Here is a 57,671-nt window from a genome sequence, read left to right on the forward strand (position 1 = left end):
TCGACGGTCATCCAGGCTTGCAGGGTGCCGGATGTCAATGCCAGTGGTAAACCGGAGGCGAAGCCAAGTAACAGCATAAAAAGCGAGTTACGTTGGCTGAACAAAGCAATGATGCGACTAAACATGGAGAGTCCTTTCCCTTACTCCATGAGAGCTCTGGAGCAAGGGAAGCGGTGTGCAGAAATTAACGGGCGTTTTCTTTGATAAACGTACTTACGGTGGTGTCTTGAGCCATGTCGTTGATGACATCGCCTAACACCGTGTTAACCGCATTGGTGATGTTTTCGTTATTGGCGGTAAATGCGCCCTGAACACTATAGGTTGAGCGGTAATTTTTCACCTGCTTGTTGCCATTTGCCGCTTGAGAAATGATGGAAATGTCCGCTTTGGTCGTGATGTTGTAGCGCAGGTTGCCTTCGGAGACATCGGCGTACAGATGGTTAACCACAATCTGTAAGGCTACTGGGCCACCTGTTCCGATCATATAACCACGCGCAGTCATTTGCTTTTCCAGGGCTTCTTGCAGCAGGAAGCGCAGATCGCGGGAAGGCGTCAGCGTAAGTAACTGGCCGTCGCGATTCACTTTCGCCAAAGCCTGATCGGCACGCTGGTCTGCACCATTGATGCTAATGGTGACGCCCATCAAGGTCGGATCCTGAGACGGTACGCTAATTTTGGGGCTGATGTTCAGCGTATTGCTTTTTGCTGCACAGCCTGCAAGTAGGATGACGGCCAGAAGAGGGAAAAATAATTTTTTTAACATTCGTATTTTCTCAGTAATGATTAGTGTGGTGAGCTGACAAATATTGCTGGTATCATATCATCGCCACAGGCAGGAAAAAGATCCCACAGCAGGTAAATTGTCCTGAAATCCATCTTTTTCATGCTTTTGAGCTGGAAAAAACGTTTTTACCACATCAAGACCGTCTAATATATCAACGCTTTGCGTTCCTTATTTCTTTTTGCTATGCCGTTTCTACGCATAACAGTTTTGAACAACGCGCATGCGGCTTGAAGTACGACGGACATATAATGATTCGGGCATCGGTGAATGATAGCTATGTCGCGTTGATATCTAATTTCCCCAAGCCGAAAGGGTAGCCGTATGATGCGTGAAACGATAGAAGAGAAGCTGCGTGTAGGTTTTGAGCCAACTCACTTAGAAGTGATTGATGAAAGTTATCGCCACAACGTGCCTGCGGGAGCGGAAAGCCATTTTAAAGTTGTGCTGGTTAGCGATAAATTCACGGGCGAACGCGTGATTGGGCGGCATCGTGCCGTCTATGCTGTGCTGTCTGAGGAACTTGCAGGTTCGGTACATGCGTTAGCGCTGCATACATATACGACAAAAGAGTGGACGAGCTTGCAAAATGCCGTCCCATCTTCACCGCCCTGCGGTGGTGCTGGCATCCTCTCCTAAGCCATTAGTTTGCCCCGTCCCTGACATATCGGGGCGGGTTACTGACAAAAGTGTGAATTCGTTGCTGTAATAGTCCGCCCGCCGTTCTCGACTCATCCTCTCTATATCGCTATAATGCGCGTCTAATTTTTTCCTGAATGTATTCGGGACGCTTCTGACTACAAGGACGGGGTTGGCAATTTCCCGGTTCTGCGAGGTTGATTCGAGCTGTACCCCTTCGGTGGTGGCAGTCTGAATAAGTCTCGCTGTCGTGAGAGTTTTTCGTCGCGAGAATAGTTTTGGGGTTGACCGATCACTGTGATTTTTTGAGGTAACAAGATGCAAGTTTCAGTTGAAACAACTCAAGGTCTGGGACGTCGCGTAACGATTACCGTTGCTGCTGACATCATTGAGAGTGCGGTGAAGAGCGAGCTGGTCAACGCGGCCAAAAAAGTACGTATTGACGGTTTTCGTAAAGGCAAAGTGCCGATGAATGTTGTTGCTCAGCGTTATGGTGCCTCTGTGCGTCAGGACGTATTGGGTGACCTGATGCAGCGCAACTTCGTTGACGCTATCATCAAGGAAAAAATTAATCCGGTTGGCGCGCCTAACTATATCCCTGGCGAATACGCTGTAGGTGGCGACTTCACTTACTCCGTTGAGTTTGACGTGTACCCAGAAGTCGAACTGAAAGGTCTGGAAGCAATCGAAGTTGAAAAACCGGTTGTTGAAGTGACGGATGCTGACGTTGATACCATGCTGGACACGCTGCGTAAGCAACAGGCAACCTGGAAAGAAACTGACCGCGCTGCGACAGCAGAAGATCGTGCGACGATCGATTTCACTGGCTCTATCGACGGTGAAGTCTTTGAAGGCGGAAAAGCGTCTGACTTCGTTCTGGCAATGGGCCAGAGCCGCATGATCCCAGGTTTTGAAGATGGTATCGTTGGGCACAAAGCGGGTGAAGAATTCACTATCGACGTGAACTTCCCAGAAGATTACCACGCTGAAAATCTGAAAGGAAAAGCGGCTCAGTTCGTTATCGTCCTGAAGAAAGTGGAAGAGCGTGAGCTGCCTGAGTTGACTGAAGAATTCATCAAACGTTTTGGCGTGGCTGATGGTTCTCAGGAAGGTCTGCGTGCTGAAGTCCGTAAAAATATGGAACGTGAGTTGAAAGGTGCGGTGCGTAACCGTGTGAAAACTCAGGTTCTGGACGGACTGATCAATGCCAATGAAATCGAAGTGCCTGTGGCTCTGATCGATGGCGAAATCGATGTTCTGCGCCGTCAGGCTGCACAGCGTTTTGGTGGCAACGAGAAGCAAGCGCTGGAATTACCGCGCGAACTGTTCGAAGAACAAGCCAAACGCCGCGTTGTTATCGGTTTACTGCTGGGCGAAGTGATCAGCAGCAACGATCTGAAAGCTGACGAAGCACGCGTTAATACACTGATCGAAGAGATGGCTTCTGCTTACGAAGATCCGCAGGAAGTTATCGAGTTCTACAGCAAGAATAAAGAGCTGTTGAACAACATGCGTAACGTCGCACTGGAAGAGCAAGCGGTAGAAACTGTGCTTGCTAAAGCCAAAGTGGTTGAGAAGTCAGTAAGCTTCAACGAACTGATGAATCAAACGACTACGGCATAAACGTTGTTGATATCAACATTGTTTATTGCGTAGCGGGATGTTTCCCTATCAAAGCCCGTGCCTTATGGCGCGGGCTTTTTGCTTATAGCGTTGCGTAATCGTCGTGCCAGTGATGATCGTTTAAGCGATCTTTTGCCTCCGGCATTGGACGCCTCCGTTTCCGTCAGGCAATGCGCAAGGAGTGACCACCTGAAATTGCACTATTATTAAGCTAGGTGAAGAATTTATTAGGTCAGGCAAAGAGTTAAACGACAGATTGCTGTGCCGATAACGTGTTAATAATAAAACAATTGGCTCTTTAATAGAGAGCGATTGATAGTGTAAGCTTGAAATACAATGCTTGTGCCCCCACTCACTGAAGAGGAAAAGCTGGCACGGCAGGTAAGGATTCTCGGCCGTTGGGTTGTTCAACAGAGACGGGATAGGGTTCCATAGTCATCCCCCCCTATCTCTAGTAGAATTGAGCAATACAATGATTGAACAACGCAATAAGAGTGCCGGACGCATTTTATCTAGGAGACGTGAATGTCATACAGTGGCGAACAAGAAAGACAAGCACCTCATATGGCGTTAGTGCCGATGGTGGTTGAACAGACCTCGCGTGGGGAACGTTCTTACGATATCTATTCCCGTCTGCTAAAAGAACGGATAATCTTCCTGACTGGTCAGGTCGAAGATCACATGGCGAACCTGGTTGTGGCACAGATGCTGTTTCTGGAAGCTGAAAACCCAGAAAAAGACATTTATCTGTACATTAACTCTCCAGGCGGCGTTATTACTGCTGGCATGTCTATTTACGACACTATGCAGTTTATCAAGCCGGATGTCAGCACGATCTGTATGGGACAGGCTTGTTCAATGGGCGCATTCCTGTTGACGGCGGGTGCCAAAGGCAAACGTATTTGCTTGCCTAACTCACGCGTCATGATTCACCAGCCGTTGGGCGGTTTCCAAGGGCAGGCAACGGATATTGAAATCCATGCCAAAGAAATACTGAAAGTGAAAGCCAAAATGAATGAGCTGATGGCGAAACACACGGGGCAACCTCTTGAAGCGATAGAGAGAGACACTGAGCGCGATCGTTTCCTCTCTGCCGATGAGGCAGTAGAATACGGTTTGGTAGACTCCGTATTCACTAACCGTGGGTAATACTCCGCCATAGTCGAGGTCTGGGGTAGCTAAAAATCAGTGTTCGACCGATAGTCTGTTGTGCGGGGTTATTTTACGCGTATTGGCTATAAGTATCGGCGTTCGTTGTAGCGATATCGCTGTGGTTGGCCTGCGGGCAAAAGACGAAAAAGAGGTTTAACTCATGACAGATAAGCGCAAAGACGGTTCAGGAAAGTTACTGTACTGCTCTTTTTGCGGCAAAAGCCAGCATGAAGTGCGTAAGCTGATTGCCGGGCCGTCGGTGTATATCTGCGATGAATGTGTTGACTTGTGTAACGACATTATTCGCGAAGAAATTAAGGAAGTGGCGCCACATCGTGAGCGCAGTGCGTTGCCGACGCCACACGAAATTCGCCGTCACCTTGACGATTACGTCATTGGTCAAGAACAGGCCAAAAAGGTGTTGGCTGTTGCGGTATATAACCACTACAAACGCTTGCGTAATGGTGACAGCAGCAACGGAATCGAACTGGGTAAAAGTAACATCCTGCTGATCGGTCCGACAGGGAGCGGTAAAACGCTGTTGGCTGAAACGCTGGCGCGTTTCCTGGATGTTCCATTCACCATGGCAGATGCTACCACGCTGACCGAAGCGGGTTACGTGGGTGAAGACGTTGAAAACATCATTCAGAAGCTGTTGCAGAAGTGCGATTACGATGTGCAGAAAGCGCAGCGTGGCATTGTCTATATCGATGAAATCGACAAGATTTCTCGTAAGTCAGACAACCCGTCGATCACCCGTGATGTGTCTGGTGAAGGCGTGCAGCAGGCGTTGTTGAAGCTGATCGAAGGAACTATCGCAGCGGTTCCGCCGCAGGGTGGACGCAAGCATCCGCAGCAGGAGTTCTTGCAGGTGGATACCTCCAAGATCCTCTTCATCTGTGGTGGGGCGTTCGCGGGGCTGGACAAAGTGATCGAGCAGCGTACTGACACGGGACGCGGCATCGGCTTTAATGCGACAGTTAAAGGATCGGCTGAAAAAGCGACCGAAGGCGAACTGTTAAGCCATGTTGAGCCGGGTGATTTGATCAAATTTGGTTTGATTCCTGAGTTCATCGGACGTTTGCCTGTTGTTGCGACCCTGAGAGAATTGAGTGAAGACGCACTGATTCAGATTCTGCGTGAGCCAAAAAATGCGCTGACCAAACAGTATCAAGCGCTGTTCAATCTGGAAGGCGTTGAGCTGGAATTCCGTGATGAAGCGCTGACGGCGATTGCGAAGAAAGCGATGATACGTAAGACTGGTGCACGTGGTTTGCGTTCTATTGTTGAAGCTGCGTTGCTGGAAACAATGTACGATCTGCCATCGCTGGAAAGTGTGGATAAAGTTGTTATCGACGAATCCGTTATTGCGGGCCAGTCCGAGCCATTGCTGATCTATGGCAAGCCTGAGACACAGCAGGCTTCCGGTGAATAATTAATCAATTTGGCGGTATTAAAAAATAAAAATGGGGGATTTTATCCCCCATTTGTTTTTTACACGCATGCTGGTCGTTGAATGTGAGACATTTATCCCCATATACTCAAATACCTATTTGATGAAACCGTGAAAACCGCGTTTCACGAGATTCCCATAACCTGGCGGAAACGAAACTAAGAGAGAGCTCTATGAACCCTGAGCGTTCCGAACGCATAGAAATCCCCGTATTGCCATTGCGCGATGTGGTGGTTTATCCGCACATGGTCATTCCGTTGTTTGTTGGTCGGGAGAAATCGATTCGGTGCCTTGAAGCCGCAATGGATCATGATAAGAAGATCATGCTGGTGGCACAGAAAGAAGCCTCAACGGATGAGCCAAGTATTAACGATCTTTTCTCGGTAGGGACAGTAGCCTCAATTCTTCAAATGCTGAAACTGCCAGACGGCACGGTAAAAGTGCTGGTCGAAGGGTTACAGCGTGCGCGTATTACGACGCTTTCTGACAGCGGTGAACATTTCGCTGCACACGCAGAATATCTTGACTCCCCAGCAATTGATGAGCGCGAGCAAGAAGTTCTCATGCGTACGGCAATCAATCAGTTTGAGGGATACATCAAGCTGAACAAGAAGATTCCGCCGGAAGTCCTCACATCTCTTAACAGCATTGATGATGCCGCGCGTTTAGCTGACACCATTGCTGCGCATATGCCGCTGAAATTGGCTGATAAACAGTCTGTACTTGAAATGTTCGATATCACTGAACGTTTAGAGTACCTGATGGCAATGATGGAATCCGAAATCGACCTGTTGCAGGTAGAAAAACGAATCCGCGGCCGTGTTAAGAAGCAAATGGAAAAAAGCCAGCGTGAGTACTATCTGAATGAGCAAATGAAAGCCATTCAGAAAGAGCTGGGCGAGATGGATGACGCGCCGGATGAACACGAAGCGTTAAAACGCAAGATTGAAGCGGCAAAAATGCCGAAAGACGCGCGTGAAAAAGCCGAAGCTGAATTACAAAAGTTGAAAATGATGTCGCCAATGTCTGCGGAAGCGACGGTGGTGCGCAGCTACATCGACTGGATGGTGCAGGTGCCGTGGAATGCGCGTAGCAAAGTGAAGAAAGATTTGCTTAAAGCGCAGGAAATGCTGGATACCGACCATTACGGTCTGGATCGCGTGAAAGAACGTATCCTTGAATATCTCGCAGTACAGAGCCGCGTCAGCAAGATCAGAGGGCCGATTCTGTGTCTGGTAGGGCCTCCAGGTGTGGGTAAAACCTCACTCGGCCAGTCTATCGCTAAAGCGACTGGACGTCAGTATGTGCGCATGGCGCTAGGTGGCGTGCGTGACGAAGCGGAGATCCGTGGACATCGCCGTACCTATATCGGTTCAATGCCTGGCAAACTGATCCAGAAAATGGCGAAAGTTGGGGTGAAAAACCCACTATTCCTGCTGGATGAGATCGACAAGATGTCTTCCGACATGCGTGGCGATCCAGCTTCTGCCTTGCTGGAAGTACTCGATCCTGAGCAGAACGTTGCGTTTAACGATCACTATCTGGAAGTCGACTACGATTTGTCCGATGTGATGTTTGTTGCTACGTCTAACTCCATGAACATTCCGGCGCCGCTACTTGATCGTATGGAAGTCATTCGTCTTTCCGGTTATACCGAAGATGAAAAACTGAATATCGCCAAACAGCATCTGCTGCCGAAACAGATTGAACGTAATGCGCTGAAAAATGGCGAACTGTCAGTAGAAGACAGTGCGATTGTTGGCATTATCCGTTATTACACGCGCGAAGCTGGCGTGCGTAGTCTGGAGCGTGAAATCTCCAAATTGTGCCGTAAAGCAGTAAAAACGCTGTTGATGGATAAATCCACTAAGCCTATTCAGATTTCGGGCGATAACCTTAAGGATTTCCTTGGGGTACAACGTTTTGACTATGGTCGTGCGGACGATGAAAATCGCGTAGGGCAGGTGACTGGACTGGCCTGGACGGAAGTTGGTGGCGATCTGCTGACGATTGAAACTGCCTGCGTACCAGGTAAAGGTAAACTGACCTATACTGGTTCGTTGGGTGAGGTCATGCAAGAGTCGATTCAGGCTGCACTTACCGTAGTTCGCGCCAGAGCGGAAAAATTAGGCATCAATACTGATTTTTACGAGAAGCGCGATATTCACGTTCACGTTCCTGAAGGGGCGACGCCAAAAGATGGGCCGAGTGCGGGTATCGCTATGTGTACTGCGCTGGTCTCTTGTTTGACCGGCAACCCAGTGCGTGCTGATGTGGCGATGACGGGTGAGATTACCCTGCGTGGTCTGGTGCTGCCGATCGGCGGTCTGAAAGAGAAACTGCTGGCTGCACACCGTGGTGGTATCAAGACGGTATTGATTCCTGATGATAACAAACGCGATCTGGAAGAAATCCCACAGAACGTGATTGCCGATCTGGAAATTCATCCCGTGAAACGTATCGAGGAAGTGTTGGCGTTAGCGTTGCAGAATGCGCCTTCTGGCATTCAGGTGGTCTCGACCCCTAAAGCCAGAGCCAAGGCCAAGGCAAAATAGTGACCTGTCGCAAAAACCCTTGAGAAAATCAGGGCTGGTGAGTGAAATCGTGCTTGCCAGCTTTTTTTTGTACCGCTAAGTTAGAGCACTGTTAGTTTTAGCCGTAACTGGCTAAGACATGACAGTATTGATTATATAAGTTACGTGTCGCGTCTTGGGACATTGAAGCGCGATAAGAGAATTCCAGAGGGGATGACAGAGTGAACAAGTCACAATTGATCGACAAAATTGCCGCAGATGCTGATATTTCCAAAGCGGCAGCAGGGCGTGTGTTAGATGCAATTATTGGTTCCGTTACCGAATCCCTGACAGAAGGGGATGATGTTGCTTTGGTTGGCTTCGGTACTTTCTCAGTACGTGAACGTGCTGCTCGTACCGGTCGTAACCCGCAAACTGGTAAGGAAATCAGTATCCCTGCGGCAAAAGTACCAGGATTCCGTGCTGGTAAAACGCTGAAAGACGCCGTTAACTGATTATTACGTCACAGGTTTGGCTGATAACCACTTCGGGTTGCCAAACAATACCTGACGCAATGATATTGGTAGGGTAAGATACGGGGCGCATCATTTTATGATGTGCCTTTTATTTTATCAGGACTATACCCCAAATAATTCGAGTTGCAGGACAAAACGCTAGCGTTTTGAACAACGCAATGCGTTGGCCCGATAGGGCAAGGCTTATTCATAAGCCTTGTAACGCGGCAAGGGAAGGAGTCCCGATGAACTTACTCAGGTAAGTGATTCGGGTGAGTGAACGCAGCCAACGTACATGCAACTTGAAGTATTACCGGTATATACATACCCGACACATTGCAGAACGTGGCGGGCAATAAGCTTAAGTGCGCCCTAGCCTTGTATTGGGCCAATCGCAAGGATGCATGGCTCCGGCCAGCGCAGGGAGTTTTATCCATTCTACAGCGGAGTGTTGTCACATTATGATGGACAATTTACGTACGGCCGCGAATAACGTCGTGCTCAAAATTATTCTTGCTTTGATCATCGCATCATTCGTTTTAACTGGCGTTGGTGATTATCTTATTGGTGGTTCAGGAGATTACGCTGCAAAGGTGAACGGGCAGGAAATTACCCGTGCACAGCTTGAGCAGGCGGTACAAAACGAACGCAGTCGTCAGCAGGAAACCCTGGGTGAGAATTTCTCTCTTCTGGCGAGCAATGACGGTTATATGCAGCAACTGCGTAGGCAGGCACTCTCCCAACTCATTGATGAAACCTTGCTGGATCAGTATGCCAACAAGCTGGGACTAAACATCAGTGATGCGCAAATCAAACAGGCGATCTTTGACGTTCCCGCGTTTCAGACAAACAACCGTTTTGATAATGAAAAGTATCTGGATCAAGTTCGTCGCCTAGGCGTAACGCCGGAGATGTATGCTCAGATGCTGCGTAAGCAACTGACCTCACAACAGCTGATTCGCGGTTTTGGTAATACGGCATTCCTGTTGCCGCAGGAGATCGATAATCTGGTGAAACTGGCTGCGCAGGATCGTGTTGTTCGTGTAGCAACCATTGATATCGCTGCCAAGGCGAAAGCTCAGACGGTTGCTGACGATGAAGTCCAGAGCTATTACGATCAAAACAAAGGCAATTTCATCGCACCAGAGGAATTCAAAGTCAGCTACATCACGTTGGATGCGGCAAGCATCATGGATAGCGTGAAAGTAGATGATGCAGCTATCAACGATTTCTACGAACAGAATAAGAACGACTATTCCCAACCTGAGCGCAAAAAATTCAGCGTCATCCAGGTGAAGAATGAAGCCGATGCAACATCTGTTCTGGATTCGCTGAAACAAGGTGGCGACTTTGCTGCGCTAGCGAAAGAGAAATCAACGGATGTCATCTCGCGCCGCAACGGTGGCGATCTGGGGTGGATGGACGAAAACAGCATGATTGATGAGCTTAAGCAGGCAAAACTGACGGAGAAAGGTCAGGTTTCCTCAGCGATTAAATCATCTGTGGGCTATCTGATTGTACGTCTGGATGATGTCCAGCCGCAGCAGGTCAAACCGTTGAGCGAAGTACGTGCCGAGATTGCTGAGAAAGTGAAGCACGAGAAAGCGCAGGATGGTTACTATGCGCTGCAACAAAAAGTCAGCGAAGCGGCTAGCAATGACAACGAATCTCTGGCTTCAGCAGAAGAAGCGGCCGGTGTGAAAGCAGCTCAGACAGACTGGTTTACGCGCGAGAAGGTTCCAGCCGCGCTGAACTTCCAACCGGTAACGCAGGCTATCTTTGGCGGTGCATTGCTTGGGGAGAATGGTGCTGCTGGCAACAACTCCGATGTGATTAACGTTGACGGTGACCGTGCTTTTGTTCTGCGCATCACTGAGCATAAGCCTGAAAGCACTCGCCCTCTGGATCAGGTTCGTACCGAGATCGTAGAGGCGTTGAAGCGTCAGAAGGCTGAACAGCAGGCTCGTGTGGACGCTGAAAAAATTCTGGCTGAGCTGAAGCAAGGCAAAGATGACGCGCTTAAAGCAGCAGGATTGAGCTTTGGTGAAGCAAAAACGATGTCTTCTATCTCTCAAGGTGATGCAACGGCTGAGGCGATTTTTGCTATGCCGCACCCACAGAAAGATAAGTCGTCTTATGCGATTACTCAGGATCAGGCCGGTAATGTTGTGCTGGCTGCACTGGATAGCGTGACGCCGCATCAGCTAAACGATGAGCAGAAGACACAGTTTGCCAGCCAGGTTCAGCAAGGTTCGCTGGGCGCGCTGTTTGATTCTCTGCTCTCCAGCTTGCGTAGTGAAGCGAAAATCAAGATGGGCAATGCGGCGCAGGAACAGCAATAAGCTCCGCAAAAATTTGCAAATCGTTGCAACAACTAAAGGCCGCTTTCGCGGCCTTTTCCACATTTAAATTCTACTGTTTGCGATGTTTATGGGTCTGCGGCAAGGTAGGCGTGCTGTCACACACATGGAGGAAACAGCATGAAAAAATCAGGAATAAAAGCACTGTGCTTAATTATTGGAATGAGTTTGTCTGGGCTACCATTACTGGTTCAGGCGGCACCTAAAGCCGCTGACAGTATGGCAACGGCGGTGAAGTCTGCGCCAGCAGATCAGAAAGCAGAAAAAGGAACGCTTCCTGATGGCGATGAGGACAAGGTAAGCATTAATGCGGCGAACGCTGCTGATTTGGCTGAAATAATGAACGGCGTCGGCCTTAAAAAGGCGGAAGCGATCGTTAGCTATCGTGAGCAAAATGGCCCTTTTACCCAGATCGAACAATTAACTGAGGTACCGGGAATTGGGGCTGCATTAGTTGAGCGCAATCTCTCTCGTTTAAAACTGTGACGTTCTCAAAATTGTGATGTTGGCCGCAGCCCTGTCGAGCACTTCCTCGGGGCTGTAAAGCTCTGCTAGGCTAGGTATCAGGTCATACCAGTTGTTGGTTTCGTCACAGGAGCATTAGCATTATGCAGACTTTCATTACTGTTCGTGGTTATCACATTGATGTTTATCAGCATGTTAATAACGCGCGCTATCTGGAGTTTCTGGAAGAGGCTCGTTGGCAATGGCTGGAAACGCTGCCTGCATTTGGCTGGATGCGTAGCAACAATATTGCTTTCGTGGTGGTGAACATCAATATCAACTATCGCAAGCCTGCCGTTCTCGGTGATGTGCTATGTGTTGATAGCGAATTACTACAGATGAATACGAAAAGCGGTGTGATCAGTCAGAAAATAACCCGAGTGTCTGATGAAAGTGATGTGGCGGATGCCACGTTGACGTTTGTCTGTATTGATTTATTGACGCAAAAAGCGCTGCCGCTGGAGGGAGAACTGCTGGAACACTTAAACGAGATTCGTCGTTAACATAAAGCAACATGCCGCTTCTGGACGAAGTGGCATGCTATTTTTACTTTGTGTAAAATTTTTGTGTGCCGAGGCTTCAGCGCAACCCGACTTTCAGCTTCAGTGACGCCATGACTGCCGCCGCGTCTTTTTGATATTGTTCGAGCCCATTTGCGCGTAAATGACAGGCGGCACACTGACCACATCCATCACCCTTGATGCCGTTATAGCAGGTTAGCGTGTGGTAACGCACGGTATCGAGTTGCTGGTAATAATCCGCCAGCGCCCAGGTCTCGGCCTTATTGAGCCACATCAGCGGAGTTTCAAAGCGGATGTCACGGGCAATACCTAAAACAATGGCCTGATTCAGAGCCTTTACGAATTCGTCGCGACAATCTGGGTAGCCGGAAAAATCGGTCTCACACACACCGGTAATGACGGCTTCTGCACCAACCTGATAGGCGTAGATAGACGCGAGTGTCAGGAAAAGAATGTTTCTTCCCGGAACGAAAGTGTTGGGAATGCCTTGTGCATTGGCGTCGTAATCAGGAACTGGGATGCTGTCGCGCGTTAGGCTGCTGGTGGCGAGTTCATTCAGTAAGCCGACGTCCAGAACTTTATGCGCCGTTGCCCCCAGTTTCTGGCTGAGTTCTTGGGCGACATCAATTTCCGCGCGGTGGCGTTGTCCGTAATCGAAGGTGATGCAGTGGACGTCATCATAATGTTGCAGAGCCTGAATCAGGCAGGTTGTGGAATCTTGTCCACCGCTAAAAACGACAACAGCACGCTTCATTCTTTTCACCTTAACACAACGTTAACCGCAAGACGTCTCTAACGCACTGCGGTGTAAAGTCGCTATGTTACCCGAAAACCACGCTAGCTGAAAAATAGCCTGGATTTAGCGCTGTGGCTGTGCGCTAAATACACCTGCCTCACGCCAGGCTGGGTTCTTGCATGATAGAGGACATCTTCGGGTTGTTTAGATCGCTGAGGTAAGGGCTAATATCGCCGATGTTTTTTTCTACCCAACTGCTGTTGTAGTAGGTGTCCAGATAGCGTTCGCCGCTGTCACATAACAGGGTCACAATTGCGCCTTTTTGGCCACGATTAACCATTTCTTTGGCCAATTGCAGCATACCCCAGACATTCGTGCCGGTAGAGGCGCCTGTTTTGCGGCCTAATACGCTTTCTAACCAGTACAGCGTTGCGATGCTGGCGGCATCCGGCACTTTGATCATGCTATCAATGACGCCTGGAATAAAAGAAGGTTCGGCACGTGGGCGACCAATACCTTCTATCCGACTGCCGCACGGGCCAATGATGGAACGATCCTGTTTCTGATAGCAGTCATAGAAGACCGAGTTTTCTGGATCGACGACGACCAGTTGCGTATCCAGCCCCTGATAGCGAATGTAGCGCCCGAGCGTGGCTGACGTACCGCCTGTACCGGCGCTCATCACAATGTAGTCTGGTACGGGGTGGGGTTCGCGAGCCATTTGGCGGTAAATGCTGTCGGCAATATTGTTGTTGCCACGCCAGTCGGTGGCGCGCTCCGCGTAGGTGAACTGATCCATATAGTGGCCGTTCATCTCTTGTGCTAGTTGTTCGGATGCGGCATAGATTTGTCCCGCTTGCTCAACAAAATGGCAGCGCCCGCCGTAGAACTCGATTTGCTCGATTTTTCTTTTTGCGGTACAGGACGGCATGACGGCAATAAACGGTAGGCCAAGCAAACGTGCAAAATACGCTTCTGATACAGCGGTGCTGCCAGATGATGCTTCGATAATTGGCGTACCTTCTTTAATCCAACCGTTGCACAGCCCGAAGAGAAATAAGGAGCGCGCCAGGCGATGCTTCAGGCTACCACTGGGGTGTGTGCTTTCATCTTTGAGATAAAAATAGATACCGGGGTAATCCGGCAGGGTCAGACGGATAAGATGCGTATCAGCCGAACGCTGAAAATCTGCTTCGATAGCGCTGACGGCATTTTTAACCCAGGCATTGGTCATGATGAAAACTCGGTTAGATAGTTATACGAATAGATTAACGAGTTTTCAGGATAAAAAAATTACCTTTTTATCTCTTTATGTTCATTTTAAGGGAATTATTTACTCTATACATGATTAATTTGGGGAAGGTTTTACCACTTCCCCCGCGAAAGCCGCTACCCAAAAAACATGGCGATGGCGGCTGCCAGTGCTACGAGAGCCATTAAAGCGAATGCCATGTTGATGGCACTAACGATAAAAGGGAATGCGATCGCTGTGATGCCAAGCATGGCTGCACTCATGCAAGATCTGGCCGACTCACGGCGAGCGAAGCCGAAAATGGCGAAAATCATCGCAAGGCAACCTAATACGGAGGTTGCTGTAATGACTAAGCGTTGTTCATTGAATGAGGATTTCGGTGGTGGTGTGGGGGCAGCTTTTCCTATTAGCCTATCCAATGTGGTGTCGCGAATGGAGACAATCTTCTCTGCGATTCGTTCTTCAATCGGCACTTCTGGCGTTGATGGTCCGGCCCAAAAGTAGGATACGGCAATGACTAATCCGATTGCGCCCAAAATCATACCTATCATACTGAATTTATTATTTTTATCTTTTTTCATCGTTTCGCCACTCCTGGTTGGCATAAAATACGTCATTGGTTAATACATAATGAATCGTACAAACTAATCTGGTTGCTTACTGTATTACCTTCTGTAAAGGTAATTAAATGCCATATTATACAATCTGTTATGTTTTTTCATTATCGAATGGTAACGTTTTTTCCTGATGCAACAAGAGAATGTTGCAGGCAATTTTTGCCGAAAATAACATTGCTTTTCTCTCTTAATCGCGGAAAGTAGGGAAAATTTTCTATGGATTGGCGCTATGTTGGGTAAAACATATTGGGTAAAACTATGCTGGATAAAATTGATCGCACACTGCTGAATATGCTGCAACAGGATTGTACGCTTTCGCTACAGACGCTGGCTGATGCGGTTAATCTGACATCCACGCCGTGCTGGAAACGTCTGAAGCGTCTGGAAGAGGAAGGGATCATCCGAGCCCGTGTAGCGCTGTTGGATAATGAACGTCTCGGGTTAGGGCTAACCGCGTTTGTCTTATTGAAGACGCAGCAGCACAATCGTGACTGGTATCAGACTTTCACTCGTATGGTATCCCAGATGCCGGAAGTGCTGGCTTTCTATCGAATGGCTGGCGAATACGATTATTTGATGCAGGTTCAGGTTGCTGATATGAAAAGCTATGATGATTTCTATAAGCGGTTGGTGAATGGTATTCCCGGTCTGGTAGATGTAACATCTAGCTTTGCTATGGAGCGAATCAAACATACCACGGCACTGCCTTTATCCCTGTGATTCACCCTGCATCCATCTTTTGTATAATCACTTTTCTGAGTCTGTCATGACCCATTTGGCTATTGGAATGAAAACCGCGTGAGACTGTTTGCTCAACTGAGTTGGTATTTTCGTCGTGAATGGCGACGTTATCTGGGTGCTGTCGCGCTCTTGATTGTGATCGCCGTCCTGCAATTACTGCCGCCTAAACTGGTCGGTGTCATTGTTGATGGCGTAACGCAACACGGCATGTCGATGGCCGAAATGATGAAGTGGATTGGCGTTATGCTGCTTACCGCCGTCATGGTGTATCTGCTTCGTTACGTGTGGCGAGTGTTCCTATTCGGCGCGTCATATCAGTTGGCCGTTGAGTTACGAGCAGATTTTTACCGCCAACTGAGTCGTCAACATCCTGCATTTTACCAACGCCACCGTACCGGCGATCTGATGGCGCGTGCGACTAATGATGTCGATCGCGTGGTGTTTGCCGCCGGAGAGGGCGTGTTGACGCTGGTCGATTCGATGGTGATGGGCTGTGCCGTGTTGGTGGTTATGTGTACCCAAATCAGCTGGGAGCTTACCCTGCTGGCGCTGCTTCCAATGCCGATCATGGCACTTTTCATCAAACGCTACGGTACTCAGTTACATAACCGTTTTAAAGCCGCCCAGGCTGCGTTTTCTTCGCTTAACGATCAAGCACAGGAAAGTTTGACCAGCATTCGGATGATTAAAGCATTTGGGTTGGAAAACTACCAATCCGCGCGTTTTTCACAGGTTGCAGCGGATGCCGGTGCGAAAAACATGCACGTCGCCCGAGTCGATGCCCGCTTCGATCCCACGATTTATATTGCCGTCGGGCTGTCGAATTTGTTGGCGATTGGCGGTGGTAGTTGGATGGTGATTAACGGTTCGATAACGTTAGGGTTGTTGACGAGTTTTGTTATGTATCTGGGATTGATGATCTGGCCGATGCTGGCGCTGGCCTGGATGTTTAACATTGTAGAACGCGGCAGTGCAGCATATAGCCGCATTCGTCAGCTACTTGCGCAAGAGCTTGTAGTGAAAGATGGTGAGGAACTACTGCCTGCCGAGAGAGGCGTGTTGGAGGTAAATATCTCCGCGTTTCGCTATCCGGATAATACTCGTGATGCTTTACAGCATGTTCAGTTTACGTTGGCTCCGGGCAAGATGCTGGGGCTATGTGGGCCGACCGGATCGGGGAAAAGTACGTTGTTGGCGTTAATTTTGCGTCATTTTGATAGCCAATCAGGAGAAATTCGCTATCACGATCGTCCATTAGACTCGATTCGGTTGGATGAACTGCGTAACCGCTTTGCCGTCGTGGGACAAATGCCTTTTTTGTTTTCGGATACGGTGGCACAAAACATTGCGCTGGGCCGGCCTGATGCCACGCAACAAGAGATTGAACAGGCGGCGCGGCTTGCGAGTGTCCATGACGACATTCTACGTTTGCCTAAGGGTTACCAGACTGAGGTTGGTGAGCGTGGTGTGATGCTCTCGGGCGGTCAAAAACAGCGGATTGCGATTGCGCGAGCGCTGCTGCTGGATGCTGAAATTCTGGTGCTGGACGATGCGCTGTCTGCGGTGGATGGGCGAACGGAGCACCAGATTTTACAGAACCTCAAAACATGGGGTGAAAAGCGGACGTTAATCATTAGCGCACATCGCCTGTCAGCACTAACCGAAGCGAATGAAATTGTGGTGTTGCAGCAGGGAAAAACCGTGCAGCGTGGCACTCACCGAACTCTGGCGGCAGAGCCCGGCTGGTATCGGGATATGTACCGTTATCAACAGCTGGAGGCGGCGCTGGATGATGTGCCGCAGTTGGAAGGAACGAAAAATGAATAGCCCTCAACAGTTTTGGCCAACTCTAAAGCGCCTGTTGGCCTATGGTTCTCCCTGGCGAAAACCGCTGATACAGGGCGTCGTGATGCTGTGGGTTGCGGCTATCGCCGAAGTCTCCGGTCCCGTGTTGGTAAGCTATTTTATTGACGACTTGGTGGCAAAAGGCCAGTTTCCGCTGGCGATTGCGGCTGGCTTGGCAATGGCCTATATCCTGCTGCAAATTCTGGCTGCCTCGCTGCACTATTTTCAGACGCTGTTGTTTAATCGGGTTGCGGTGGGTGTTGTTCAGCAACTGCGTATTGATGTGATGGATGCTGCTTTGCGTCAGCCGCTTAGCACATTTGATACACAGCCTGTCGGGCAATTGATTTCACGCGTCACCAATGACACCGAGGTGGTGAAAGATCTGTATGTCATGGTGGTGTCAACGGTATTACGCAGTGCGGCGTTGGTTGGTGCGATGCTGGTGGCGATGTTCAGTCTGAACTGGCAGATGGCGCTGGTTGCGCTGATGATTTTCCCCGCAGTTGCGACGGTCATGGTGCTTTATCACCGCTTTAGTACGCCGACAGTGCGTAAGGTTCGAGGCTATCTGGCAGACATTAACGATGGTTTCAATGAAGTGATTAATGGCATGGGCGTCATTCAGCAATTTCGTCAGCAGGCCCGCTTTGGCAAAAAGTTGGGTACAGCCAGCCATCAACATTATGAAGCGCGGATGAAGGCCTTGCGGCTGGAAGGTTTTCTGCTGCGGCCGCTGTTGAGCTTATTTGCCGCGATGGTGCTGTGTGGGTTGTTGATCCAATTTGGCTTTAGCTCGGCAGGGTCGGTTGGCGTTGGAGTTCTGTATGCGTTTATCAATTACCTTGGCCGTCTGAATGAACCACTGATTGAGCTTACCACCCAGCAATCGATGTTACAGCAGGCGGTCGTCGCGGGTGAACGTATCTTTGAGCTGATGGATGGCAAAAAGCAGACTTACGGCAATGACGAACGTCCTTTGGCTACTGGGCGCGTCGATATTGACAATGTCTCTTTCTCTTATGGCACAGAAAAACGTGTGCTACAGAATATATCGCTAACTATACCTGAGCGCGGTTTTGTCGCCTTGGTGGGGCACACCGGTAGTGGAAAGAGTACGCTCGCCAGCTTACTTATGGGGTACTACGCGCCGGATGAGGGTGAGATTCGGCTTGATGGCAGACCGTTGGAGACGCTCTCCCATGCCGTTTTGCGCCAAAATGTGGCAATGGTGCAGCAGGATCCTGTTGTGCTGGCGGAGTCCATGTTTGTGAATGTAACTCTGGGGCGTGATATCAGTGAAGAGGCCGTCTGGCGTGTGCTGGAAGTGGTGCAGCTTGCTGAACTGGTTAGTGATTTTCCTGAAGGATTACATACGCGCATCGGTGAACAAGGGAACAACTTGTCTACCGGACAAAAACAGCTGTTAGCGATTGCGCGGGTCTTGGTGCAAACGCCTAAAATCCTCATTCTTGATGAGGCAACGGCGAATATTGATTCTGGTACGGAGCAGGCGGTACAAAAGGCGCTACGCATCATCAGGGAGCAGACGACCTTGATTATCATCGCCCATCGGCTTTCGACTATCGTCGAGGCCGATATGATTATGGTGCTTCATCATGGGCAAACCGTTGAGCGTGGAACGCATGAGCAACTGCTGCAACAGCAGGGGCGCTACTACCAAATGTATCAATTGCAGTTGGCAGGAGAGGATCTCGCTGCAACCAGCACGGAATCATGCCCTGTGTAACACTCCCATTTGTAAAGTCGCGGTCTGCACCGTCTTGTGTGGTGCAGACCAACGGTCTGCGTATGCCTTCGCACCATCAGCAAGCATTGTGATTCTGATTTTTACCTGCTCTGCACTGAAAGTACTCTGTGTGCCCTAATTTGGTGCAATCATTGCCCCGAACTCTCCGTTACTTCTTTCCCTGTTAGTTTGCTTTTTGCGCTTTTCTATCTTTAATCACGTTCTCCTTCCTGATTTATGCCAGATAAATCATTTATGGCACACAGTTTGCTTTAATCATTACGTAGACCGACTTCATAGAGTGCTTAATCGAACAAGTGGCGGGCGAAAGCCCGAACGTAATGGCTAGGGGGAAGATAAATGAAACTGGTTACTGTGGTGATAAAACCATTCAAGCTGGAAGATGTACGTGAAGCGTTATCTTCTGTCGGCATCCAGGGGCTCACCGTCACTGAGGTGAAAGGATTTGGTCGTCAGAAAGGGCACGCGGAGCTATACCGCGGCGCAGAATACAGCGTTAACTTTTTACCCAAGGTAAAAATTGATATCGCGATTGCCGACGACCAATTAGACGAAGTGATCGACGTCATCAGCAAAGCCGCGTACACCGGAAAAATTGGTGATGGCAAAATTTTTGTCGCCGAGTTGCAAAGGGTTATCCGTATTCGTACGGGTGAAACTGACGAAGCCGCACTTTAACAACACCTAGCGTAGATACGTAAATAGGGATGGATGAAAATGAAAAAACGACTCTCTTCATTAGGTCTCGGTGTGGCGGCATTACTCCCGTCCTGGGCAATGGCTGCGACACCGACGATTGATAAAGCGGATAACGCTTTTATTATGATTTGTACCGCATTGGTACTTTTTATGACTATACCGGGCATCGCACTTTTTTATGGCGGCCTGATCCGTTCTAAGAACGTTCTGTCCATGATGACGCAAGTAAGCGTAACGTTCGCGATGGTCTGTATCCTGTGGGTGGTTTACGGATATAGCCTGGCGTTCAGTGAAGGTAACGCCTTCTTCGGTGGTTTCAGCACGTTTATGTTGAAAGGCATCGGGATTGAATCTATCAGTGGCACTTTCTATCAGTTCGTACATGTGGCTTATCAGGCTTCCTTTGCCTGCATCACTGTCGCGCTGATTGTCGGGGCGATTGCTGAGCGTATTCGTTTCTCTGCTGTGTTGATTTTTGTTGGGCTGTGGCTGACTTTCTCCTACCTGCCGATGACGCACATGGTCTGGGGCGGTGGTTATCTGGCTGCGGATGGCGCGTTAGATTTTGCTGGTGGTACGGTCGTTCACATCAACGCCGCGGTTGCTGGGTTAGTTGGTGCTTACCTGCTGGGTAAACGTGCTGGTTTTGGTAAAGAAGCCTTCAAGCCGCATAACCTGCCAATGGTGTTTATCGGTACCGCAATTCTGTATATCGGCTGGTTCGGTTTCAATGCGGGGTCAGCAGGTGCTGCGAACGGTATCGCCGCACTGGCTTTCTTGAACACGGTTGTCGCGACAGCTGCTGCGATTCTGGCATGGGTTGGCGGCGAGTGGTTGGTACGTGGTAAACCTTCTTTGCTGGGCGCGTGCTCTGGTTGTATCGCAGGTTTGGTGGCAATTACGCCAGCAGCGGGTACGGTTGGCGTGGGTGGCGCTTTGATCATCGGTCTGGCTGGTGGTGTTGCAGGTCTGTGGGGCGTTACCGTACTGAAAAGATGGCTGCGTGTGGATGACCCGTGTGATGTGTTCGGTGTTCACGGCGTGTGCGGTATCGTTGGTTGTATCCTGACAGGGGTATTCACATCGGCGTCGCTGGGTGGCACTGGCTATGCAGAAGGTGTGACTATGGCTCATCAGGTTTGGGTGCAGCTGTTCAGCGTGATTGTTTGTCTGGTGTGGTCTGGCGTGGTGGCATTTGTCGCCTTCAAGGTTGCGGATATGATCGTCGGTCTGCGTGTGCCTGAAGAGCAAGAGCGCGAAGGTCTGGACGTCAACAGCCATGGCGAGAGTGCTTACAACCAATAAGTAAGACAGTTTAAATACAGTGAACAGGCGTGGGGGGAACTCCATGCCTGTTTTGCTTTATGGCTAAAGTTATTCAAATTGCGTCGTTTTAGTTATGGAACGTCTGTCAGCAGATTTATTGCTGGCGGCGACGCATGACCCCTTCTTGCACGCTGGATGCAACCAATACGCCTTCCCGAGTATAGAATTGTCCGCGAACGAAGCCACGAGCGCCGGATGCGGACGTGCTTTCCACGGTATATAACAGCCAGTCATCCAACCGGAAATCACGGTGGAACCACATTGAGTGATCGATCGTGGCAACCTGCATACCCGGCTCCAAAAAGCCAACGCCGTGAGGCTGCAAGGCGGTGAGTAGGAAATTGCAGTCAGATGTATAGCCGAGCAGGTATTGGTGAATGCGCTTATCGTCCGGTAGTGGGCTGCTGGCACGGCACCAAACGTGTCGTACCGGCTTGTCCACTTCGCCCTTTAGCGGGTTATGAAATTTAACCGGGCGCATCTCAATCGGGCTGGCTTGAATAAATTTATCGCGAAAGCGGGGCGGCAAGAGATGCTGCATGTCTTGTGCGATTTCCTGCTCGGATTTCAGCGCCTCTGGCGGTGCGACATTTGGCATCATATTTTGGTGCTCAAACCCTTCTTCATGGCTTTGAAATGAGGCGGTCATATAAAAAATAGGACGACCATTCTGGATGGCACTAACACGGCGAGCGCTGAAACTGTTGCCATCGCGCAGATTTTCAACGTCATAAATAATCGGTTTCTGACTATCACCGGGTAACAAAAAGTAGCTGTGAAAAGAGTGAATGTTGCGCTCGACAGGAACGGTTTGTTTAGCAGCGGACATGGCCTGGCCAACGACTTGCCCACCAAAGACCTGGCGCAGCCCTAAATCATCGCTTTGCCCGCGAAATAACCCTTCTTCGAGTTTCTCTAAATGCAGGAGGTCGAGAAGGTGTTGTAGTGATTGACTCATGGTATCGGCCTCAATGAATGCGGATGGCTGGTTATCTGTTTGTTTTATAATGTGTAAAATATTCGACTATGGTTTTTTATTGCAATAAATATGTGAATTTCAGGAAAATATCAGAATTTTGCACCATCATTAATGTGTTTATTGAATCATACTATTTATGAGTGCCGGTCTTCGATGCCGGTAGTCTGACAATAATAAAGGAGACTGACCGAATGAAATTATGGCATATCTTAGGCGGTATCACGTTGTCGATGACTCTGGCTGCATGTGCACAGAGGGATGATTATGGCGTTTCTCCTCAGACTGGCGCACCTGTCACCAGTGTTTCCTCCCAACGTCCGGCTGTTGCGATGCCGGCGGTAACCGGTACTGTGAATATTCGTCAGCGCATTGCGCTACCTCACAACGCGGTTTTGACCGTTACGGTGTCTGATGCATCTCTGGCGGATGCACCTTCAAAAGTGATTACTCAACGCGTGACGCGTACGGAAGGAAAGCAGGCTCCTTTCCAGTTCGAGCTACCATATAACCCGGCTGATATTCAGCCCAACGCGCGTATCTTACTCAGCGCAGCGGTTGCGATCGACAATCGTGTCGTCATGGTGACGGAAAACATCTTACCGGTCATTAGCAACGGGGTAAATAACGCCGATCTGGTGTTGGTGCCTGTCGCTTCAGTTCCCTTACCAGCGAAAAATCAGGGATCAATGATATCTAACCCAACGAGTCAGACTCCTCATATGCTCCAGGGGCAGCCTGAATCGCCATCTTTGGCTCCGCAGCCAGTCTGGTAATTTATCTGGATACGCGCCGTTATGGCGCGTATTGCCAGCGATATTTAGCAAGATCAATCTTGCCCTGACGATTGAAAATCACGCCTTCCGCCTGTAGTGCAGATTTCTGACGCATATAATCTCCACCAGACAGCGATATTTCGCCTTTACGATTGATTACCCGATGCCAGGGGAGTTTGCTGTCTTTCGGTAGACGTTTCAACACACCACCAACTTGTCTTGATGCTCTGGGCGAATCGGCAAGCTGCGCGATGTCACCATAGGTCGCTATTTTTCCATAGGGAATCGCCGCGACAATTTGAAAAATGCGTTGGCGAAAATTATCGTTTTCTTCTGACATCCGTGGATGTTCCTGCTGTTTCTAAATCGATTGAACATCATAGTGGCATAGTGAGGTGAGTAAGAAAACAACGGTTAGTATGGGTTAGCTTGCAATTGCCTATCTCATCGCCGATAATGCCCACCGCTTTGTGACACGCTGTAGTTATCATGCGCAACCTGTTATAAAGTCGTCAATGGAGGCCCTGTCGGTTCTCCCGCAACACTAACCTGTGGACTCGGTCAGATCCGGAAGGAAGCAGCCGCAGCAGGAGACGTGTGTGCCGGGATGTAGCTGGCAGGGCCTCCACCATTTCTGCTTCTCATAATCGCTATATCGTCAAACTATGACTTTTCCCTCTGCTCATAGACTTAATGCTTCTGTATACACTCGACGCTTTCGCATACATAAACTCAGTGTCATCATTCTTGGCTTAACAGACATCACACACCGCTCTCGATTTCTTCAGGGAGATTACTGCGTATCTTTACTTAGCGAGTAATAATTGCGGTAATTATTACGTCCTTTTTTCATCAAGGGATATACCATTAGTGATGTTATCTATTGATGCGATTGTTATAAATGATAATGGGGGAGAATAAGCATCTAGCGAGTGGGGTTTTTCATTTTTACTTAATATTAAAAATACAATTTGTTACAAGTATTACTTAATTAATGCATTAAAAATATAATAAAAACAAAGGCCGATAATATTATCGGCACAGTGTATTTAATGTCAGTTTTTGTATGTGTGCCGTGAGAAATTAACGTACGTATCGCCATACTGCGGTAGGGATTTTGTCGTAGAGTTTGTTCATTGTCAGTTCAGCCAGACGATGATCGGCTGCGGAAAAGAACATCTCCAGTTCATCATTGGAGAGCTCATACTTGTTTTTTTCAATAACACGTTCAAGAGTGTCAATGGTTGTGCATTTACGCAAACGCATCAAATAGTCGATTTTTTTCATAATGGCCTATGCAAACAGTACCTGGTGGTTAAAAAATATAAATAAATTATTGCTTAAGTTTTAGCAGGCGTACAGACGTTCTCCCCTGAGAACATTCCGAATAATTTTGCTTTAGACTTCTGCCAGCGCCGTAGTTCAGCATCATTAATACCATAGTTGCTAAACAAGACGTAGGTATCATCCAAATACTTTTCAACCTGCTCTGAAAGCTCACTTTCGTTAGGGTATTTTATTTTAAATGTGAGAATAAATGTAGCGATATGCTCAATAAGTTCATTTAATTGGAGATTGATCGCAGATGTTGGATCATTGACCCAGCCGTGACTGCTATCGCCTAACGTTGCTATGCTTTCATCACACAGATTCTCACATAAGAATCTGAGTTGGGCAATATCATAATGTTTTGGTGTGTACTCATCCATATCAATCCCTCCGTTAAGCCGTTATTCAGTGTTACTGCGGTTAACACCTGGTAAACAGGTAGACTGATGAAGCTTGCAAGATAAAGACATTAGCATTGTTTCGTATTCATGCTGTTACAGGTAATGCGTTGACGATGGTGATTTTCTCAGCAATGAATGAGACAACAAAGATTTTCTTACCTCCTACTATCTACTATGTCGCGAAATAGGGCTGGCGTAAATACCAACATATCATGACTTAACCTTAAGTATAGTTCTACCATGTTGGTTACGGTTACGTCATTCTATATATGACTATAGCAAAAGCGTTCGTAAAGTTCGCGGATAATAGATAAGGTTTTCATTGCTATTTATTTTGATTAAACCGCAAATTTTTTGTTGTAACAATGAGCATAGAATAAACTTGCTGCGGATTATTTAATTATTTATATCTAAAAATATGGGGAATAGCAGAAGCAATGCGAAGAGATTTTTCAGTTGATAAGTTGAATTGTCGTTCGTTATCTTATTGTTTCAGAAGTTTTTTTATGAAAATAATCCCGTACAGCCTTGTTAGTCACGCAACGAAGACTGTATCGGGATGAGCCAGAGAAAGATTAACCTTTTTTCTTTTTTCCGCCTTGTACGGCCTTAAAGCGCGGATTGGATTTACATATAACGTAAACACGTCCGCGACGACGGACTACTATACAATCTTTATGGCGATTTTTTGCTGAACGCAGCGAACTGAGCACCTGCATTTAATAACCCTCTTTGATTACTTGAAGAAGTTTCCGAAACGCTGCTGGAAGCGCGCCGTGCTGCCTTCTTTGGAATATTCTTTTTGCTTCCCGGTATAATAGGGATGCGATGCCGAAGAAACGTCAATGGTGACGTAAGGGTAGCTGGACCCCTCCAGGTCTATGGTTCGATCGGTTTTAATCGTTGATCCCGTCTTGTAATAAACATCCGCGCTGGTGTCATGAAATACCACCGTGCGATAGTCAGGATGAATACCTGCTTTCATAGCTGCCTCATTTGTTATGTTATAACATATCTATTATGTTGCGCTTTTTTGACATCAGGATCAACCATTATGTTGTTGCAAGGCCACAGCATTATCTAAGTCACTATAGAGGCGGATAAAGATGCAAACGGCACTGTGCTTGTTTGGTGAGAATGAGCTGACAGGAAAGGGCAGGAAAGTAAAAAAGGCCGCTAGGCGGCCTTTCAGAGCGTTGACAAACCTATTTCCTAAATGAAAACGGGAGTAACGGAATAGAAGAGTAAAGCGTTTGCGCCAGGGATGGCGCAAGCCGAGCGCGCAGGGATGTGTTTACAGCGTCTTTACGATCTATCCGTTACTCTCGCTCTACGGACTTTGTCAGCAACCTAAAAGGCCGCTATGCGGCCTTTTAGGGGAGATATCGATGGATGTTCAGCCTTAGTGTGCTGTTGTGTCGTCTACTTTCTTGCCAAAACGGCGGCGGACAACAACAAAGAACACCGGAACGAAGAAGATAGCCAGCACGGTTGCTGTAATCATCCCGCCCATTACGCCAGTACCAACGGCGTTCTGTGCACCGGAGCCTGCACCACTACTGATAACCAGCGGCATTACACCGAGGATAAAAGCAAGTGATGTCATCAGGATCGGACGCAAACGCATACGAACGGCATCAAGCGTTGCTTCTATCAGTCCTTTCCCTTCTTTTTCCATCAGATCTTTAGCAAATTCGACAATCAATATGGCGTTCTTCGCCGATAGCCCTATGGTTGTCAGCAGGCCCACCTTAAAGTAAACGTCGTTTTCAAGACCTGTCATATTCGCCGCAATCAACGCGCCGATGATCCCTAATGGAACAACCAGCATGACGGAGAACGGTATTGACCAGCTTTCATAAAGTGCTGCCAGACACAGGAACACGACAATCAATGAAATAGCATAGATTGCGGGCGCCTGGTTGCCTGATAACCGCTCTTGATAGGACATACCCGTCCATTCGTAACCGATACCTTGCGGTAATTGGGTAACGAAATTTTCCATCAATGCCATGGCTTCACCAGTACTCTTACCTGGAGCGGCTTCACCCTGTATCTGCATAGATGGTTGACCGTTATAACGCTCCAGACGCGGTGAGCCATATTCCCAGTGGCTCTGCGTGAATGCGGAGAATGGCACCATTTGCCCGTTACTACCGCGGATGTACCAGTTTTTGATGTCATCAGGCAGCATACGGAAAGGCGCGTCGGCCTGAACGTAAACCTTTTTCACACGACCGCGGTCAATAAAGTCATTCACATAAGATCCACCCAGCGTTGTTGCCAACGTAGAGCTGATATCCGACAGTGATACACCAAGCGCTTGTGCTTTTTCCTGATCGACATCGAGACGGAACTGCGGTGTATCTTCCATCCCGTTAGGACGAACTTGTACCAGTGTATCAGGGTGTTGTGCCGCCATGCCCAGCAACTGGTTACGGGCTTCCGTCAGTTTTGCATGCCCAAGGTTAGCCTGGTCAATCAGCTGGAAGTCGAAACCTGTTGCGGTACCCAGTTCGATAATCGCAGGTACGTTGGCCGCAATCACGATAGCTTCTTTATACTGGCTGAAGACCGCGTTAGCTCTGTCTGCAATCGCCTGCACTTTATTCTCTGCGCCGCTGCGTTCACTCCAGTCATTCAAGCTGGCGAAGGCCAAACCGGCATTCTGCCCACGGCCGGAGAATCCGAAGCCCGTCACGGTAAACACAGATTTGACGTTATCTTTCTCATTTTCGAGATAATATTGCGTCATTCTGTCCATGATTTTCTGGGTGTTTTCCTGTGTTGCACCTGAAGGCAACTGAACAATGTTCAGGAGAACCCCTTGATCTTCGTCTGGCAGGAAGGACGTTGGCAAACGTAGGAACAACAGTGCCAGACCCACAACAATCACCAGATAAATAACCAGATAACGGCCAGTGCTACGCAGGATATTCGCCACACTGTCGGTGTAGTGGTTAGTGCTCTTCTCAAACAGCCTGTTAAACCAGCCGAAGAAGCCTTTTTTCTCACCGTGATCGCCTTTGGCGATTGGTTTCAGCAGCGTCGCACAAAGTGCGGGCGTCAAAATCAACGCAACCAGAACCGATAGCACCATCGCAGACACGATGGTGATGGAGAACTGGCGATAAATTGCCCCTGTGGAACCACCGGTAAATGCCATCGGTACGAATACCGCAGACAGCACCAGCGCAATACCGACCAACGCGCCTTGGATCTGCTCCATGGAACGTTTGGTCGCTTCTTTCGGCGGCAGGCCTTCTTCCGCCATGACACGTTCCACGTTCTCCACGACGACGATGGCGTCATCCACCAGAAGCCCGATGGCGAGAACCATCGCAAACATCGTCAAGGTGTTAATGGAGTAGCCAAACGCGGAGAGGATTGCAAACGTCCCCAGCAAGACGACCGGCACCGCGATTGTTGGAATCAACGTGGCACGGAAGTTCTGCAAGAACAGATACATCACCAGGAATACCAGTACGATGGCTTCCACCAGCGTTTTCACTACTTCGTTGATTGAGATTTTAACGAAGGGCGTTGTGTCGTACGGGTAAACCACTTTCATGCCAGAAGGGAAGAACTCTTCCGCTTTGGTCAGTGCATCTTTTACAGCGGTTGCCGTATCCAGCGCGTTCGCACCTGTTGCCAACTTGATACCGATACCGGCAGCGGGCTGACCATTGAAACGTGCAATTGTGTCATAGCTTTCTGCGCCCAACTCAACACGGGCAACGTCTTTAAGACGAACCTGAGAGCCGTCAGCGTTAACCTTCAGCAGGATTTTAGAAAACTCCTCTGCTGAATTGAGTCGGGTCTGCGCAATGATTGACGCGTTCAACTGCTGGCCGGGAACAGGTGGCGCTCCCCCCAGTTGTCCTGCCGCGATCTGGTTGTTTTGGACTCTGATCGCTGCGGTGACATCACCTGAGGTTAACTGATAGTTATTTAGTTTGTTCGGATCCAGCCAAATACGCATGGCGTACTGGGCACCAAACAGCTGCGCGTCACCCACACCGGATGTGCGGCTGATTGGGTCTTTAACGTTAGCGGCCACGTAGTCAGCGATATCTTCCTGCGACATTTTACCGTCTTCACTAATGAAGGCGGCAACCATGAGGAAGCTGCTACTTGATTTCTGAACGTTAACCCCCTGCTGCTGTACTTCTTGTGGCAACAGCGGCATTGCCAGTTGCAGCTTGTTCTGCACCTGAACCTGCGCGATGTCCGGGTCGGTACCAGCGTCAAAGGTCAGCGTAATTTGGACCGTACCTGAGGAATCACTGTTTGAAGACATGTACATCAGGTTATCGATGCCGTTCATATTCTGTTCAATAACCTGCGTAACAGAATCTTGCAGTGTTGATGCATCGGCCCCAGGATAGTTTGCTGTTATTTCAATCGCGGGTGGCGCGATTGTTGGATATTGGGCAATAGGTAATTTAACAATTGCCAGCAACCCCGTCAGCATCACCATGATGGCGAGTACCCATGCAAAAATGGGTCGATCTATAAAAAACTTAGCCATGAATTGTACCGGCTCCTGTTAGAACGTCTTAAGACTTCGCGGGTTCTGCTGGCGCTTGTTGCGCCTGCTGATTTTCTGGAGCGACTTCTTTAGCCTTCACCTGCGCACCAGGTCTGATTTTTTGCAGACCAGTGACGATAACGCGATCGCCTGCTTTCAAGCCTTCGGTAACCAACCATTTGTCACCAATTGCTTTGCTGGTTTTAAGCGCGCGAGGTTCCACTTTATCGCCTTCCCCAACTACCATCGCTGTAGCCTGACCACGCGGATCGCGAGTGACTCCTTGCTGAGGAACTAACAACGCCGTTGGGTTAACACCGGAATCGAGACGAGCTCGTACAAACATACCGGGGAGCAGGTTATGCTGTGGATTTGGGAAAATAGCACGCAGCGTGATGGAACCGGTGGTTTCATCTACCGTTACATCAGAGAATTCCAATGTACCCGCTTGTGCATATTCGGTACCGTTTTCCAACAGCAGGCGAACATTCGCTTTGCCTTCACTCTGTTTCAGCGTGCCGCTTTCCAGCTCTCTCTTCAGTTGCAGGAAATCATTACTGGACTGTGTGACATCCACATAGATTGGATCAAGCTGCTGTACGGTCGTTAATGCCGTTGCCTGGCCAGTGGCCACTAATGCGCCTTCGGTCACAGTGGATTTACCCACGCGGCCTTCGATTGGCGAATTCACTTTGGTGTAGGCCAAATTGATTTGCGCCGTGTCAACGGCAGCCTTGGCAGCCTGAACCGCTGCATCAGCCTGACGAGAAGTGGCAACAGCCTGATCGTAATCTTGCTTGCTGACGTAGTTGGTGCCCAGCAGCGGTTTATAGCGGTTAACCGTCAGGCGGGCAATTTCTGCCTGAGCCTGAGCCTGAGCAAGTGAGCCTTTGGTACTATTATAGTTTGCCTGGTATGTCGCAGGGTCGATCTGATACAGCGATGCGCCAGCTTTAACGTCAGATCCTTCCACAAAGTTACGTTTGAGGATAATTCCGCCAACCTGTGGGCGAACCTCGGCAATGCGGTAAGCACTTGTACGGCCCGGCAGCTCGGTCATGACATTCAGTGCTTCTGTTTTCAACGTAACAATACCCACTTCAGGCATCTGCTGTGCGCCGCCTTGCTGATTGTTGCCGTCATCACATCCTGCGAGCATTAAGCCGCCAGAAAGCATCAGAACTGCCGCCAGAGGCGTTAGCCCTCTGTTTTTGTTCATAGATAAACCTCAAGTGTCCGATTTGAAATTGACCAATGGATCACAAGCTTAAAAACCCATTGCTGCTATAGTCTTATGTTCGTGCTATGTTACATACATACTTGAATGTATGTAAATCTTACTTTCCTTCAAATACAGCGATATGGCACGAAAAACCAAATTATTATGGCACGAAAAACCAAAAAACAGGCTCAGGAAACCCGGCGACAGATACTGGATACTGCGTTAAGAGTTTTCTCTGAGCATGGTGTGTCTGCGACTTCATTGTCTGACATTGCGACTGCTGCTGGTGTGACCCGAGGTGCTATTTATTGGCATTTTAAGAACAAAGCCGAAATTTTTGATGAAATTTGGGCGTTGGCAGAGTCAAAAATCAGTGAGTTTGAAATAGAGTATCAGACAAAATTCCCTGATAATCCACTCCGCGTGATGCGTGAATTATTGATTTATATGCTGCGTTTAACCGTTAGCGATACTCACTGGCGATCCATTATGGAGATCGCTTTTCACAAATGTGAGTTTGTCGGTGAAATGTTGCAATCATATAATGCACGCAAAGAGCTTTATCTTTCTTGCTATGTTGATATCGAAGAAAATCTGATTGAATGCATTCGTATGGGCATGTTGCCGATGGACATTCATCCCCGTCGTGCCGCGATTGCGCTGCGTGCCTACTTTTCCGGCGTGATGGAAAACTGGCTATTTATGCCAGAAAGTTTCGATCTCAACCAGGAGGCACCTGCGCTGGTGGATGCCTTTATCGATATGTTGCATTTTAGCCCTGCCTTACGCAAACCTGCTGAGTAAGTCGGGGGGCGCCCGCGTTAATACCTCTTGCCTTTAAGCGCTGAGCTAGTCGCTTTAAGAGGAAGATCTAGCGTCGTTTTTTTCTTGCGAGAGCTTTTTCTCAAAATCGTCCTGTACCATTGCCAGAGCGGCTAGTGCGATACGGGGTTCGATGTGGTTTTCTTCCAGCAGCATAATCAAATCAACCGCCAGCTTGACTTCGGGCGGGGCGTTTTCAAGTGACATGATCCGTTCCTCTTCATTTCTCGGCGAAGCCGCCGCGCTACAAGCCTTGTTCCCGACGTTCTATCTGACGCTCCAGGCGTGACAGCGCCTGACGGCAACGTGACAAGCGTCCTTCCAGCGCGGCCAGCTCTTTTTGCAGCCGCTGTTGCTCGCTGAAGAGCGTCTGTGTAATGAGCAGGCTTTCTCTATCCTGAATCATGGAAAGCAAGCGGCGTTCATAATCCTGATGTTCCGCCAGTTTGTGATACACATCTTCCTGCCGTGGGGCTGCATTTTGCTCCTGCCTGCGTAATGACTGCGTTGCCAGCTCACGCTGCAATGCGGCTATCTGGCTAACCAGCTTTTCAGCCAGAAAAGCCACGCGATCGGTGCGCTGTTCGGCGACCAGCTGTTTTATTGCATGCAGGTTTTGTTCAACTTCGGCGCGATAGTCACGTAGCCGAGTGCCGTAGCTGCTAAAAAGCTGACGATCAAAGCGCGATTGCGGTACTGCTTTATCCGCCAGCGGTTCAAGCTCTTTGGCCAGCGTGTTAATTTGTTGTTCAAGCGCCTGCAACAATTGATGCGTATTCACTTTTTTCCCTTACGGTGAGGCTGATGATTTAGCAAGCCGCCTTTGTGTAGTGTTGCAGCGCGTGGTATATCGCCTAACTAGCCTACGTCGCTTTATGTACTGCATGAGGATATCTTAACTAATTCATCGGACAAGGTGGTGATAAAGTGTGATGGACATTGTCGTAGACAACGCAATATTGAGTAGACCAAAAATATTGGTAGTGAACAAAGCGTAAAGGTGAATATGTATCGCGTGTTGCTGATTATACTGGGATGGGTTTCCGTTGTGCTGGCAACGTTAGGTGTCGTGTTACCCTTATTACCGACTACACCGTTCTTGTTACTAGCCGCTTGGTGTTTTGCCCGCTCCTCTCCGCGTTTCCATGACTGGTTACTGTACCGATCCTGGTTTGGCAGCTATCTGCGCCATTGGCAACAACATCGGGCATTGCCGCCAGGAGCTAAGTGGAAGGCTGTCACCATGATTCTGCTGACGTTTGCGCTTTCGCTCTGGTTGGTCAAGCTGGTTTGGGTCAGGATTTTGTTGTTGGTCATTTTGACTATTTTGCTGACCTTTATGCTTCGTTTACCCGTGATTGATCCAGAACAACAAACACAGGGCGCGGATCCGAAAAGATAGCGCAAGGCGGCCTACGTGACGGGTATACAAAAAATATCCACCCAGAGTGCGGATGGTTGCATTTATCCGTCACTTTGACTAGATTTGAGCGTTTTCGTGCGCGGGTCGCCATTTTCCTCTTTGTCATAATGCTTATTCATCGCATCATGCGATGGTGAAAGCCTTGTGGCGACCGGCATTTGTATGTTCAGAACGTTTTATCAGGCACAACTATGATGACCGTAACAGCGCAGCAGCAGGCAGAATTAATTAAAAACAGTATTAAAAGCATCCCTGATTATCCGAAGCCGGGAATACTGTTCCGTGATGTCACCAGCCTGCTGGAAGATCCTGTGGCCTATGCGGCCAGTATTGAGATGCTGGCGAGCCGTTATCGCAACATCGGCGTGACGAAAGTTGTCGGCACGGAAGCGCGTGGTTTTCTGTTTGGTGCACCTGTTGCTCTGGCGCTGGGGGTGGGTTTTGTTCCCGTGCGTAAACCGGGCAAACTACCACGTCCAACGATCAGTGAAAGCTATGAACTGGAATACGGTTCAGATACGTTAGAAATTCATGCTGATGCGATCTCTGCTGGTGATAATGTGCTGGTGATTGACGATCTGCTGGCAACGGGCGGTACGCTTGAGGCCACGGTGAAATTGATCCGTCGTCTGGGCGGCACGGTCAATGATGCCGCTTTTATCATTAACCTGTTCGATCTGGGTGGCGAGCAACGCCTGACTGAGATGGGTGTGACCTGCTATAGCCTGGTTGACTTCCCCGGGCATTAATCATAACAGTCTCGCCGATAACGGCGTGGCTGTGTTAGCATGATCGCCTCAATAACTCGACTGTTGCGGTATTGATGAGCTATCAGGTTCTTGCCCGTAAGTGGCGTCCCCAAACGTTTACGCAAGTTGTCGGTCAGGAACATGTCCTGACCGCGTTGGCTAACGGCCTTGCCCTAGGTCGAATCCATCACGCTTATTTGTTTTCTGGCACCCGCGGTGTCGGAAAGACGACGATTGCCCGTTTGCTGGCAAAAGGGCTGAATTGCGAGCAGGGCGTGACGGCAACGCCGTGCGGCCAGTGTGATAACTGTCGAGAAATCGAACAGGGCCGTTTTGTCGATTTGATTGAAATCGACGCCGCATCTCGTACTAAAGTCGAAGACACGCGCGATCTGTTGGATAACGTGCAGTATGCCCCTGCGCGTGGGCGATTCAAGGTGTACTTGATTGACGAAGTACACATGTTATCGCGCCACAGCTTTAATGCGTTGTTAAAAACGCTGGAAGAGCCACCTCCGCACGTCAAATTCCTGTTGGCGACCACCGATCCGCAGAAGCTGCCGGTGACCATTCTGTCGCGCTGTCTGCAATTTCACCTCAAAGCGCTGGATGTCGAACAGATTCGTGCGCATTTGGAACACGTATTACAGGCGGAAAATCTCGTCAGTGAACCGCGTGCGCTGCAACTCTTGGCTCGTGCTGCCGATGGTAGCCTGCGTGATGCCCTGAGTCTGACCGATCAGGCGATTGCCATGGGGCAAGGGCAGGTGACAACCGTTTCAGTCAGTCAAATGCTAGGCACGCTGGACGATGAACAACCGCTGGCGCTGATTGAAGCGTTGGCGAAAGGCGATGGCGCACAGGTCATGTCGCTGCTCGATCAGGTTGCGGCACGGGGCGTGGACTGGGAATCGTTATTGGTAGAAACGCAGATGCTGTTACACCGGATTGCGATGGTCCAACTGCTGCCTGCGGCGTTGGGTGATGATTACGCTGCGGTCGAAGCGCGTATGCGAGAGTTGGCGCGTGCGCTGCCACCGGCAGACGTGCAGCTTTACTACCAGACGATGCTCATTGGCCGCAAAGAGCTGCCTTTTGCGCCAGATCGTCGGATGGGCGTTGAAATGACGCTACTGAGAGCGTTGGCGTTTCATCCCAGCCAGATTATCGCTGAACCTGTAGCGCCCGCTCCGGCGGCACAAGCGCCTGCTATTCAACCCGCGATGGCGCAACCCGTTGCCACGGCACAGGCGAGGGTTCATTCGCCAGCGCCGCAGCACAGTGAGACTCAGGCTGATGTGTTGGTGCCGTCTTATTCTCCCGAACCGCCGATGGATGCCTCCGCGTATGCACCGCCGTTAGGGGAACCAACTGCTACGGTCGGTTCTGCGGATCAGCATAGTGAGAGCGAACTACCTGATACGACTTCTCAACTGTTACAGGCGCGCAGTCAGCTCCTGCGAAAACAGGGGAATACGCCACCAAAAAAGGCTGAACCGGCAGCGTCTGACAACACGCGGCCGGCAACCTCAGCGCTGGAGCGATTGGCTTCGGTGACTGAGCGCAGCATTCAACGGCAAAACGCGAAAACCTCTCCCTCCGAGTCTAAAAAGCCGGAAGCGTACCGTTGGCGGGCGCAGAATAAAGTCGAGGAAGAGAAGGTCGATGTGACGACGCCAAAAGCGCTGCGTTCGGCGTTAGAGCACGAAAAAACGCCGGAACTGTCGGCACGGCTGGCGGAAGAGTCATTGGAACGGGATCCTTGGGCGGCGGAAATCCATCGCCTGACGCTGCCAAAGCTGGTACAACAGCTGGCACTCAATGCGTTTAAAGAAAGTGAAGAGGCAGGCAAAATCCATCTGCATCTACGTTCCTCTCAGCGGCATCTGAATTCGCCTGCGGCACAAAAGACGCTGCTTGATGCATTGACGGCCTACTATGGGCATCCTGTAGAATTACTGATTACTGAAGACGACAACCCGGCGGTGCTAACGCCGCTGGAGTGGCGTCAGGCGATATATGAAGAGAAACTGGCGCAGGCGCGTCAGTCAATTCTGGCCGATACGACGATTCAAACGCTGCGGCGTTTCTTTGATGCGGAACTGGACGAAGAAAGTATCCGCCCTGTTTAACCGCTGCGAATGTGCAGCCCGACGTGATAGAGAGAAAACTATGTTTGGTAAAGGTGGAATTGGCAACCTGATGAAGCAAGCCCAGCAGATGCAGGAAAAAATGCAGCAGATGCAGGAAGAAGTGGCAAATCTGGAAGTCACGGGCGAATCGGGCGCAGGTCTGGTGAAAATCACGATTAACGGTGCACATAACTGCCGTCGTGTAGAGATCGATCCAAGCCTGATGGAAGACGACAAAGAGATGCTGGAAGATCTGATCGCTGCGGCGTTCAATGATGCTGCTCGTCGCATCGCTGAAACGCAGAAAGAAAAAATGGCATCGGTTTCCAGCGGTATGCAATTGCCGCCGGGCTTCAAGATGCCGTTCTAATGCAGACCAGTCCGCTTCTTGAATCATTGATGGAAGCGCTGCGCTGCCTGCCGGGCGTTGGGCCCAAGTCGGCGCAGCGCATGGCGTTTCAACTGCTGCAACGTAACCGCAGCGGCGGTATGCGTTTGGCGCAGGCGTTGACGCGGGCGATGTCCGAAATCGGTCACTGTAGCGATTGTCGGACATTCACCGAGCAGGACGTTTGTGCGATTTGTTCGAATCCGCGTCGACAGCAAAATGGGCAAATTTGCGTTGTAGAAAGCCCGGCTGATATTCATGCGATTGAACAGACGGGGCAGTTTGCCGGTCGTTACTTTGTGCTGATGGGGCACTTGTCTCCTCTGGATGGTATTGGCCCGGACGATATCGGATTGGGGCGGTTGGAAGAACGCCTGCAAGTTGAGTCGATCAGTGAAGTCATTCTGGCTACCAACCCCACGGTTGAAGGTGATGCCACGGCGAACTATATCGCTGAGCTCTGCGCGCAACACGGCGTGATGGCCAGCCGCATTGCACACGGTGTGCCTGTCGGCGGTGAGCTGGAAATGGTGGATGGTACAACGCTTTCCCATTCTCTGGCGGGGCGTCAGCCCTTCAGGTTTTAATCTGTCGGCTGTCAGGCTACTCTCTGGCAGCCACAGTCTTCTTTTTTCTCCCACCATTTTCGTGATTCGCTGAAATTTACCCCTTGAAATCATCTTGGTTTATCCCCACCTGCTACTTATCGTCAGTTTAATCAGCCTGAATAATATTAGGATTGAGGTAAGCAACAATGAGTATGAAAGGCCAAGAAACTCGCGGGTTCCAGTCCGAAGTAAAGCAACTTCTGCATTTGATGATTCATTCGCTTTATTCCAATAAAGAAATTTTTCTGCGTGAATTGATCTCCAACGCCTCCGATGCGGCAGACAAGTTACGTTTCCGTGCGCTGTCTACGCCAGAGCTGTATGCGGGCGACGGCGACCTGCGCGTACGCGTCTCTACGGATAAAGAAAAACGTACTCTGACGATCTCTGATAACGGCATCGGCATGAGCCGTGACGAAGTCATTGATAATCTGGGTACGATTGCAAAATCCGGCACTAAGGCTTTTCTGGAATCCATGGGTTCCGATCAGGTTAAAGATAGTCAACTGATTGGCCAGTTCGGTGTAGGCTTTTACTCCACCTTCATCGTCGCGGATAAAGTGACTGTACGTACCCGTGCTGCGGGTGCAAGTGCCGAGCAGGGCGTGTATTGGGAGTCGGCTGGCGAAGGTGATTACACCATTGCAGACATCACCAAAGACGATCGCGGAACGGAAATCACTCTGCATTTGCGTGAAGGTGAAGACGAGTTTCTGGATGACTGGCGCGTGCGTTCCGTTATCAGTAAATATTCCGATCACATCGCGCTGCCAGTAGAAATCGAATCCCAGACAGAAAGTGAAGAAGAAGGCGGTGAGTCCACTGTTAGTTGGGAAAAGATTAACAAGGCACAAGCCCTGTGGACGCGCAGTAAATCTGAAGTCAGCGATGATGAGTACAACGAATTTTATAAACACATCTCCCATGACTTTACCGATCCGCTGAGCTGGAGCCACAATCGTGTAGAAGGTAAGCAGGAATACACCAGTCTGCTCTATATTCCGGCTCGTGCGCCGTGGGATATGTGGAACCGCGATCATAAACACGGCCTGAAATTGTATGTTCAGCGCGTCTTTATTATGGATGATGCTGAGCAGTTCATGCCGAATTACCTGCGTTTTGTGCGTGGCCTGATTGATTCCAACGATCTGCCGTTGAACGTTTCTCGTGAGATTTTGCAAGACAGCCGTGTGACGCAGAACCTGCGTAATGCGCTGACTAAACGTGTGCTGCAAATGCTGGACAAACTGGCGAAAGACGACGCGGAAAAATACCAAACGTTCTGGCAACAGTTTGGTCTGGTGCTGAAAGAGGGGCCAGCGGAAGACGGTAGTAACCGTGAAGCGATCGCGAAACTGCTGCGCTTTGCCACCACGCAATCCGACAGTTCCGCGCAGACAGTGTCGCTGGAAGATTACGTTAGCCGTATGGTGGAAGGTCAGGACAAAATCTACTACATCACCGCAGACAGCTATGCGGCAGCGAAGAGCAGCCCGCACCTGGAGCTGTTCCGTAAGAAAGGTATCGAAGTCTTGCTGTTGTCCGAGCGCATTGACGAATGGATGATGAGCTACCTGACCGAGTTCGATGGCAAATCCTTCCAATCTGTCAGTAAAGCGGATGACACGCTGGATAAACTGGCTGATGAAGAAAACGATGCGCAGAAAGAAGCACAAAAAGCGCTGGAGCCGTTTGTTGAGCGTGTGAAAACGCTGCTGGGCGAACGCGTTAAAGATGTGCGCTTCACGTACCGTTTGACCGATACGCCTGCGATTGTTGTGACAGATGCCGACGAGATGAGCACGCAGATGGCGAAACTATTCGCCGCAGCAGGCCAGCAAGCGCCGGAAGTGAAGTACATCTTTGAACTGAACCCGGAGCACGCGTTAATTAAACGTGCAGCTGACGTTTCTGATGAGGCTGAATTTGGCGAGTGGGTTGAACTGCTGCTGGATCAGGCTTTGTTAGCCGAACGCGGAACGCTGGACGATCCAAATCTGTTCATTCGTCGAATGAATCAGCTATTAAGTGCCTGATATTGATCTCCTTCAGACCCCGGTTCCTGCCGGGGTCTCCCCCGATTTTTATGCCTCGCTCCTCTGATGAGGCTTTCTTCGTCTACACTGAATCGCAATATTGTGCAGGCGGAAAACCATATTTTTAGGTATCTGACTTTTTTTCATCTGCCTACGCGTTGCTGAAGCGAGCCCGTTCCTTGAGCATAAGCGTCTGGAATGGTATGGTTCAGCGTTTTCAAATTTATTTTATAAATATTACATAGCAAGGGGATTTACGCGATGCGTATTATTCTGCTGGGCGCTCCGGGCGCAGGCAAAGGTACTCAGGCTCAATTCATCATGGAAAAATACGGTATTCCGCAGATTTCCACGGGTGACATGCTGCGTGCAGCGGTAAAAGCCGGTACTGAATTGGGCAAGCAGGCTAAAGAAATCATGGACGCGGGTAAGCTCGTTACTGATGAACTGGTTATTGCTCTGGTTAAAGAGCGCATCTCACAGGACGATTGCCGTAACGGTTTTCTGCTGGATGGCTTCCCACGCACCATTCCGCAGGCTGATGCTATGAAAGATGCAGGCATCAATGTGGATTACGTTATCGAATTCGCCGTTCCTGATGAACTGATCATCGATCGTATCGTTGGCCGTCGCGTGCATGCGGCATCCGGTCGTGTTTATCACGTAAAATTTAATCCGCCTAAAGTTGAAGACAAAGACGATGTGACAGGCGAAGACCTGAGCATTCGTAAGGACGATCAGGAAGATACCGTGCGTAAGCGTTTGGTTGAGTACCATCAGCAGACTGCGCCACTGGTTTCTTACTATCAGAAAGAAGCTGACGCAGGCAATACGCGCTATTTCAAAGTGGAAGGTACGCGTAAAGTGGAAGAAGTTCGCGCAGAACTGGAAACCATTCTGGGCTGATTTTTCTAAGCGAATTATACTCTATCATCTGAATGCCAGACGACTGTCTGGCATTTTTTTGTTCTGAAATGCTTGTTTGCTTCTTTTTCTCTATTGATAGCATCGGCGTTACCCCTGCTATCTACCCGTATTTGTTTAGCTTTTTTTCGCTACAATATACCCGTCATACTTCAAGCTGCATGTTCGTTGGCTTCTCTTGCTCACCCTAGTCACTTACTTGTGTAAGCTCCTGGGGACTCGTGCGGTCGCCGCCTGCCTGCAACTCGAATTATTTAGGGTACAAGAATCTGATGTTACGCACTGGCGGGCTGCAAGAAAGCCTGCTTCTCCATAAAAGGAAGACGGCGATGAAACAAGAGAAATACGGTGTGCTGATGGTGAACTTAGGGACGCCCGATGCCCCGACGCCGCAGGCGGTGAGACGTTATCTGGCTGAGTTTCTGAGCGACCGACGCGTAGTGGATACGCCGCGTCTGCTATGGTGGCCGCTGCTGCGCGGCATCATCCTGCCAACGCGCTCACCACGAGTGGCTAAGCTTTATCAATCGGTCTGGATGGAAGGCGGATCGCCGCTGTTGGTGATTAGCCGTCGGCAGGAGCGGGCGCTGGCCGCGCGCATGCCAGAAACGCCTGTTGAGCTGGGGATGAGCTATGGTTCGCCCAGTTTGCGTTCAGCGCTGGATAAGTTATTGGCACAGGGGGTAACGCAACTGGTGGTCTTGCCCATGTACCCGCAATATTCCTGCTCAACAACCGCTGCCGTGTGGGATGGGCTTGCTGCGCAACTGCGTGATAATCGTCAACTACCTGCGATTCGTTTTATCCGTGATTACGCTGAACATCCTGCTTATATTGCGGCGTTAAAGCATCGTGTTGAGCAGTCTTTTGCTGAACATGGCGAACCGGACAGATTGGTGATTTCTTATCACGGAATCCCGGTGCGTTATGCCAATGAAGGGGATGACTATCCGCAGCGCTGTCGGGCGACCACAGAGGCGCTGATTGCCGCGCTGGGGCTGCCGGAAGGCAAAATAATGATGACTTTCCAGTCTCGTTTTGGCCGTGAGCCTTGGCTGACGCCGTATACGGATGAAACTATGAAAGGGCTACCTGCGCAGGGAGTCAAACACATTCAGATTATGTGCCCCGGTTTTGCCGCTGACTGTCTGGAAACGTTGGAGGAAATTGAAGAACAGAACCGTGAAATCTTCCTGCACGCTGGCGGAGAGGCATTCCACTATATTCCTGCACTCAATGACGATCCGCTGCACATCGATCTGTTGGAACAGTTAGTTGGAAAAGCCGAGTAGGGAAGAGATTGTTTTTGTCTGGCGGTGCTTGACGGCATTGTTCCTACACCGCACTAGTGTAAAAAATGGCGGGCATAATGTGCCCGCCATTTTTTTATTCAGCCTGTAGCGGCTTAGATAGGGCATGCCTGAGGTGTTGGTGGGATTTCCTCAAGCTTCAACAGCGTGATCATGCTGTTGGCGATTTCCCGCTCGCCCATTACCACTTCATTGGCACCGTGCTCGGTAATGTAGCTGACTTCATCGTCATAGTGCGCGCGGGCAATAATCTCCAGATCGGCGCGCTTCTCACGAGCCGCAGCGACGATTTCCCCTGCCTCATAGCCGTTCGGAATTGTCAGTAATAACCAACGAGCGCAGTCCAGACGAGCAATATCCATGATTTCAGGCTTGGTAGCGTTACCCAGTACCGCTTTAATACCCTGTTCACGTAGGGCATCGACGCGTGTACGTGAATTCTCAACCACGACGACGGGAATACCGGCTTGATGCAATTTAGCGCCGATGAGGCTACCCACGCGACCATAGCCGACCAGCAGGGCGTGATTGCACATATCAACAGGAATCTGTTTCTCTTCTTCTATCGCTTCTTCCACGATCTGCTCTTCTATGGTTTCGTGCTTCGCAAGATAGCGTTCAAGCAGCGTAAACAGCAGCGGGTTTATCATAATGGAGAGGATGGCACCAGCCAGTACCAGATTTCTTCCTTCTTCAGACAGCAGCCCCAACACAATGCCGAGCCCGGCCAAAATAAAGGCAAACTCACCGATCTGCGCCAGACTCGCCGAAATCGTTAACGCTGTCCGTTTTGAGTGACCAAAGAGGCGAACCAGCACGAAAGCGGCCGCTGATTTACCGAATACGATAATGGCCAGAGTGATCAGCACAGAAATCGGGTCATTCAGCAGAATCATCGGATCAAACAGCATACCGACAGAAACGAAGAATAGTACGGCAAAGGCATCGCGTAGCGGCAGCGTATCGTGAGCCGCACGCTGGCTGAGCTCAGATTCGTTCAATACCACGCCAGCGAAGAATGCGCCCAAAGCAAAGGAGACATCAAACAGTTTCACTGCGCCAAAGGCGATACCCAGAGCCATCGCTAACACTGCCAGCGTGAAAAGCTCGCGTGAGCCGGTGCTGGCGCTTTTTGCCAACACCCACGGCACCAGACGGCGACCGACCACAATCATCAGGGTGATAAACGCAATGACTTTACCGATAGTCCAGGCTAAATCAGTCAGCAGTTTGCTGGTATCGGCATGTTCAGACCCGATCATGTCGCCGAAGGCGGGCAGCAGAACTAACGTGAGCACCATCGCCAGATCTTCTACGATTAGCCAGCCGATGGCAATTTGACCACGCTGACTATCAATAAGCTGGCGTTCTTCCAGTGCACGTAGCAGCACCACGGTACTGGCGGTGGACAGGCAGAGGCCAAAAACCAGGCCGCTCGCCAGGCTCCAGCCCAACATGGCGGATAACCCCATTCCAAGCAGCGTTGCCACGGCAATCTGGGCTATCGCTCCGGGAATGGCTATGGACTTTACCGCCATGAGGTCTTTCAGCGAGAAGTGCAGGCCGACGCCAAACATCAGCAGAATTACGCCAAGTTCAGCCAGTTCTGATGCTAATGAGGTATCGGCAACAAAGCCGGGGGTAAAAGGACCGACAAGCACGCCTGCGGTAAGGTAACCAACAAGGGGAGAGATACGCAGGCGGTTTGCCAGAATGCCAAGGAGGAAGGCAAGAACCAGCCCCCCAGCGATAGTAGAAATTAGCGGTGTTGCAGCATGCATCCCAACTCCTTGTGCCATAGGTGAAACGTAATTGAGCGGATTTACCCTTCTTGCCTTGAAGCTACAGCATGGTTAGCGGCGTTTACGTACCCTTATCACTCTTATTATGTACTGAAAAGCGGATTGGGTTTCGTTCGTTTGCTGTCTGGCTGCAACGCCAATTATTCTGGGTATACACAAATTCTATTGCATATAGCGAAATGTTGCTTAGGTAAAAGTAGTATTTTATGAAAAATATCAGTTTACCCAACTAAAAATAGTGTAACACAGATTTAAGGGTGGTTTCTTACGATAAGCATTGATAAACATGCGTAATTATTCTGATGGTACGATGTTCTTGACTGTAATGCCTCGCTGCTTTTCTGTGTGTTCAGCGAAATAATTTTATCTACCCACATAAAACCCCGGAAAATAGAGGATAAACGGTGTGATGCTGGGTTATTCCGCTGAAGCATCCATATTAACAAGTGTTCGTGACGGCACGACGACAGCACCGTGTCGGTGAGCTATCACTATAGCTGCTATAGCTCATCTAATTTTGTTGGCTATCGCTCATTGCTGACGGGCTGCGTGAATGTGTTTCGCGCATTGTTCATCATGCTGTGATAATTTGTGTGGTGAATTTCTCGGTGGTTCCACTGAGTCTTTAAAATAAACGGAGATTTATCATGCGCTTTTCAATAAAAGCTCTGGGATGTGCAATGGCAGTTTCGCTGGCACTAACCCCTGTTATGTCAATGGCTTGGGAAAAAGACAAAACATACGCCATCACTATTTTGCATACGAATGACCACCATGGTCATTTCTGGCATAACGATCACGGCGAATATGGTTTGGCGGCGCAAAAAACGCTGGTCGATCAGATTCGTCAGGAAGTCGCGGGCAAAGGAGGCAGCGTCTTACTGCTTTCCGGCGGTGATATTAATACTGGCGTGCCTGAATCCGATTTGCAGGATGCTGAGCCAGATTTCCGTGGTATGAATATGGTTGGCTATGATGCGATGGCGCTCGGTAACCACGAATTCGATAACCCACTGTCTGTCCTGCGTCAGCAGGAAAAATGGGCAAAATTCCCGCTGTTATCGGCTAATATCTACCAAAAAAGCACCGATCAGCGTTTGTTCAAGCCTTATGCGCTGTTCGACAAGCAAGGTGTGAAAATCGCAGTTATCGGCCTGACAACGGACGATACGGCCAAATTAGGCAATCCTGAGTATTTTACCGATATCGAATTCCGTAACCCTTCGACAGAAGCGAAGCAGGTTGTTGAGCAATTGCGTAAGAGTGAAAAGCCGGATGTGATTATTGCCGCGACGCACATGGGGCACTATGACGACGGTAATCATGGCTCTAATGCACCGGGTGATGTCGAAATGGCGCGTAGCCTGCCTGCCGGATATCTGGACATGATTGTCGGCGGTCACTCGCAGGATCCGGTCTGTATGGCGCAGGAAAATAAGAAACAGGTGGATTATGTGCCGGGCACGCCTTGCGCACCCGATCGCCAGAACGGCACCTGGATTGTTCAGGCGCATGAGTGGGGTAAATATGTGGGTCGTGCTGATTTCACATTCCGCAATGGCGAATTGAAACTTGAGCATTATCAGTTGATCCCGATTAACCTGAAGAAAAAGGTAGAGAAAGACGGCAAAACCGAACGTGTTTTCTATACGCATGAAATCACGCAAGATTCCGATGTTATGAAAATGCTGACGCCGTTCCAGGAAAAAGGGCAGGCGCAGTTGGGTATCAAGATTGGTAGCGTGAAAGGTAAACTGGAAGGCGATCGTAATCAGGTGCGTTTCCGTCAGACCAATCTGGCGCACGTGCTGTTGTCAGCTCAGCTTGAGCGTGCAGGAGCTGATTTTGCCATCATGAGTGGCGGTGGTGTCCGTGACTCGATTGAGTCGGGTGACATCACTTATAAAGATGTACTGAAAGTTCAGCCATTTGCCAATACGTTGGTTTATGTCGATATGAAAGGCAGCGACGTTGAGAAATATTTGGCCGTCGCGGCTAATAAGAAGGTGGACTCCGGTGCCTATGCGCAATTCCTTAATGTCAGCCTGACGGCAGACGGGCAGGGTGTGCAGAACGTGAAAATCAAAGGTGAACCGTTGCAGGCAGATAAAGTTTATCGCATGGCAACACTGAACTTTAACGCGATGGGGGGGGATGGTTACCCGCGTCTTGATAATCTGCCGGGCTATGTGAACACCGGTTTTGTTGATGCTGAAGTATTGAAGCAATACATCGAGAAGCATTCTCCGCTAGATGCGCAAGCCTACGCGCCGAAAGGTGAGATTGTTTATAAGTAATTAAAAATATTTCTTTTTATATCTCATTTTCAGTCGCCTAACGGCAAATCAGCCTACATAAATCAGGCTGATTTGCCGGACTAACGCTAACGGCGTGGCCAGAAGCGATAAAAAAGTAGTGCAGTTATAAATGCCGCCGGCGCAGAAAATGCTTGTAGTGCCGTACTGGCATGCATGAGTGCGATTCCGATTATGACGCTAAGCATCCATGCGCTCAGTCCACGCAAGTTGAACGTCTGCGTAGGGTTACAGGTAGGTGTCCCGGGGTCAGAAACGATGTGAGCCAGCGCGATACCGACCCAGGCGACGACGAAGACGCCCTGATAGGCCAGAGCCTGTAAAACGTAGGCGAAAATATCGGCCAGCATCATAACATACACGATCCCTCCTACTACGCAGGCCCACACGATTTTACGTCTGCGCAGGCGGAACAGGCGGTCGAAAAAAACTTGCATATTCATGGTGGCGAGGTAGTAATTGGCTGTGTTGATGCGTGTCTGGGTGATCCAGACGAACAGCAGCCCCCATAGCCCCATGAGATTAAGGATCGCCACGACGACGGCGACTTCGCTAATGCCCCCTTGTTGCTGAAAGCTACTGACCAGATATATACCGGCCACGCCGTTTAACAGGAACGTGATCAGATAAAATGGCATGCCGAAGTTGATGCGCGCATGGTAGTCGGCGTCTTTTTGTTTGCCAAATCTGGCATAATCGAAGGTGTACATCATTAAGATCCATACACCCATGTAGTAGGTGAAGCAATTCCACCAGCCATAGGTTGGTGGAGAGGCCGGACCGAGACTGAGCCATTGGGGTTGGTAGCCATAGTGGTTGATAGAGATCGCAACCGTGAGCACTAGTCCTGCCAGGTAGAAAGGCAGCAATATTCCGTTGAATTTGTCCAGCCAGTGCTGAACGCTGCCGAATATCAGCGGGACGCTGTAGATCACGACGATTAAGGCTGCCCAGTGATACGCCAACTGAGGAAAGAGATGGTTCAGGGCAAAGGCGATAACGGCTCCTTCGAATACGGCATAGTAAATGGCAGTGGAAAAGAAGATCAGTGTCGCCAATGCCGAACCAAGTCTCCCAAACAGTAAATTGGAGAACGACGCGACGGATAACCCGCTGCGTATGGCGAAACGGCTAATCGACGCGTTGATCGCGCCATAGCTGATGACAGAGAGTACCATCCCGATGATCGCATTTTTAGCACCGTAGCTGATGGCGAGCGATGCACCGACCACGATGTAAAAAATCGCGCTGCAAACGGCCCACCAGGCCATCGTCAGCGACAATTTACCCGCTTTTTCTGCATCGCTGACTGTTTCGTCACTTGCCGCAGTGTTTGCGTCTTCAAATTGTGTTAAATCCGCCATTGTAAACCTCCAGAGCGCAGGTTATCCCTGCCGTGTGCAGGGGCTGAGGTATGCCATTGTTGAGAGCGAGCCCACTCTTCGTTTGAGCAGAGCTAAAACGGGAGAAGAGAACCAGAGGGGCAGAGTCAGTTCACAAACAGCTGTTCGAGCTGTTCTAAGCGCTGTCGGTAATGCTGTCGCGCCTCAAGGGCGTCTTCTAATGACACGGGGACAAAACGTACTTGATAATTCGGTTGTAGTTGTCCGAGCTTGTCCAAATCGGCGCTAACCACCGTTCCCAGCGTCAGATAACCGCCGCCTGAGACGGCATCGCGTAGCAGCACAATCGGCTCCAACCCACCGGGTACCTGTATTGAACCGATGGGATAGCATGCGTCTACGATATTGGAGGGATCGGAACCTGCACCGAATGGAGGTGTTCGCGGTTGGAAAGTCAGCGGAGAACCGCCTTTGAGCCGATAACCGATACGGTCAGCTTCGGTACTCACTGTCCACACGTCGGCGAAAAACTGCTCGCATGCATCGGGCAACAGGCGGTGGATGTATAGTCCCGGCACCATACGTAGCGTCACCGTTTTACTGAATGTTGGCAGGTATTCATCCGGTACGGTGGTGCCGGATCTATGCGGCGTAGTTACCATCCCGGTGAGTAGGACATCCCCGGCGATAAGGCGACGGCCATGCAATCCCCCCAGTGCGCCAAGCGTATAGGTCGAGCGGCTCCCCAGTGCCATCGGCACGTCAATCCCCCCGGCGATGGCAAGATAGCTACGGCAGCCAGCGGTAGCGGAACCAAAACGCAGCGTTTGTCCGGCTTTTACATCGAAAGCCGTATACAGCGGCATTTCCTCGCCATCCAGCAGCGGTTTCATTGTCGCGCCACATACGGTGATCAACGCATCGCCGATGAATTCCAGTTCGGGTCCCAACAGCGTGAGCTCCAGCGCCGCGGCGCTAGGGGCGTTACCCACCAGCAGATTCGCCATGCGTAGTGCGTATTGATCCAGACCGCCAGATGGAGGAATGCCGAGATGGTAGTAGCCTTCGCGCCCAGTATCTTGTACCGAGGTGGCGAGTCCAGGTTTAAGGACATTAATCTGCATACAGCACCTCCTGAAGATAGCGTTTATAACCCGTAGGGTCGGCGACAAGTTTGTCCAGTTCGAAAGTGACAGGACGAATACGTAGGGAAAATAGGCCGCTTTCTACCGCTTTTACGTCTTGTTCGTAGCGTATTAGGTCGATTGATTTGAACTGTACGATGTCTCCTGCGCGGAAAAACACGATAGAAGACTGGAGATAGTCCAACTTCTGCTGAGGGTCGTAGATCGGTGCTGGCGTTACGCCGAATAACTGATAGCCACCGGCGCCGCGCACCGAGTAAATACAGCCAAAACAACCACCATGCCCTAGCGACAGACGCGGCGTGTCGGTGCGTGGTCGCAGGTATTTCGGCACCTGAATCTGTTTATCCTGTTCGACCATCTGGAACATGAACGGTAGCCCTGCGACAAAGCCGACCATCGAGACAAACCACGGCGATCCACTATGGGCGTTTATGAATGCGTTGATATCCTGATAACCGTTGATTCGAGCCGCGTATTCCAGATCGGTGGTGTCAGGATCCTGATGACGATCGCGAAAGCGCATCAGCGTTTCTTTCGTCCACGGGTCGTCATACAGCACGGGAATTTCAATGATACGCGTTTCCAGCCTGTTGACGTTTTGTGCCTGATTTTCCGCTTGTTGCACGGCGTCAAGAAGCGTGGACGGTGGCAAAATATCGGGATTAAACCGAATCTGAAAAGAGGCATTCGCGAGGCAGATATCCAGAATACCTGGGAGCGCTAATTGTTCGACGGCACGAGTGATAGCTAGCCCGGAAAAGAAGGCCGGGAGCGACATCGCGTCATCAATTTCAGCAAAAAGATGCTCATCGCCGCCAAAACTATAACGAATAGCTGTCTTTTTCATCTCACGCCTCCTGGGAAACCGGCGCAGAGGGTCGGGCGCGTTCTTGCAGCCAGCCTTCCAGCGCGGCGGTAGTAAATTGACCTGCACGCAGGCGCGGATCGGCAATCAGCCACTGATGCAGCGATTGCGTGGTGGTAATGCCGGTTAGGTGTAACTGGCGTAGGGCCTGCTCTGCACGTGTCAGCATTTGTTGCCGATCACGACCATGTACAATCAGTTTTGCCAGCAGAGAGTCGTAGTAGGCAGGGACACGATAGCCGCTAAATAGGTGGCTATCGACACGTACACCCTCTCCCTGCGGCCATGTCAGTTGATCGATGACGCCAGGGCAAGGGAAGAAGTTGCGATCTGGGTCTTCTGCGTTGATCCGCATCTCGCAGGCGTTGCCGTTAAGGGTAATATCTGACTGACGCAGACTGAGTTTTTCTCCTTGTGCGATACGTAACATCCACTGCACCAGATCGACTCCAGTCACCATTTCAGTGACCGGATGTTCTACCTGGATGCGGGTATTCATCTCAATGAAGTAGAACTCGCCGCTCTCTTCGTCAAAAAGGTATTCCAGCGTCCCGGCACCGCGGTAGCGCAGCAATGTGGCCAGCCGTAATGCACTATGGCACAGTGCATCACGTTGGCCGGCAGAGAGCGCGGAGGACGGTGATTCCTCAAAAATTTTCTGCCGACGGCGCTGTAATGAACACTCTCGTTCATAAAGGTGAATGACGCGATCGCCGTCGCCGAGTATTTGTATTTCAATATGGCGAGCATGGCGGATGAAGCGTTCCAGATAGACATCCCCACGGCCGAAGGCCGCCTTGGCTTCGTGCCGGGCAAGCGGGAGCTGTTGTTCCAGTTCATCCGCGTTGTTGATCGCCCGGATACCGCGTCCGCCGCCACCGGCAGCCGCTTTGATCAACAACGGGTAGCCAATCTCGTCCGCACGGGCGATGGCCTGATCGATATGGTTGAGCGCTTCAGTACCCGGAACGATCGGCACGCCTGCTGCCTGTGCGGTGCGTCTGGCGACTGCTTTATCGCCCATGATTCTAATCGTCTGCGGAGTTGGCCCGATAAACCGCAGGCCAGCCTGCTCAATGGTTTCGGCGAAGTCGGCGTTTTCGGAAAGAAAACCATATCCGGGGTGGATGGCGTCAGCGCCACAGCGAAGTGCGCCCTGGTGTAGCGCATCAATGTTTAAATAACTTTGGTCAGCTCGTGCCGGACCAAGAAGATAGCTTTCATCTGCAAGACGGGCAGGCAAGGAATCGATATCGGCTTCACTGCATGCGGCCACCGTTGGAATACCCAGGTGTTTGGCGGCATGAATGATGCGTACTGCAATTTCACCCCGATTAGCGATGAATAATTTTTTTATCGGTGTTTTCACCATAATCTCCTCAGAAAAATATTTTTACGGCGGTTATATATTTGTTTTTATTATGGCTATAACCTGCCCCGGCTCGATGGCATCGCCATTGTTAATACAAAACGACAGCAACTCCCCGTGGTGTTCGGCATATACTTCACTGAATTGTTTCATGACTTCAATTAATCCAATGACGGTGTTTTCAGTCACTGTGGTATTTTCTTCAATAAATACATCGGCATCTGGCGCAGGGCGTCGATAAAAAATGCCGGGTAACGGTGAACAGACTTCATATTCTTTCATCGAATAACTCCTTTTATTATTGAAATAAGTTATGGATGTGGGGCGATGACATTGATATCCGCTTTGTTGAGTATTTCACGCGTGCGTTTAATTAATTTATCCGCCTCAGGTGTATCACTGTGAAGACAAATCGAGTCGAATTCGACGGTAATATCATCACCTTCAACGGTTTCCACTTTTCCTTCCCGGCAGGCGCGCAATATCCGCTGCGCCACCGTGTCTGGATCGAGCGCGGTTGCGCGTCTGGTAAAGACGATGAAGCCGCTGTTGTCGTAGTCTCTGTCGCCGTAAAATTCCGTAATAACAGGGTGTTGTATTTTTTTTGATTCATGCCATACCGCTGAGCCATACAGACAGTACAGAGATAATTCCGGGTCAAGATGGTGTAGCGTTTCCACGAAAACCCGAGCGGCGTCGTTGTCGTGTGCGAGGTGCATATATAGCGCACCGTGCGGTTTAATATGCTTTAGCGGCGCGTGATGAAGTGCGCAGAACTCGCGCAGTGCCCCAAGTTGATAAATAATATCATTCACCAGTTCATCTGGCGGAATAGCCATGTGACGTCGACCAAAACCAACAAGATCGCGGAATCCAGGGTGTGCGCCAATTGAAACACCGTGATGCTTAGCTAATTTAATGGTCTGGTACATGGTACTTGGATCGCCAGCGTGAAACCCCGTGGCAATATTCGCTGAACTTATATAAGGCATAATATCGTTATCGACATTATCACCGATGATCCAGGGGCCAAAGTTTTCACCCATGTCTGAATTTAAATCGACTTTATATTTCATAATTATTTCTTATTTGTGAATAATTTGTTTAAAAATAATATAGGGTGATAGTTTTCCATTCGGAAAGCAGTATTTTCAGATGGATGAATATCTGAAAAACAGAACGAAAAAATGCTAAGGAAACGAGATGATTACGTTGCGTCAGATCCGCTATTTTGTTGCCACTGCTGAAATAGGGCAAATATCCCAGGCTGCCATTTATCTGAATATTTCACAATCGGCGGTCACTACCGCTATTCAGGAACTGGAAAGCCTATTGGGAAAGCCACTGTTCCTACGCTCTGTTCATGGCATGACGTTAACTGAAAACGGTAGCTACTTTTTGAACCATGCCTACTCCATTTTGCGCAGCGTGGATGAAGCTATGATGATGCCGCTCACGGATAACCGCATTAACGGGATACTGAATGTCGCGGCCAGTTATACGGTGATGGGCTATTTTTTGCCTTTCCACCTCCAGCGTCTATCGTATGGTTTCCCTCACATCACTATTAATCTCAATGAGCGTGAACGTAGCGATATTGAGCAAGGGCTAATCAATCGTTCATTCGATATCTCGCTAGTGCTGACAGATAATCTTACGCATCCGGAAATCGTGGCGGAAAAATTGTTTAATTCTGAACGGCGTCTATGGTTACCCAGTCGTCATCCGCTGTGCATGAAATCAGAAGTGAGTCTGGCTGATGTGGCCAATGAACCCTTTATCTTACTGACGGTTGATGAGGCGGATCACAGCGCCATGCGCTATTGGGATCAGAGCGGGGTCCGTCCTCGTACCATGCTGCGTACCAGTTCGGTCGAGGCCGTACGCAGTATGGTCGCCAATGGGTTAGGGGTGGCGATTTTATCCGATCTAGTCTATCGCCCGTGGTCGCTGGAAGGGCGGCGTATCGAAACCCGATCGCTAAAAGATGCCGTCCCTCCGATGAGCGTTGGTCTGGCCTGGCACAGGGATGCGGCTTTCACTCCGCCGATGCAGGCAATCCGCGAATATTTCCGTACGGCGTTTTTGACGCCACAGCTAAATATTGCCCGACGCTAACCGGGCATCAGCCGCCACTCACTGCGTCGTTCTAACCGCTTAGCACGCTATTCTGCCGCCTACCCAAATACCCGCTCCACGCGCGTACGCGATGACGTACTGTGCCGCCACTATCTTCCTTATTTGAAATACGCGATGACTCGCGTTATCGCACGGCGCTTTACCAGGGTTTATTTTCTACAGCTAACAAAATCAAACGATTGTGATTTTTAATTGAAGGATGTCTTATGAAGAGCAATTCCATTCTTAAACACATCCCCTGGATGATTCTTGGAATCATTGGGGCTGCCTGCCTCGGCGTAGTCGCACTACGTCGCGGTGAGCATGTCAGTGCCTTATGGATTATTGTTGCTTCTGTCGCCGTTTACCTCGTGGCCTATCGATACTACAGCCTGTATATCGCACAAAAAGTCATGCAGTTAGATCCGACCAGAGCAACCCCTGCCGTTGTCAATAACGACGGTCTCAACTATGTGCCGACGAACCGTAACGTCCTGTTCGGGCACCACTTTGCCGCGATCGCAGGTGCAGGCCCTCTGGTTGGGCCGGTACTAGCCGCGCAGGTCGGCTATCTGCCGGGCACCTTATGGTTGCTGGGCGGTGTGGTGCTGGCGGGGGCAGTGCAGGACTTCATGGTGCTGTTCATTTCGACTCGCCGGAACGGTGCATCGTTAGGCGAAATCGTTAAAAAAGAACTCGGCACGGTGCCGGGTACGATTGCGCTGTTCGGCTGCTTCCTTATCATGATCATCATTCTTGCCGTACTGGCGCTGATTGTGGTGAAAGCGCTGGCAGAAAGCCCGTGGGGTGTCTTTACCGTGTGTTCTACGGTGCCGATCGCGCTGTTTATGGGCGTCTACATGCGCTTTATCCGTCCGGGTAAAGTCGGTGAAATATCGGTGATCGGGATCGTGCTGCTGGTGCTGGCGATCTGGTTTGGTGGCGTAGTGGCACACGACCCGTACTGGGGCCCGGCGCTGACCTTCAAAGATACGACTATCACCTACACGCTGATTGGCTATGCTTTTGTGTCCGCACTGCTGCCAGTATGGTTGATCCTGGCTCCGCGTGACTATCTGGCGACCTTCCTGAAAATTGGTGTCATCGTCGGTCTGGCGATTGGTATCGTAATTCTGAATCCCGATCTGAAAATGCCAGCGGTAACGCAATTTGTGGATGGTACCGGTCCGGTTTGGAAAGGTACGCTGTTCCCGTTCCTGTTTATTACTATTGCCTGTGGTGCTGTGTCTGGTTTCCACGCGCTGATTGCTTCCGGCACGACGCCGAAATTGATGGCTAACGAGAAAGATGCGCGTTTCATCGGTTACGGTGCGATGCTGATGGAATCTTTCGTCGCGATCATGGCTTTGGTTGCGGCGTCTATCATCGAACCGGGTCTCTACTTCGCGATGAATACCCCGCCAGCGGCGCTGGGTATTACGATGCCGGATCTGCATCGACTGGGCACGGCGGATGCGCCGATGATTCTGGCACAGTTGCAGGACGTATCCGCACACGCGGCAGCGACCGTTAGCTCTTGGGGCTTCGTGATTTCTCCAGAGCAGATTCTGCAAACGGCGAAAGATATCGGTGAACCTTCCGTTCTGAACCGCGCAGGCGGTGCACCAACGCTGGCTGTCGGTATCGCACACGTGTTCCACCAGATCATTCCTGGTGCCGACATGGGCTTCTGGTATCACTTCGGTATTCTGTTTGAAGCGCTGTTCATTCTGACGGCACTGGATGCGGGCACGCGTGCTGGTCGCTTCATGTTGCAGGACCTGTTGGGTAACTTCGTTCCGTTCCTGAAGAAAACCGATTCGCTGATTGCCGGTATGATCGGTACGGCGGGTTGCGTCGGTCTGTGGGGCTACCTGCTGTATCAAGGCGTGGTTGATCCGCTGGGTGGTGTGAAGAGCCTGTGGCCGTTGTTCGGTATCTCTAACCAGATGCTGGCTGCCGTGGCGCTGGTACTGGGTACTGTTATCCTGATTAAGATGAAACGTACACAGTACATTTGGGTAACGCTGGTTCCTGCGGTTTGGCTGCTGATCTGTACCACTTGGGCGCTGGGGCTGAAACTGTTCAGCGACAACCCACAGTTGGAAGGCTTCTTCTACATGGCGAACATGTTCAAGGGCAAAATTGCAGAAGGTGGTGCCGATCTGAGCGCGCAGCAGATTTCTAACATGAACCATATCGTGACTAACAACTATACCAACGCCGGTCTGAGCATTCTGTTCCTGATCGTGGTGTACAGCATTATTGCGTACGGTATTAAAGCGGCATTGGCTGCCCGTAAAGTGGCTGAACGTACCGATCAGGAAACGCCGTATGTTCCGGTTCCTGAAGGTGGCGTGAAAGTCTCTTCCGGTCACTAAGCCACGCGCCCGTCGGATTTTGCGAGACAGCTAGCAAGGTTGAACGCGAAAGATGACGGGTACAGATACCCTGTATAATGTATAACGTTATGCAGGGTATTTTTTATCTAGCCGCTATTGCAGGCGGTGGTCTGGAGGTAATGATGTTTGGCAATCTGGGAAAAGCAGGAAAATATTTGGGCCAGGCGGCGCGTATGCTGGTCGGTATGCCAGATTATGATACCTATGTGCAGCATATGCAGACCAATCACCCGGATAAACCTGCGATGACTTACGAAGAATTTTTCCGCGAACGCCAGCAGGCGCGTTACGGCGGAGACGGCAAAGGCGGGATGCGCTGCTGTTAACGACTTGGAACCTGTTATGACTCAACCTTTATCATCTGATGTGACTAAACCCGTGTATGTCACTATTCTGACCGGGTTTCTCGGTGCTGGAAAAACCACTTTATTACGGCATATCCTAAATGCCGAACACGGCTACAAGATTGCCGTGATTGAAAATGAATTCGGCGAAGTTCCGATTGATAATACGTTAATCGGGGAACGTGCCAGCCAGATTACGACGTTGAGCAACGGCTGTATCTGCTGCACGCAGTCCAATGAGCTGGCCGATGCGCTGCTCGATCTGGTTGATGGCGTGGATAACGGCACGTTGGATTTTGATCACGTCATCATTGAATGTACCGGTATGGCCGATCCAGGGCCGGTAGCGCAGACTTTCTTTTCGCACGAAGTCATTTGTGAACGCTTTGTTCTGGATGGAATCATCACGTTGGTGGATGCGGTACATGCGCAACAACAGCTTGATCAGTTCACTATCGCACAGTCACAGATTGGCTATGCCGACCGCATACTGCTCACCAAAACTGATGTGGCAAGCGAAGACGAGACGCTGCTACCGCGTTTGCAACGCATCAATGCACGTGCACCGATCTACCCTGTGGTACACGGCGATATCGATCTGAGCGTGCTGTTTAACATCGACGGTTTTGTCCTCAGCGACAAGCTGGACGTGAAAACGCCAGTATTTCGTTTCATTGCCCCTACGCAGAATAATGTGCAGTCGATAGTTGTGTATCTTGATGATGCCGTTGAGCTTCAGGCTGTCTCCGATGTGATGGAAAACCTATTGCTACAATTCTCCGATAATTTACTGCGTTATAAAGGTATTTTAGCCATCAACGGTGATGATCGTCGCCTGCTGTTTCAGGGTGTCCAGCGTTTGTACAGCGCTGACTGGGACAGAGAATGGCATGCTGATGAAGAAAGAAAGAGCGTGCTGGTGTTTATTGGCATCGATTTACCTGAACAGGAAATCCGTGACGCTTTCGCTCGTCTGACGGCATAACGCTATTTTCTTGTCTGTGCTGGTCGTTCAGGCCAGCACAATCGCTGATTTGTTTTTTTCCTGCCTCTTACTCTACTTATACGGCGCTCTGTCTGGTTGGGCTGTGCGTGTCATATGTAGATTCTCATAATGGGAATAGTGCAGTTGCACGAAAAAATCCCTACCTTATTGTAATTATTACGAATACATCTAAAACGTGATCGTCTCTCGCTTTTTAATGGAATGTTGGTGGTATTTTATTAAAATGATATTTCATTATTTGGTGAGGTTAAGTATGCGTAGTGGTCTTGCTCTGTCTTTAATGGCTTCCTGCATCACGCTGGGTATTCAAGCTGGTACGGCACAGGCTGCCAGTTCAGTGAAATTCCCAGATAAAACCTGTGACGTTACACAATACGGGGCCGAAGGTCACCGCCTACAGATCGCACTAAATACCGAAGCTTTTCAGAAAGCGATTGATGATTGCGCTGCGGCTGGTGGCGGAACGGTACACGTTCCTCGCGGCAACTATCTGGTCGATCCGCTGTTCCTGAAAAGTAACATTCGACTGGATTTGGCAAAAGATGCAACTATCGTCGCATCGACCGAAGTCGCGGCGTACCGCGCGACGGAAAAAACCAAGTACGCAGAAGCGGAAAATGGTTGGCTTCCCTTTATCAGTATTGCCGATGCGCAGAACGTGGCTATCACGGGACAGGGCACCATTGATGGGCAGGGTGCCGTCTGGTGGGAGCGCTGGCGTGAGAATATTCGTGCAACGGGTAAAAAAGGCGGGACCGATCGCCCCCGTCTGATTTATATCAAAAGTTCCAGTAATGTGCTGGTGGACGGTGTCACGCTCACGCATTCCCCAAGTTTCCACGTTGTGATGCGTTACTCGCATGATGTGGATGTGAACGGCACTCGGATTCTGTCTCCGTGGCATGCGCCAAACACCGATGCTATCGACCCAATTGATAGCCAGAATATCCGCATTACTAACAACTACATCGACTGTAATGATGACCATATCGCGATAAAAGCCGAGAAGCCGGATAGCCGCTTCCCGAATGGCGTCGTGGATAACATTTATATCGCCAACAATATTCTGAAACAGGGACGCGGTATTTCCATCGGCAGCGAAACTTCCGGCGGTGTGAATAACGTGCTGGTTGAAAACAACCAGTTTGAAGGTTCCATGTACGGTATCCGTATTAAAACCCTGCGCGGTAAAGGCGGCGAAGTGAAAAACATCACTTACCGTAATACCAAAATGGTAGATGTCGAAATACCGCTGGTTTTTGCCGCTTATTACAAGGCCGCGCCGATTGTGCAGGCTGAGGTAGACAAGATGCTGGCCGAAGGCGGCTTCACGATGGGCGAACAGATTTACCCACCGGATACCGATCCAGAGCAGCCATTTGATCAGTACAAGACGCCGCATTTCAGTAATGTCACCATTGAAAATCTGGAGTCTACCGGTAAAACCAAGGCCGCTGCGTACATTATCGGCGTGCCGGAAGCGCCACTCAGTGGTTTCCACTTTGATAACGTGCGTATTGATGCAGAAAAAGGTATTCGCGTAAGGAATGCGGAACTGCAAACCAAAGGCCTGACGGTCAATGTGAAGGAAGGCCCGGTAATGCAGTTGGATAAAGGGGCGAAAGTCGATCAGTAATCGATTATGAAGCGGTAGCAGGGGACACACTGGCCGTGGCGTCCTCTGCTATCAGCTTCACTTTGATACAATATAGCCAGGCTGGTTATGCTCGTTTAATCACGGGAATTAATCATGTTTAGCGATATCGGCAAAGGTGGCGCGCAATAGTCGCGCCAGATCGTCTGCCGACAATTCGATATCCAACCCGCGTTTACCACCGGAAATGAAAATGGTACTGAACTGGCGTGCCGGTTCATCAATCACGGTGGGCAGCTTCTTCTTCTGCCCAAGCGGGCTGATCCCTCCCACCAGATAACCCGTTACGCGCTGAGCAATGCTCGGATCGGCCATATCGGCTTTTTTGGCGGACAGTGCGCGGGCGACTTTCTTGAGATCCAACATTCCTGCGACCGGTGTGACGGCCACGGCGAGGTTTTTTGCATCACCATTTAGAGAAACGAGCAGCGTTTTATAGACCTGTTCTTTATTCAGCCCCAGTTTTCTGGCCGCCTCCTCACCAAAGTTGGTTTCGTCGCTGTCGTGGTGGTAGCTGTGTAGCGTAAAAGCGATCTTGTTCTTTTCGAGCAAATTGACTGCGGGTGTCATGACTTCACTATCCTTAAACCCTTTTTGGGTCTTATCTTGCGGACGCGCTGGCGCGTCATA

General features: G+C 50.0%; 53 protein-coding genes and 1 other RNA gene (1 of these 54 only partly in view). 31 read left to right on the forward strand and 23 right to left on the reverse strand.

All coding sequences use genetic code 11. The features are described from left to right. Window positions 1–125: the 5' end (the start) of a muropeptide MFS transporter AmpG gene (ampG, locus tag KP22_RS00250; protein WP_039321694.1), read on the reverse strand. It extends 1,363 nt beyond the left edge of the window; the window shows 125 of its 1,488 coding nt (coding positions 1–125); the start codon lies at window positions 123–125; the stop codon falls past the left edge of the window. A gap of 59 nt (window positions 126–184) precedes the next feature. Further along, window positions 185–763 carry a lipoprotein gene (locus KP22_RS00255; RefSeq protein WP_039301648.1) on the reverse strand — a complete coding sequence of 193 codons (579 nt, stop codon included), beginning with the start codon at window positions 761–763 and terminating at the stop codon, window positions 185–187. A gap of 342 nt (window positions 764–1,105) precedes the next feature. Here KP22_RS00255 and bolA point away from each other — a divergent pair, with 342 nt between their 5' ends. The 9 genes from bolA to KP22_RS00300 all read left to right on the forward strand — a co-directional run bounded on the left by bolA (window position 1,106) and on the right by KP22_RS00300 (window position 12,043). Beyond that, window positions 1,106–1,420 carry a transcriptional regulator BolA gene (bolA, locus tag KP22_RS00260; RefSeq protein ID WP_039301651.1) on the forward strand — a complete coding sequence of 105 codons (315 nt, stop codon included), beginning with the start codon at window positions 1,106–1,108 and terminating at the stop codon, window positions 1,418–1,420. 318 nt (window positions 1,421–1,738) lie between these two features. Further along, a complete protein-coding gene (gene tig / locus KP22_RS00265; protein ID WP_039301654.1) occupies window positions 1,739–3,043 on the forward strand; it encodes a trigger factor in 1,305 nt (434 codons plus the stop codon). A 525-nt stretch (window positions 3,044–3,568) separates the two neighbouring features. Beyond that, window positions 3,569–4,192, forward strand: coding sequence for an ATP-dependent Clp endopeptidase proteolytic subunit ClpP (clpP, locus tag KP22_RS00270; RefSeq protein WP_039301657.1), 624 nt, complete (start codon window positions 3,569–3,571; stop codon window positions 4,190–4,192). 163 nt (window positions 4,193–4,355) lie between these two features. Next, complete coding sequence (clpX, locus tag KP22_RS00275) at window positions 4,356–5,630, forward strand: ATP-dependent protease ATP-binding subunit ClpX (RefSeq protein WP_039301661.1); 1,275 nt, start codon at window positions 4,356–4,358, stop codon at window positions 5,628–5,630. Between the two features lie 191 nt (window positions 5,631–5,821). Further along, window positions 5,822–8,203, forward strand: coding sequence for an endopeptidase La (gene lon / locus KP22_RS00280; RefSeq protein WP_039301665.1), 2,382 nt, complete (start codon window positions 5,822–5,824; stop codon window positions 8,201–8,203). 200 nt (window positions 8,204–8,403) lie between these two features. After that, window positions 8,404–8,676 (forward strand): nucleoid-associated protein HU-beta, encoded by a 273-nt coding sequence (gene hupB / locus KP22_RS00285; RefSeq protein ID WP_039301668.1) that lies wholly within the window; start codon window positions 8,404–8,406, stop codon window positions 8,674–8,676. 461 nt (window positions 8,677–9,137) lie between these two features. Next, complete coding sequence (ppiD, locus tag KP22_RS00290) at window positions 9,138–11,018, forward strand: peptidylprolyl isomerase (protein WP_039301670.1); 1,881 nt, start codon at window positions 9,138–9,140, stop codon at window positions 11,016–11,018. Window positions 11,019–11,156: 138 nt separating this feature from the next. Next, entirely contained in the window at window positions 11,157–11,522 is a 366-nt protein-coding gene (locus KP22_RS00295) for a helix-hairpin-helix domain-containing protein (RefSeq protein ID WP_039301673.1), read from the forward strand. A 122-nt stretch (window positions 11,523–11,644) separates the two neighbouring features. Next, window positions 11,645–12,043: an acyl-CoA thioesterase gene (locus KP22_RS00300; RefSeq protein ID WP_039301676.1), complete on the forward strand. Its 399-nt coding sequence runs from the start codon at window positions 11,645–11,647 to the stop codon at window positions 12,041–12,043. Between the two features lie 76 nt (window positions 12,044–12,119). Here the strand turns inward: KP22_RS00300 and queC are convergent, their stop codons facing one another. From queC to KP22_RS00315, 3 genes are all read right to left on the reverse strand, one after another. Continuing rightward, complete coding sequence (queC, locus tag KP22_RS00305; protein ID WP_039301679.1) at window positions 12,120–12,815, reverse strand: 7-cyano-7-deazaguanine synthase QueC; 696 nt, start codon at window positions 12,813–12,815, stop codon at window positions 12,120–12,122. A gap of 139 nt (window positions 12,816–12,954) precedes the next feature. After that, window positions 12,955–14,031: a PLP-dependent cysteine synthase family protein gene (locus tag KP22_RS00310; RefSeq protein WP_039321696.1), complete on the reverse strand. Its 1,077-nt coding sequence runs from the start codon at window positions 14,029–14,031 to the stop codon at window positions 12,955–12,957. A 155-nt stretch (window positions 14,032–14,186) separates the two neighbouring features. Beyond that, window positions 14,187–14,630, reverse strand: coding sequence for a hypothetical protein (locus tag KP22_RS00315; RefSeq protein WP_039321699.1), 444 nt, complete (start codon window positions 14,628–14,630; stop codon window positions 14,187–14,189). A gap of 294 nt (window positions 14,631–14,924) precedes the next feature. Here KP22_RS00315 and KP22_RS00320 point away from each other — a divergent pair, with 294 nt between their 5' ends. The 5 genes from KP22_RS00320 (at window position 14,925) to amtB (ending at window position 21,027) form a co-directional block, all read left to right on the forward strand. Beyond that, window positions 14,925–15,386 (forward strand): Lrp/AsnC family transcriptional regulator, encoded by a 462-nt coding sequence (locus tag KP22_RS00320; RefSeq protein ID WP_039301690.1) that lies wholly within the window; start codon window positions 14,925–14,927, stop codon window positions 15,384–15,386. Between the two features lie 78 nt (window positions 15,387–15,464). Further along, window positions 15,465–17,234, forward strand: coding sequence for a SmdA family multidrug ABC transporter permease/ATP-binding protein (locus tag KP22_RS00325; protein ID WP_039301694.1), 1,770 nt, complete (start codon window positions 15,465–15,467; stop codon window positions 17,232–17,234). Beyond that, window positions 17,227–19,002 (forward strand): SmdB family multidrug efflux ABC transporter permease/ATP-binding protein, encoded by a 1,776-nt coding sequence (locus KP22_RS00330; protein WP_039321702.1) that lies wholly within the window; start codon window positions 17,227–17,229, stop codon window positions 19,000–19,002. Before KP22_RS00325 ends, KP22_RS00330 begins: the two co-directional genes overlap by 8 nt. A gap of 360 nt (window positions 19,003–19,362) precedes the next feature. Continuing rightward, a complete protein-coding gene (gene glnK, locus KP22_RS00335; RefSeq protein WP_002208627.1) occupies window positions 19,363–19,701 on the forward strand; it encodes a P-II family nitrogen regulator in 339 nt (112 codons plus the stop codon). Between the two features lie 39 nt (window positions 19,702–19,740). Further along, on the forward strand, window positions 19,741–21,027 hold the full coding sequence (amtB, locus tag KP22_RS00340; RefSeq protein ID WP_039301700.1) for an ammonium transporter AmtB: 1,287 nt from the start codon (window positions 19,741–19,743) through the stop codon (window positions 21,025–21,027). Window positions 21,028–21,142: 115 nt separating this feature from the next. Here the strand turns inward: amtB and tesB are convergent, their stop codons facing one another. Continuing rightward, complete coding sequence (gene tesB / locus KP22_RS00345) at window positions 21,143–22,006, reverse strand: acyl-CoA thioesterase II (RefSeq protein ID WP_039301702.1); 864 nt, start codon at window positions 22,004–22,006, stop codon at window positions 21,143–21,145. Window positions 22,007–22,218: 212 nt separating this feature from the next. Between tesB and KP22_RS00350 the strand changes: the two genes are divergently transcribed. After that, window positions 22,219–22,800 (forward strand): YbaY family lipoprotein, encoded by a 582-nt coding sequence (locus tag KP22_RS00350; protein WP_039321705.1) that lies wholly within the window; start codon window positions 22,219–22,221, stop codon window positions 22,798–22,800. A gap of 19 nt (window positions 22,801–22,819) precedes the next feature. Here the strand turns inward: KP22_RS00350 and KP22_RS00355 are convergent, their stop codons facing one another. Next, the gene (locus KP22_RS00355; RefSeq protein WP_039301709.1) at window positions 22,820–23,140 is read right to left on the reverse strand and encodes an MGMT family protein; all 321 of its coding nucleotides are present in this window, start codon (window positions 23,138–23,140) and stop codon (window positions 22,820–22,822) included. Window positions 23,141–23,325: 185 nt separating this feature from the next. On the opposite strand from KP22_RS00355, the gene ffs reads away from it, so the two are divergent. After that, an RNA gene (gene ffs / locus KP22_RS21340) (signal recognition particle sRNA small type) lies at window positions 23,326–23,422 on the forward strand. Window positions 23,423–23,883: 461 nt separating this feature from the next. Here the strand turns inward: ffs and KP22_RS00360 are convergent. The 6 genes from KP22_RS00360 to KP22_RS00380 all read right to left on the reverse strand — a co-directional run bounded on the left by KP22_RS00360 (window position 23,884) and on the right by KP22_RS00380 (window position 30,280). Then, window positions 23,884–24,087: an HHA domain-containing protein gene (locus KP22_RS00360; protein ID WP_011092758.1), complete on the reverse strand. Its 204-nt coding sequence runs from the start codon at window positions 24,085–24,087 to the stop codon at window positions 23,884–23,886. A 53-nt stretch (window positions 24,088–24,140) separates the two neighbouring features. Then, window positions 24,141–24,509, reverse strand: a complete 369-nt coding sequence (tomB, locus tag KP22_RS00365) for an Hha toxicity modulator TomB (protein ID WP_005976089.1) — start codon at window positions 24,507–24,509, stop codon at window positions 24,141–24,143. Between the two features lie 596 nt (window positions 24,510–25,105). After that, window positions 25,106–25,249 (reverse strand): type B 50S ribosomal protein L36, encoded by a 144-nt coding sequence (gene ykgO / locus KP22_RS21345; protein WP_005976091.1) that lies wholly within the window; start codon window positions 25,247–25,249, stop codon window positions 25,106–25,108. 17 nt (window positions 25,250–25,266) lie between these two features. Next, the gene (locus KP22_RS00370) at window positions 25,267–25,515 is read right to left on the reverse strand and encodes a type B 50S ribosomal protein L31 (RefSeq protein WP_039321708.1); all 249 of its coding nucleotides are present in this window, start codon (window positions 25,513–25,515) and stop codon (window positions 25,267–25,269) included. 417 nt (window positions 25,516–25,932) lie between these two features. Beyond that, entirely contained in the window at window positions 25,933–29,061 is a 3,129-nt protein-coding gene (locus KP22_RS00375; RefSeq protein ID WP_039301713.1) for an efflux RND transporter permease subunit, read from the reverse strand. Between the two features lie 28 nt (window positions 29,062–29,089). Further along, complete coding sequence (locus KP22_RS00380) at window positions 29,090–30,280, reverse strand: efflux RND transporter periplasmic adaptor subunit (RefSeq protein WP_039321712.1); 1,191 nt, start codon at window positions 30,278–30,280, stop codon at window positions 29,090–29,092. A 165-nt stretch (window positions 30,281–30,445) separates the two neighbouring features. Between KP22_RS00380 and acrR the strand changes: the two genes are divergently transcribed. After that, window positions 30,446–31,087 carry a multidrug efflux transporter transcriptional repressor AcrR gene (gene acrR / locus KP22_RS00385; RefSeq protein ID WP_039321715.1) on the forward strand — a complete coding sequence of 214 codons (642 nt, stop codon included), beginning with the start codon at window positions 30,446–30,448 and terminating at the stop codon, window positions 31,085–31,087. A 54-nt stretch (window positions 31,088–31,141) separates the two neighbouring features. Here the strand turns inward: acrR and rsmS are convergent, their stop codons facing one another. Both rsmS and priC read right to left on the reverse strand, forming a co-directional pair. Continuing rightward, window positions 31,142–31,312, reverse strand: a complete 171-nt coding sequence (gene rsmS / locus KP22_RS21350) for a pleiotropic regulatory protein RsmS (RefSeq protein WP_072012518.1) — start codon at window positions 31,310–31,312, stop codon at window positions 31,142–31,144. 37 nt (window positions 31,313–31,349) lie between these two features. Continuing rightward, a complete protein-coding gene (priC, locus tag KP22_RS00390) occupies window positions 31,350–31,886 on the reverse strand; it encodes a primosomal replication protein PriC (protein ID WP_039321718.1) in 537 nt (178 codons plus the stop codon). Window positions 31,887–32,111: 225 nt separating this feature from the next. Between priC and KP22_RS00395 the strand changes: the two genes are divergently transcribed. The 8 genes from KP22_RS00395 (at window position 32,112) to hemH (ending at window position 40,657) form a co-directional block, all read left to right on the forward strand. Then, on the forward strand, window positions 32,112–32,507 hold the full coding sequence (locus KP22_RS00395) for a DUF454 family protein (RefSeq protein ID WP_039301725.1): 396 nt from the start codon (window positions 32,112–32,114) through the stop codon (window positions 32,505–32,507). Window positions 32,508–32,722: 215 nt separating this feature from the next. Beyond that, on the forward strand, window positions 32,723–33,277 hold the full coding sequence (apt, locus tag KP22_RS00400; protein ID WP_156103728.1) for an adenine phosphoribosyltransferase: 555 nt from the start codon (window positions 32,723–32,725) through the stop codon (window positions 33,275–33,277). Window positions 33,278–33,351: 74 nt separating this feature from the next. Then, the gene (gene dnaX, locus KP22_RS00405; protein ID WP_039321721.1) at window positions 33,352–35,409 is read left to right on the forward strand and encodes a DNA polymerase III subunit gamma/tau; all 2,058 of its coding nucleotides are present in this window, start codon (window positions 33,352–33,354) and stop codon (window positions 35,407–35,409) included. Window positions 35,410–35,449: 40 nt separating this feature from the next. Further along, window positions 35,450–35,779 (forward strand): YbaB/EbfC family nucleoid-associated protein, encoded by a 330-nt coding sequence (locus KP22_RS00410; protein ID WP_005976112.1) that lies wholly within the window; start codon window positions 35,450–35,452, stop codon window positions 35,777–35,779. Continuing rightward, on the forward strand, window positions 35,779–36,384 hold the full coding sequence (recR, locus tag KP22_RS00415; RefSeq protein ID WP_014914551.1) for a recombination mediator RecR: 606 nt from the start codon (window positions 35,779–35,781) through the stop codon (window positions 36,382–36,384). Before KP22_RS00410 ends, recR begins: the two co-directional genes overlap by 1 nt. Window positions 36,385–36,557: 173 nt before the next feature. Continuing rightward, the gene (htpG, locus tag KP22_RS00420; protein ID WP_209428690.1) at window positions 36,558–38,441 is read left to right on the forward strand and encodes a molecular chaperone HtpG; all 1,884 of its coding nucleotides are present in this window, start codon (window positions 36,558–36,560) and stop codon (window positions 38,439–38,441) included. 261 nt (window positions 38,442–38,702) lie between these two features. Further along, window positions 38,703–39,347, forward strand: coding sequence for an adenylate kinase (adk, locus tag KP22_RS00425; RefSeq protein WP_039301740.1), 645 nt, complete (start codon window positions 38,703–38,705; stop codon window positions 39,345–39,347). Between the two features lie 347 nt (window positions 39,348–39,694). Continuing rightward, window positions 39,695–40,657 (forward strand): ferrochelatase, encoded by a 963-nt coding sequence (hemH, locus tag KP22_RS00430; protein WP_039301743.1) that lies wholly within the window; start codon window positions 39,695–39,697, stop codon window positions 40,655–40,657. A gap of 113 nt (window positions 40,658–40,770) precedes the next feature. Here hemH and ybaL read toward each other — a convergent pair whose 3' ends face one another. After that, complete coding sequence (ybaL, locus tag KP22_RS00435) at window positions 40,771–42,456, reverse strand: YbaL family putative K(+) efflux transporter (protein ID WP_039301746.1); 1,686 nt, start codon at window positions 42,454–42,456, stop codon at window positions 40,771–40,773. A gap of 668 nt (window positions 42,457–43,124) precedes the next feature. Here ybaL and ushA point away from each other — a divergent pair. Next, window positions 43,125–44,774: a bifunctional UDP-sugar hydrolase/5'-nucleotidase UshA gene (ushA, locus tag KP22_RS00440; protein WP_039301750.1), complete on the forward strand. Its 1,650-nt coding sequence runs from the start codon at window positions 43,125–43,127 to the stop codon at window positions 44,772–44,774. Between the two features lie 86 nt (window positions 44,775–44,860). On the opposite strand, the gene KP22_RS00445 is transcribed toward ushA, so the two are convergent. From KP22_RS00445 to KP22_RS00470, 6 genes are all read right to left on the reverse strand, one after another. Beyond that, window positions 44,861–46,156: a purine-cytosine permease family protein gene (locus KP22_RS00445; protein WP_039321727.1), complete on the reverse strand. Its 1,296-nt coding sequence runs from the start codon at window positions 46,154–46,156 to the stop codon at window positions 44,861–44,863. Window positions 46,157–46,281: 125 nt separating this feature from the next. Next, window positions 46,282–47,259, reverse strand: a complete 978-nt coding sequence (locus KP22_RS00450; RefSeq protein ID WP_039321730.1) for a 5-oxoprolinase subunit C family protein — start codon at window positions 47,257–47,259, stop codon at window positions 46,282–46,284. Further along, window positions 47,249–48,130, reverse strand: a complete 882-nt coding sequence (locus KP22_RS00455) for a 5-oxoprolinase subunit B family protein (protein WP_039321733.1) — start codon at window positions 48,128–48,130, stop codon at window positions 47,249–47,251. Before KP22_RS00455 ends, KP22_RS00450 begins: the two co-directional genes overlap by 11 nt. 1 nt (window position 48,131) lies before the next feature. Then, the gene (locus tag KP22_RS00460; protein WP_039323362.1) at window positions 48,132–49,517 is read right to left on the reverse strand and encodes an acetyl-CoA carboxylase biotin carboxylase subunit; all 1,386 of its coding nucleotides are present in this window, start codon (window positions 49,515–49,517) and stop codon (window positions 48,132–48,134) included. 33 nt (window positions 49,518–49,550) lie between these two features. Continuing rightward, window positions 49,551–49,799: an acetyl-CoA carboxylase gene (locus tag KP22_RS00465; RefSeq protein WP_039301762.1), complete on the reverse strand. Its 249-nt coding sequence runs from the start codon at window positions 49,797–49,799 to the stop codon at window positions 49,551–49,553. A gap of 29 nt (window positions 49,800–49,828) precedes the next feature. Further along, on the reverse strand, window positions 49,829–50,593 hold the full coding sequence (locus KP22_RS00470; RefSeq protein WP_039321736.1) for a 5-oxoprolinase subunit PxpA: 765 nt from the start codon (window positions 50,591–50,593) through the stop codon (window positions 49,829–49,831). A 127-nt stretch (window positions 50,594–50,720) separates the two neighbouring features. Here KP22_RS00470 and KP22_RS00475 point away from each other — a divergent pair, with 127 nt between their 5' ends. The 5 genes from KP22_RS00475 (at window position 50,721) to KP22_RS00495 (ending at window position 57,023) form a co-directional block, all read left to right on the forward strand. Continuing rightward, the gene (locus KP22_RS00475; protein ID WP_039301770.1) at window positions 50,721–51,635 is read left to right on the forward strand and encodes a LysR family transcriptional regulator; all 915 of its coding nucleotides are present in this window, start codon (window positions 50,721–50,723) and stop codon (window positions 51,633–51,635) included. A gap of 227 nt (window positions 51,636–51,862) precedes the next feature. Continuing rightward, on the forward strand, window positions 51,863–54,016 hold the full coding sequence (locus KP22_RS00480; protein ID WP_039301773.1) for a carbon starvation CstA family protein: 2,154 nt from the start codon (window positions 51,863–51,865) through the stop codon (window positions 54,014–54,016). Between the two features lie 143 nt (window positions 54,017–54,159). Then, a complete protein-coding gene (locus tag KP22_RS00485; protein ID WP_005976130.1) occupies window positions 54,160–54,363 on the forward strand; it encodes a YbdD/YjiX family protein in 204 nt (67 codons plus the stop codon). 16 nt (window positions 54,364–54,379) lie between these two features. After that, window positions 54,380–55,366, forward strand: a complete 987-nt coding sequence (yjiA, locus tag KP22_RS00490) for a GTPase (protein WP_039301776.1) — start codon at window positions 54,380–54,382, stop codon at window positions 55,364–55,366. Between the two features lie 274 nt (window positions 55,367–55,640). After that, window positions 55,641–57,023 (forward strand): glycoside hydrolase family 28 protein, encoded by a 1,383-nt coding sequence (locus KP22_RS00495; RefSeq protein ID WP_039301780.1) that lies wholly within the window; start codon window positions 55,641–55,643, stop codon window positions 57,021–57,023. A gap of 108 nt (window positions 57,024–57,131) precedes the next feature. Here KP22_RS00495 and ybaK read toward each other — a convergent pair whose 3' ends face one another. Beyond that, window positions 57,132–57,611 carry a Cys-tRNA(Pro)/Cys-tRNA(Cys) deacylase YbaK gene (ybaK, locus tag KP22_RS00500; protein ID WP_039321738.1) on the reverse strand — a complete coding sequence of 160 codons (480 nt, stop codon included), beginning with the start codon at window positions 57,609–57,611 and terminating at the stop codon, window positions 57,132–57,134. Window positions 57,612–57,671 lie beyond the last annotated feature (60 nt).

Source organism: Pectobacterium betavasculorum (genome assembly GCF_000749845.1).
In the GTDB taxonomy this organism is placed as follows: domain Bacteria; phylum Pseudomonadota; class Gammaproteobacteria; order Enterobacterales; family Enterobacteriaceae; genus Pectobacterium; species Pectobacterium betavasculorum.

Excerpts from the sequence above, each read along its gene's own strand:
- KP22_RS00255 (WP_039301648.1), bottom strand. The coding sequence starts at position 763 with ATGTTAAAAAAATTATTTTTCCCTCTTCTGGCCGTCATCCTACTTGCA.
- bolA (WP_039301651.1), top strand. The coding sequence starts at position 1,106 with ATGATGCGTGAAACGATAGAAGAGAAGCTGCGTGTAGGTTTTGAGCCA.
- tig (WP_039301654.1), top strand. The coding sequence starts at position 1,739 with ATGCAAGTTTCAGTTGAAACAACTCAAGGTCTGGGACGTCGCGTAACG.
- clpP (WP_039301657.1), top strand. The coding sequence starts at position 3,569 with ATGTCATACAGTGGCGAACAAGAAAGACAAGCACCTCATATGGCGTTA.
- clpX (WP_039301661.1), top strand. The coding sequence starts at position 4,356 with ATGACAGATAAGCGCAAAGACGGTTCAGGAAAGTTACTGTACTGCTCT.
- lon (WP_039301665.1), top strand. The coding sequence starts at position 5,822 with ATGAACCCTGAGCGTTCCGAACGCATAGAAATCCCCGTATTGCCATTG.
- ppiD (WP_039301670.1), top strand. The coding sequence starts at position 9,138 with ATGATGGACAATTTACGTACGGCCGCGAATAACGTCGTGCTCAAAATT.
- KP22_RS00295 (WP_039301673.1), top strand. The coding sequence starts at position 11,157 with ATGAAAAAATCAGGAATAAAAGCACTGTGCTTAATTATTGGAATGAGT.
- KP22_RS00300 (WP_039301676.1), top strand. The coding sequence starts at position 11,645 with ATGCAGACTTTCATTACTGTTCGTGGTTATCACATTGATGTTTATCAG.
- queC (WP_039301679.1), bottom strand. The coding sequence starts at position 12,815 with ATGAAGCGTGCTGTTGTCGTTTTTAGCGGTGGACAAGATTCCACAACC.
- KP22_RS00310 (WP_039321696.1), bottom strand. The coding sequence starts at position 14,031 with ATGACCAATGCCTGGGTTAAAAATGCCGTCAGCGCTATCGAAGCAGAT.
- KP22_RS00315 (WP_039321699.1), bottom strand. The coding sequence starts at position 14,630 with ATGAAAAAAGATAAAAATAATAAATTCAGTATGATAGGTATGATTTTG.
- KP22_RS00320 (WP_039301690.1), top strand. The coding sequence starts at position 14,925 with ATGCTGGATAAAATTGATCGCACACTGCTGAATATGCTGCAACAGGAT.
- KP22_RS00330 (WP_039321702.1), top strand. The coding sequence starts at position 17,227 with ATGAATAGCCCTCAACAGTTTTGGCCAACTCTAAAGCGCCTGTTGGCC.
- glnK (WP_002208627.1), top strand. The coding sequence starts at position 19,363 with ATGAAACTGGTTACTGTGGTGATAAAACCATTCAAGCTGGAAGATGTA.
- amtB (WP_039301700.1), top strand. The coding sequence starts at position 19,741 with ATGAAAAAACGACTCTCTTCATTAGGTCTCGGTGTGGCGGCATTACTC.
- tesB (WP_039301702.1), bottom strand. The coding sequence starts at position 22,006 with ATGAGTCAATCACTACAACACCTTCTCGACCTCCTGCATTTAGAGAAA.
- KP22_RS00350 (WP_039321705.1), top strand. The coding sequence starts at position 22,219 with ATGAAATTATGGCATATCTTAGGCGGTATCACGTTGTCGATGACTCTG.
- KP22_RS00355 (WP_039301709.1), bottom strand. The coding sequence starts at position 23,140 with ATGTCAGAAGAAAACGATAATTTTCGCCAACGCATTTTTCAAATTGTC.
- KP22_RS00360 (WP_011092758.1), bottom strand. The coding sequence starts at position 24,087 with ATGAAAAAAATCGACTATTTGATGCGTTTGCGTAAATGCACAACCATT.
- tomB (WP_005976089.1), bottom strand. The coding sequence starts at position 24,509 with ATGGATGAGTACACACCAAAACATTATGATATTGCCCAACTCAGATTC.
- ykgO (WP_005976091.1), bottom strand. The coding sequence starts at position 25,249 with ATGCAGGTGCTCAGTTCGCTGCGTTCAGCAAAAAATCGCCATAAAGAT.
- KP22_RS00370 (WP_039321708.1), bottom strand. The coding sequence starts at position 25,515 with ATGAAAGCAGGTATTCATCCTGACTATCGCACGGTGGTATTTCATGAC.
- KP22_RS00375 (WP_039301713.1), bottom strand. The coding sequence starts at position 29,061 with ATGGCTAAGTTTTTTATAGATCGACCCATTTTTGCATGGGTACTCGCC.
- KP22_RS00380 (WP_039321712.1), bottom strand. The coding sequence starts at position 30,280 with ATGAACAAAAACAGAGGGCTAACGCCTCTGGCGGCAGTTCTGATGCTT.
- acrR (WP_039321715.1), top strand. The coding sequence starts at position 30,446 with ATGGCACGAAAAACCAAAAAACAGGCTCAGGAAACCCGGCGACAGATA.
- rsmS (WP_072012518.1), bottom strand. The coding sequence starts at position 31,312 with ATGTCACTTGAAAACGCCCCGCCCGAAGTCAAGCTGGCGGTTGATTTG.
- KP22_RS00395 (WP_039301725.1), top strand. The coding sequence starts at position 32,112 with ATGTATCGCGTGTTGCTGATTATACTGGGATGGGTTTCCGTTGTGCTG.
- apt (WP_156103728.1), top strand. The coding sequence starts at position 32,723 with ATGACCGTAACAGCGCAGCAGCAGGCAGAATTAATTAAAAACAGTATT.
- dnaX (WP_039321721.1), top strand. The coding sequence starts at position 33,352 with ATGAGCTATCAGGTTCTTGCCCGTAAGTGGCGTCCCCAAACGTTTACG.
- KP22_RS00410 (WP_005976112.1), top strand. The coding sequence starts at position 35,450 with ATGTTTGGTAAAGGTGGAATTGGCAACCTGATGAAGCAAGCCCAGCAG.
- recR (WP_014914551.1), top strand. The coding sequence starts at position 35,779 with ATGCAGACCAGTCCGCTTCTTGAATCATTGATGGAAGCGCTGCGCTGC.
- htpG (WP_209428690.1), top strand. The coding sequence starts at position 36,558 with ATGAAAGGCCAAGAAACTCGCGGGTTCCAGTCCGAAGTAAAGCAACTT.
- adk (WP_039301740.1), top strand. The coding sequence starts at position 38,703 with ATGCGTATTATTCTGCTGGGCGCTCCGGGCGCAGGCAAAGGTACTCAG.
- hemH (WP_039301743.1), top strand. The coding sequence starts at position 39,695 with ATGAAACAAGAGAAATACGGTGTGCTGATGGTGAACTTAGGGACGCCC.
- ybaL (WP_039301746.1), bottom strand. The coding sequence starts at position 42,456 with ATGCATGCTGCAACACCGCTAATTTCTACTATCGCTGGGGGGCTGGTT.
- ushA (WP_039301750.1), top strand. The coding sequence starts at position 43,125 with ATGCGCTTTTCAATAAAAGCTCTGGGATGTGCAATGGCAGTTTCGCTG.
- KP22_RS00445 (WP_039321727.1), bottom strand. The coding sequence starts at position 46,156 with ATGGCGGATTTAACACAATTTGAAGACGCAAACACTGCGGCAAGTGAC.
- KP22_RS00450 (WP_039321730.1), bottom strand. The coding sequence starts at position 47,259 with ATGCAGATTAATGTCCTTAAACCTGGACTCGCCACCTCGGTACAAGAT.
- KP22_RS00455 (WP_039321733.1), bottom strand. The coding sequence starts at position 48,130 with ATGAAAAAGACAGCTATTCGTTATAGTTTTGGCGGCGATGAGCATCTT.
- KP22_RS00465 (WP_039301762.1), bottom strand. The coding sequence starts at position 49,799 with ATGAAAGAATATGAAGTCTGTTCACCGTTACCCGGCATTTTTTATCGA.
- KP22_RS00470 (WP_039321736.1), bottom strand. The coding sequence starts at position 50,593 with ATGAAATATAAAGTCGATTTAAATTCAGACATGGGTGAAAACTTTGGC.
- KP22_RS00475 (WP_039301770.1), top strand. The coding sequence starts at position 50,721 with ATGATTACGTTGCGTCAGATCCGCTATTTTGTTGCCACTGCTGAAATA.
- KP22_RS00480 (WP_039301773.1), top strand. The coding sequence starts at position 51,863 with ATGAAGAGCAATTCCATTCTTAAACACATCCCCTGGATGATTCTTGGA.
- KP22_RS00485 (WP_005976130.1), top strand. The coding sequence starts at position 54,160 with ATGTTTGGCAATCTGGGAAAAGCAGGAAAATATTTGGGCCAGGCGGCG.
- yjiA (WP_039301776.1), top strand. The coding sequence starts at position 54,380 with ATGACTCAACCTTTATCATCTGATGTGACTAAACCCGTGTATGTCACT.
- KP22_RS00495 (WP_039301780.1), top strand. The coding sequence starts at position 55,641 with ATGCGTAGTGGTCTTGCTCTGTCTTTAATGGCTTCCTGCATCACGCTG.
- ybaK (WP_039321738.1), bottom strand. The coding sequence starts at position 57,611 with ATGACACCCGCAGTCAATTTGCTCGAAAAGAACAAGATCGCTTTTACG.